Origin of the sequence: Bartonella queenslandensis, assembly GCF_018155095.1 — a bacterium.
Lineage (GTDB): Bacteria > Pseudomonadota > Alphaproteobacteria > Rhizobiales > Rhizobiaceae > Bartonella > Bartonella queenslandensis_B.
On sequence record NZ_NAAI01000006.1, the window covers coordinates 56,741 to 113,833 of the forward strand.

Sequence of the window (57,093 nt, forward strand, 5' to 3'; positions counted from 1 at the left end):
AGCAAACCACGCTCTTGCGGCGTCATCCCACCAGGTTGTGCACTATAAAATACTGGAACATGTTTTTTTCTCGCCCATTTTAAAATTTTTGCGATCGAACAAATGACTGGCACCGCAGAACTATCAGGCAGAGCATGAACAAAATAACTCTGCATATCGTGAACTAACACCGCACAGTAATCTGGTTCTATAGTCCAGCATAATGGCTGCTTAACAGGGATAGTCAGTTCTCCAAAACAATAAGATTCAGATTCCAATGTTCTATGCATAATATTACCCCGCTATACCTAAATAACTTAAACTAAAAATATATTATTAAAGTATTATAGACACCACCAAACACTGCCCTACAATTCGCACACCAGTAAGTTAGATCTAACGTAGCATCCGACACAAATTCAAGTACCATCACTTCTTAGACGCTACTTATGCAATAAGCATTAATTATAAAGCCTCAGGACTGAATTCCAAAACGCTTAATTGTAGGAATATTGAACCCTAAAGCCTTTAATTGAGCGATTGGATTCATAAACTCACGATTACGAACAATTAAGCCATCCCGTAACTCAAATGAGTGGATAAAGTGATTTTTATAGTAATTTTGAGGATAACCAAGAAAACAAATTAATCCACGACCATCACATTCTACCCAAATGTGATTAGGGTTATCCGTTGTGAATATTTGAACATTATACCATTCCCAATCAGGAAAACACTTTAAAGACCATACAGCATGCTTTTCTAGATTCTCAATGCCGCGTATAATAATCGGCTCTCCAGTTTCCGTGGTCCATAGCCCACTCTCGCCTTCATCGACAAAAAGTTTATGCCTCTCTAAACGTGCTTTACCACGAGTTGACGACAAATAAGCCAAAACAGTTTCACGATTTTTTTCCCGCAGAGTCTGTAAATCTTTATCTCATTGACACACTTTCGACCTCCTCCTCCTTTTTGGTCTAACTTCTAATATTAATGTGTAAATACAACCCTTGAGGACCTTACATCACTTAAATTAGAAAAAATCTTAGTATACACATAAACAAGTTTTATACACAAAGCAACTATGGTTTTAACTAACTACTGTAAAAAAATCAGTACTCATGTTGTAGCTTCACGTATTTTTTAATCTTCTTGCTGTTCAACTAGTTTTCTATATTCGTTTGCACCAAAATGTTAGTATTAATATGCTCTTTTACTGTTGCTTCTTGTAAACTGGTGCCCCACCTTTTGCGTACTTCATACCGCATGTAAAACCAATAAAACCCGATAGAACTATAAAATATCTCCGCTATGGCCCCATCGACTACACAACTGTTTTATTCACTAAATCCTATCTTATACGATTGAAAGGTATTTACCTGCCCCACAGAGTGTTTATTGCAGCGCTTGATCGGTGCGATAGCCCTTCTTAAGAGTCCCATTAGCAATGTAGTAGCGGTTTTGACATTTTAGCATATAACAATAAAAGAATAAAAACATATAAGTAAAGCATATCCGAACAGAAAAATCACAAACTGTTGTTGAAATATTTTCTACATAGATATAGAGTGTTCGAAGATCACGACTAAAATAGGAGGAATTCGTGAGTAATATCCCTAGTTATTCTGTCACCCCAAACCTACAGTTGGTATACGTATCAAATGTAGAACATTCTATCACTTTTTACAAATTCATCTTCAAGAAAGAGCCTGTATTCATATCACCACGCTATGTTGCATTTGCTTCTTCGGGTGATGCGCTCTTTGCACTCTGGTCTGGGGGCGACGCACCTAAGGAAAATGTGCCTCGTTTTTCAGAAATCGGCATTATGTTGCCTACTGGAGAAGATGTAGACAAGCTATATGCGGAATGGCAAGAGCAAACCACCGTTGAGATAAATGTTTTGAAAGAACCGTATACCGACGTATTTGGGCGTACCTTCCTCATCAAAGATCCTGACGGCCATATTATTCGTGTTTGTCCACTGGATTAAAAAGTCTTAGATTTGATTTTTAATTGCCTGAATTGTAATAATTATCTACTTTTAAAATCTATAAGCTATGTACTATAGAGACTTATTGGCTTTGGGGTTAGTTGATGTTATTGTATGGACAATAAATTAGTATTTTAAAGGCTTGCGTTATAGGATTGAGACACGAAAACCGCAAGATGGGGGGTGAGGTGGAATCACCTAATCTTATTAAGCGGTTTACATTGCTCCAGTTTACTATTTTCAGTACTAGTTATGATCCCCGCACTTGTAATCTTTAATTTTACCTTGTCTTGTTCTTTCTCGACGTTGCAATGCTTAGCTCTAAATTAGATCTTCTCCAATTTGCAACTCTAAACGAATTAAGCCAAGTTAGGTATGCGATTAGCCTCATTTACAAAGCTAGGAATCAGGCTGTTGTGTTTATGAAAACTTTCACACACACTAGGGCAAACTATGCGACTGACCTTTTATCCTATACCCGCTTTCTTTAATTTAGAAACAAAACAGCCTCTAAAATAATTAACCATGAAATGAGATATGCATAAAATCCAAATTTGGTACAGCCCACTGGCTAAAATTGACCAGCAGCTTTATTTGCGCTACTTAGCGCTCTTGTCGCCATGTGAACATAAACGATTTAGACAGTTCAAAGCAAAATCAGCTCAGAATGAGTATCTTGTAGGAAGAGTCCTACTCAGGACCATTTTATCTAAAATGGCGCCTATTGCGCCCCAAGAGTGGCAATTTATTAGTAATAAATATGGCCGTCCCGAAATTACTCCGACACAAAAATGGGCAGTACTTGGACTAAACTTTAATATTTCTCATAGCTGCGGCTTAGTTGTCTTAGCAATCAGCAACGATTGCTGCATTGGCATAGATGTAGAAGCAATAACCCGTCCAATAAATGCAAAAGAGCTAGCTTATCGCTGCTTTACATCCACAGAAGCAAATTTTATTTGTGACGTTAACGGCAAAAAACGCTTAGAACGTTTTTATACCATTTGGATATTAAAAGAAGCCTACAGTAAAGCTTTGGGCTTGGGCTTATCATTACCTTTTGATAGTTTTTCTTTCGACCTCTCCGAGACACAGCACAACATCATAAAGCTTACTAGCCAACACCCAAGTTCTGCACTATGGCGCTTCGCAAGATGGAAAATAAAATCCAACCACCAAATCGCATTAGCTATTCTTCCACAGCACAGCTCTTTTAAGATAAAGTTTTTCAAAAGCTTACCGCTTATAACACAGAAAGAAGATTTAAAACCAAAACTTTTAACAAAGTGGCCTCCGGATTAAAAAATGCTATCTTCATTAGCGATTTTTTATTTTTTCCCATAATATATCCCGTACTACACATCCAATTAGGATTAAGCATTTACACTATAAGATATAATATTATATCTTATTATACGATAAGGTACTAAAATATATATTTGCTCTTTTTACATGGTAATGACAGATTTGATATTTTATTTCAAAAAAAGAAATTAAGGAAATGCAGCCATTGGATGACCTTGCCAAGCGGGTAAAATAATATCTTTTGTTACCATGACATTGAAATTATAACCAGGACGAATAATAATTGTTGGCTGAATACCTAGATTTTTACGTGTCATTTCAATCCCAACTTCGCCCCATTGCCTACCAAGCTCTGCTGCTAACGTTTCTTTTGCTGTTTCCATTTTACTATCATCATTACCTTTATTATGTGTTTTTTGAGATAATTGTGAAGCTCCTGAAATGACAGAAAGCAGAAAAGCATTCCCAAAAATTTTTAAATAATGATTATTGACCTTATCCTTAAATCCAGCATAACCAGACTGATCTGTCCCCGGCATATTCCCAAGAGATAAAGAAGATCCATCTGGATAAATAACTCTTGACCAAGCAATAAGTGCTCTTTTTTGACCAGTAGATACACGACTATCATATGTTCCAATTAGCCTCGACCCCAAAGGAATTAAAACATTTTGACCCGTAGCGGAATCGTAAACACTTTCTCTTACTTGAGCTATGATTTGTCCAGGCAAATCACTGTTAATACCACTTATCATAATACTAGGAATAATGGTTCCAGCCTTAATCTCAAGGCTTGCCTTGATAGCTTCTTGACGCGTGTTTTTTAAGTAAACTGCTGCTTCTGGTGATTGTGATAAAAAAGCAATTTTTTGTTCTTGCATATTAGGGTTACGTCCTCCATCACCATTGTACAATGATGCATTAGACGCTACTCCACGACCAAACAAACTTTCAAGAGTTACTTTTTGAGGATTATTCTCCTGTATTTGAGATTGCGTTTTTATTTTTGAATCCATTGTAAAAGAAATCGTAGGTTCAGAATCCAAAGCTGCTTCCATTTTAGCCAAACGTCTTTCTTCAATACGCTTTAATAACCTTTTCTGCTCTTCATATTCTTCATCTACAACTTTATCAATTTGGCTTTGTTCTAGTTTTCTTTCTTCTAGTTGTTTGATCTTAGTTTGAGTACCTGCGTCAGTTGATTTTGATGGTAAGACCTCCGGTAATTTAGGTTCTACATAATCATTTCCTTCTGGACGTATCGGCAAAGGTGTTTCATCCACAAACAAGCGTTTTTGGTCTTCTAAAACAACACTGTTAGATTGCTGCCGCAACATAAAAGTATAAGTAATACCAATAAGCGCGAACAAAAAAACACCTATAGCCCCTATCAGAGGTAGATTGTTTAATCGTCGTATATTACGCCCTTTGGATTTTATGGTAAAAAAATCCGGTGAATCAAAAGAAACAAGTTTTGGATTTTTTGTCACTCTTTTCCCCCATCTTCTACACGAGCAGTAAAAGGAGCAGCCGGTACAGTTTTTCCAGTTGTTAAACGCACATAATAACGTGTTACTTCAATTGAACCATATCGCGCTACCAATACTATGCCTTTATCCATTGGCATAACTTTGTAAGTTAAAATTACACCTGTGTTTTTATATTTTTCTGGTTCATCTGTATAATTAACACCATAACCATTCCGTTGTAATAGATTGATCAACGGAGATGTAAATTTATCTTCTGTATCACTTGTTTTTACAATCAGTGTTGTTGTTGCGGGTGGCAAAGAATCTCTGAGATAATTAACGAAGTCACTAGTAATTAAAGCTGCATCATTCTCAGTAACATTTTGATCAACATAATTCAAAGATGAACGATAGTTCATAGATGTGCAACCAACTGTCAACAAAAGAGGTAATAGCAATAAATATTTTAACATCTTAATTACCTCTAATAATTGTTACTCTCTGTTGAGAGCTTCCTACACCGGAAATAAGAGCAATTTTGCTAATAACTGTATCACAACATACCGATTACCAATCATGCGATAGTTTATTAATCTCTCGCTAGGTTTTTTTAAGAAACCACCATCATCACCAATAGCAATTAAAGCTGGGGCTGTTCCTCTAATCCCATCTCCAGGCAGTTCAATGTAAGTTTTAAAGCCGTCTGTATAAACACGTCTTGGGTACCATTTAATTTTTGGATCACTAATCGTAATACGAAAGTTAAAATCAAGAGCCGCTAAGTTTTGTCCTGTTGGCAGCGTAGTACGGCTCCTATCTGTAGCCGCTTTATAGGCCGCCCAATCTTGATCTGTATCATCCGGATAAATAAAAGAAAGGATAGGAATTGAAGAACTTTGCGTGCTAGCTAGTTTAATCATGTAAGTTCTTCTATCAGTCGTAATAAAGAGATTTGTCGTTAAACCAGCATCCGTAGGCTTTACAACAATATAAGTTGTTTCTTCTGCTCCTGTTCCACTTACGCTAGGACTAATTTTCCACCGTACCGTATCACCGGCATGTAAAGAATTTACAGTTTCACCAGCTTGCAATTGAATCGTACATATTTCTAATGGTGTACAAACCAATGTAGGCAAAGTAGCCCCATAAAGATATTTAACACTACCATCCCCAGAATATATAGGTCGTTTTGGATTATTCTTCCATTGATTTGCTAATTTGATTCCCCATGCCTCCTTATCAGTAAGAGGTATTTTTTGAGGAGAAACAAATTTAACGTTGGGTGATATACCTGTTGCCATAGCTGTTGATATCTTTAAAACAACTAAACTCAAAAAAATAATTTTTTTAAACATAAAAACCCCGCTTTACTCATTTACTATGGTTGTTTTTACAGTCTTGATGTCCAAGCAAATTGCTTAACATACAGTCCTATTGGATTTATCATTATTTGCTGTTCAGTTTTGGGTATTGCTAAAACAATCGTAGCTGTAGCTTGCCAAAGTTTAGTATCAATCAGGGCACCTGTCCGCGCTCTTCTGTTTTCAGTCCATTCGATTTGCCAAGTATCGCTAGAAACGGGAACAATTGCATTAACTTGAACTTCTACTGTCTCATTCGCAGCACGAGAATAGGGATCATTTTGTTTATGATATTCAACAAGCATAGTATAGGCTGGTGATTGTGGTAAAGTCATTGAATATGTTTGATTTATAAGGCTTTCTTCTGCTCTCATATCAACGTAAACAGTACGCGCCCCAATTAACCAATTGCGTAATGCCGCCCGAATATGTGTTGCGTTCGGTTTAGCTGCAACATTTGCTTTCGATAAATGTGTTACCTCACCCACTGAATTGGTTTGTACAATATAAGGCACGACAGTTTGTTCATTTGTTTTCCAAATGAACGCTCCTATTGCTATGGCAGTAATGATAATCATTCCAAAAGTTGCTAAGCGCCAATTATTAGCAGCCTGAACATATTCGCCATACCTTTCCATCCATTCTTTGCGCGCTATAATATATGGATTAGAGGGTTTATACTTTGTAGAATCTTCAGTTTTCTTCACACTTACCCCCCAATTTTAAAACTAATTACTATTCTTTAAAGATAAATTAACTTTCTTATGAAACATTTTTTTCCTTTTGTGAAGAAAACAATCTTCATTTATCCATAAAATAATTATCTCAAACAAAAAAATTATAATTTTAAAGAAAAAACATACTAACTTTAAATCTCTTTATCTGAAAGATTTTGGATCTTGTTCTTTGTAATTTTAACTTTTTTCCTTTTTTCCAATATCCGGCTTGAATAAAGCCTCTTTTTGAGATTTCTTTAACAAAAATCTTGTTTAATTCAAAAAGAAGAACGTTTTTTCCCCCAACTTCTCTACGCTCTGTATACTTAAATACAGCTTCTTCACCTTTCCACATAACATGAGGTAAATTCTCAGCATATTGATCGCGATCTTTTATCCATTCTTGAATTGGATCATTAATGCTATTTTTTTTATGTCGACTTACTTCATTTTTAATGTCATTAAGAGTAGGATCAGAAAATAAAACGTTCATATCATGAATACCAGCCAATCGTGCAACTTCTTTTTTAAATTCCTCTGTACCATTTAATATGAGAGGTTGATCTTTAAATTTTTCCATAGCGAGACTTAACGCAATATAAGCAGACCCTGTAGTGAATTTTTGCGCATGAATTTTCCCTCCAGCATCAATAATGCTCCCTCCATCAATAGTCCTATATAGAATATTTCCATTTCTTAAAAAATAAGGATTTAGATTTTTACGTAGAAAAATACCCGTTTTCAAAGCCGTTTCCACAGTTAATAAATTATCTGACAAAATAGTTTGACTCTCATTCATGGAATGCAAAACATTCATAGCATCTCTATCACCGATATTTGCTTGCTGATGTAACCAATCGAGCCAATTTGGAAACCTAGTTTCTGCCAATTTCCTTTTAATTTTTTCCTGTTTTTTTAAACTCTTGCTGTTTAAGTACTTTTTGTAATTTCAATGTATTTCGAAGTGTCGCGCGTGAACTTTTAGGCATTAACTTCAACAAAGAACACTGTTGTTTATACCAAACAAAAATCTCATTATAAAAAGCACGCTTTTGTATCGGTAATGCTTGATATTTTCTCTGGTGTTCTATTTTACTTATCTTTTTCTGCTCTTCATACCGAGAGTATAAAAGGGTCTTAGCTTTACTTTTTTTCCATAGGGAAATGGTGCATATCGTTTATGTTCTGCTGTCTTGACGTCTTTATAAGGACCAAGTTTTTTCAAGAGAAGATAAAGATAATCCTCTATCACAACTACTAGCTTTCACCCATAAATCAAGATCGGGAGATCCTATGACTAATCCATTTCCTCTTTTTTATAACGAGACCATGAGCGGCAAAACTTTCATGAAGTTTTGACCAATCTGTAAAATTAAATTCTTTAATTATGCCTCTCACATATGTTGTGAGAGATTCTATACCTGTTCTGTATTCAAAATCTTTTCTTTTTTCCTGTTTCGTATTTCCAATATCGTCGACTTCATCTTCAAGAGACTGTTTTTCGTTCCCATGTGGCGTATTGATCAAATTATATTCCTGTTCAATTTTTTGACAGGTTTTCATAAGTGTACGTTTATCGAAAAAAGGTTCATGATTACGAAAATTTTCGGAATTTATTTTATTAATGGCAATGTGAATATGGAGATTATCTGTATCTTTATGGATAGCTGAAATCCGTTGATGATTTTCATAACCTAATGCTGCACAGAACTTATTTTCAATTGCATAAAGTGTTTCTTTATCTGGAATTTTTCCAGCTGGAAAAGATAACACTAAATGATATGTTTTATCAGTCTTTGATTTTTTATTTTGATCTTGAGTTTTTAAAATAAACTCTGTTGCCATAACTGGATCGTCCGTATGGCAATTTGTAACTCTTACTGATGCTACCTTTTTACTGTTTTGTATATTGCTATCAAGTATGTAATCAGATGTAAGTTTCCAATCTCTTGGCAAAACCCCACCATCCAAATCCATAATATAACGAGCCAATCGCGCTATATTTGATGTTGATTTTTTTCTTTCAATACGTTTAGCAATCATAAAGTGGATATTTTTTCAAAAATTTGTTTTTGGAGTGCACGAAAATCCACCATCATTTGATTTATATCTTTTGGCGCTCCACCTTTTCCATTATTTGTAACTAACCATAATTTTAATAAGCCTGCTACTCTACCTAAATCACCCTGGAACTTAGTTAAATCTTTTACTACCTCATAATCTATATTAGCTTTTACAGGTTCAAGCTGTCCAGTGGTACGTAGATAAGTGGAAATCGATAAACCCGTCTGCTTGGCATTTTCTTCTATGCTTTCCTTTTCTTCAAATGCGCACCAAACACTTAATCTATATTTTCGTGGTCGTGTCATTTTTATCCTCTTAAATTGCGGTAGCAATCAAACCTCGTAGAGCAAGATACGTTGAGCATTTATGCGAATAAGTTGAGTAATGTAGTTGCGTGGTCCTACATTACACATCTTGCCATTTTCCCATTTTCTGAAAGAAAAATTTTTCTAAAACTTACCAAAATATTTCTTTAATTGACAATAATAACCATTTTTTGTAAAAATTTGATAAGTTTTGTAAAGTTTTTGAAAATTCTATAAAAATATGGAAAGTTAATGAAACAAAAAACTAAATGGGGACAAATGCGAATAGTCTTTATAGCCAACAAAGATTTAATTCTAAAATCTATTGAAGAAGGGTATTCCCTAAAAGAAATTTTAAGAAAAAATCCAAATTTAAATATTTCATATGATGCCCTAGCATCATATGTGCGGAAATATTTTAGAAAAAATCTTGAGAGGGCTTCATCAGATTTATCAGTAAAAACTGAATCCAAAGAAGCTACTTCTGCTAATCCTATTACGACAAAACAAAAATCACGTACATTTATACACGATACAAACAAAAAATTAGAGGATATGATATGACAAATATTCACATGACCTTACAAGGTAAAGGAGGAGTAGGAAAATCCTTTGTAGCTAGTCTTGTGATGCAATATTTACTCGAAAACAAAATAAACGTAAAAGGTATAGACACTGATCCTGTTAATCAAACTTTTGCTAACTATAAAAATTTTAATGTAAAACATTTAAAACTTCTCGAGCAAAGTGTAATTATTCCACGTAATTTTGATGCTCTTATGGAAGAATTGCTTAATTCTAATTGCCAATATGTTATTGATAATGGAGCTACAACATTTTTACCCCTAGCCTATTATTTAAAAGAAAACGAAGCTTTTGATATATTAGCCACTGCTAAAAAAAATGTAATTATTCATACAATTATCACTGGTGGACAAGCATTAGCCGATACATTATCTGGATTATTTTCTATATGTACCCAAATTCCACAAACAGCAAATATTGTGGTGTGGAAAAATGAATTTTTTGGACCCATCACAGCCAATGGAAAAAACTTTGAAGAAATGAAAATATTTGAAGAAACTAAAGAAAGAATTTCAGCTATTATTACAATTCCACAGCAGACATCGAGCACTTTTGGTGAAGATATCAAAACAATGCTTGATAAAAAACTAACCTTTAATGAAATTACAAATTCAAATGAATTCAGTATTATGGCTAAAAGCCGATTAGCACGTGTAAAAAATATGTTATTTAATCAAATAGCTATTATTCCAGGAATATAAAATGTCCATTGATATTGATGCCATTAGACAAAAAATAGCTCTAGAATTTAATCAATTTATTCCACCAAATGATCCAATTCTCATGACTGTTTTTTTGTCTGATACAGTATTAAATTCAGCTTTAAAAACACTTCGTGAACATCAAAATCAAATAGTTAATTACATTTTAACTGCACGTAATGATATGGTAGAGGAGGAAAAAAAAGCAGCTGGTAAATTAATAACTGAAGCAGCCGTATATATACAAAAAGAAATAAACGAAGAAGTACAGAAAAACTTAAATTCCATTTCTGAACAAATGAAATCATATGAACTATCATTATCCAAAATACCTACCATAAAATCGAATGTAGATGAAAAAATGGAAATATTTTTTAAAAAAATCAGAAATTACATGATATTCATAGGAGCTAGTTTGTTAGCAAATATTCTCGTCTTTTTTACTCTTATAATCCATTATTATCTACATTAATAAATTTAAAAACAGGCGCCCCCACGCGCCCGTATCTTTTATTTTATTGTCTTTTTTGACATTTTTTATAATATTTTCAAAAGGCTTGTTATTCCTTCGATAAACGCGGATCTGATGTCATGATTTTGGTGAGCGTACGGAGAGTTTGAGAGGCCGTAGCCTCTCATTAAAAAATAAATTTTGTAAATAGAAATTATTCTTATTGCTAATCTTCCAAGATTATCTTATCAAGAAGAGTTATTGGTTATCTACGCAATGATCAATAAGGGATAGTGAACCCTAAGTTTTCAAAAAATTAACTCACTATGTGAGTGTTCCCGGATTCCGGGAGATTTTGTTATGTCCAAGTGCAATAGCACTAAAAGCAAAATGCTGATGAAAACTCAGTACTTCACTACTCCCGGAATACCATGCGAGGGCGCTCGCAACTGGAGGGGGTGCAAAGTGCAAACCAGAAATCAACATGTAAATGACTTATCTGTAGGCAAAAAAATTCGCCTCAGAAGAGAAATATTAAAAATGTCTCAACAAAAATTAGGAGACCTCTTAGGAGTAACCTTCCAACAAATCCAAAAATATGAAAAAGGCTTAAATCGCGTAGGAGCTGGACGTTTACAGCAAATTGCTGACATACTCGATGTTGATATCTCCTTTTTTTATGCCGATATTTCCAAAAAAAGAAATTTTTCATACCATTATGATGAAGGAATTTCCTGTAAAGAAGAATACTTCCTTTTAAAAGGTTTTAGACAACTTAATTCTAAAAAACAGAAAGCAATTTTGTGGTTAATTGCCGAATAGAATAAAAAGTTTGGAAAACAGTATAAAACGCTTTAACCATTTGATAAATAAGCACCTTAATTATAAAAAAATTAAATATTTATTACGTATTTTGTACGTAAATAATAAATATTTATTATTTATTTTGTATGTAATTATTATTTACATAAGCTTGAATAAGACGATTAAGAAAATCACCACCATCTTCATTAAGTTCATCCGCTAAAGACCAAAAACTGTCTTTTACTTCTGGTTCAAGTGCCAGTGTTAATCGTGCTGTTTTTAAACTACGTCGTCTGCGTCCACTACCACGTTTTAGTTCTACGCCATGACGTGTCGTAAAACCATTATTTTGACTTATCTTACCTAATTCTTTTTCATCTACTTTTACTTTCTGTGCTTTTGTAAACGGTTGTAAATTTTCAAAGTTTGGTAATGGAATTTCAGCTCTTTTTGTCATGCTACTTTATCCTTTAATAAATTTTCATTATCCAATACTTTCACAACAGCATTAGCAAAAACCGTTGCATTTTCTTGTGCTGCTTGAGGATTACTCACATCGGCAGATGTTAAATCAAAAAGTGATCCTCCTATCTGAAAAATAGCACTAAAAGCTCCTCTTTCAGTTAATGAAGCAGGTAAAATAGGAAGATTAGCTTTTTCTAACGTTTTCTCTATATGCTGTCCTTCGCGACTGTTTAAGGTATTGGTCATAGAAAATACGATACGAAAAGGTATTTCTCTTTTAAAAAACTGACTCTGCTGTTTTATTAAAGCAATGATCTTTCCTATCTGATCTCCATCAAGTTGCTTTTTTCTCATAGGAATTAAAACTAAATCGGCTCTCCCTATAGCAAAAGAAGCTGCAAGATTAGCAGAACCTTCAAGATCAACAATAACAAATGGAAACTGCTCTACAGCATCATCAATGCAAGAAACAATATTCTGTTCTGTAATATTTCCAGAAACTTCTATATTTGGTGGCATTGTATCATTTGGTGGCATTGTATCTACAGATCTTTCCATCCATGTCACAAGTGGTTGATTTGGGTCTGCATCAATTAATTTCACTTTAGATCCAGCTTTAGCAAAAACGTTAGCTAATACTAATGCCATTGTGGATTTTCCAACACCACCTTTTGTTGAACACATAGTAATTACAGGCATTAAGATATTCCTTATTTAGTGAATAAACACTAAATAAATATCATTTATTTATTACGTATTTATTAAAATAATAAATAATTACAATTTATTTTATGAATATTTATTACGTATTTTATACGTAAATAATAAATATTTACAAATTTTAAATTAGGTGCGTACATTCCGGTATGCATATGCAAACGAGTTCATTCTTCAACTTCTTTTTTAAAAGTAATTGATTTTTACATTACTTTGATATATATTGGATAATTATATGTAAGAGGAGTTTTCTATGTCTTCATTAACTGTTACAGCAAAAGGACAAATTACGCTGAAGCGGGATTTACTACAACACCTTGGTGTTAAACCAGGTGAAAAGATTGACTTTGATAAACTACCAGGTGGCGAACTTCGTATAAAAGCATCACAGCCTACAATAACAATAGAAAGCTTTATTGGACGATTTTCTGGAAAACTAAAAAAACCACTAACCATTGAAGAAATGAACGAAATTACGGCTTCTAGTTGGGCTGGAAAAAAATGAAGATTTCTGTAGATACAAATGTTCTAGCTCGTGCTATTTTACAAGATGATAAAAAGCAAGGGGAAGTAGCAAGTAAAATTTTAAGAAAAGCTTCTCTAATAGCTATTTCTTTACCTTGTCTATGCGAACTTGTTTGGATACTTCGTCGAGGTGCAAAATTATCAAAAGAAGATGTAGCTGGAATGTTAAGAGATCTGCTAGCAACCAGTAATGTAGTGATGAATCGACCAGCTGTTGAAGCAGGGCTTGCTATTCTAGAGACTGGTGGAGACTTTGCTGATGGAATTATAGCTTATGAAGGTAATTGGCTAGGCGGCGAGACATTTGTTTCGTTTGATAAATTAGCAATCGACCTGTTAAAGAAAAACGGAAAATCAGTAAAACTCCTTTCTTAATGAGTAAGCTAATACCTATAAAAGAACAAGCTATAGATGTGGATTTTCCAATATCACATTTTGTTGAATACATAGTAATTACAGACATTAAGATATTACTTATTTAGTGAATAAATACTAAATAAATATCATTTATTTATTACGTATTTTGTACGTAAATAATAAACATACTTCAATGCATCATGTCATAGAAAAGAACTATCAACTTTGCACAGTTTATCTTAATTCTCTAATGTTCTTGGCATGGTAATGAGTGGCTTCATTTTTGTAAGCTTTATGTTTTTGCGTTCAATAAATAAACGTAAGGTATTCACACTAACTCCTAATGTCTTAGCAATACGGTTTTGTGATAAACCAACATTTATAAATGCTTGAATTTCATCAATGTGATTGTCCAGCTTTAATTGCGTAGCAGTACTTCCTTTTGGGCGCCCTAGTTTTATTCCTCGTTGACGAGCAACACTTAACGCTTCTTTTGTACGTGTTTGAATTAAATGTCTCTCAATCTGCGCTACCATACCTAATACAGTTGCGATGATATCACTTTGTAAACTACCATCCATGATAAGATTTTGTTTTGTCACGTGAAAAATTAAGCCACGTTCACTGGCGGCTTTGAGAATTTCTAGGACAGCAAGAGAAGAACCAGCTATACGAGAAAATTCAGGAGTTAATAATACATCTCCTCGTTCTGCTTTTTCAATTAAAGCACCAAGCTTACGCTTGCGCCAATCTTTTCCTCTGCTTGCAATTTCTTCTTCAATGTGAAGTGGGGCAAAGCCATGTTTGTTAGCATATTTTAGCAATCCAAACTTTTGATTTTCTGTATCTTGTCCATCACGAGAAACTCGTAAATATGCGTAAAATTTTGTCATATTCAGTAAAAATATCAATTTAGATTTAAACTAATATATTTTTATTCAAAAAAAATGTCAAATAAATATATATTTTTGCATCAGAAAAAATGATCGTTTTTACTGATAGAATAATCAAAATTATCAATGATAAAATAGGAACGTTGATTGACCAGATCTAACCATTAGATTAATATTTAAAGATAGATTACAGAAAGGAATTTCCTATGAAAAAGACATTACCCAAGAGTTATATGACTGATGCTGAACGCGAGGAATTACGAGTAGGCGGTTTAGATCAAGATGGTATTTATACTGCCGAGTCAGAAGCAGCAGATCATGCTGGTGATAGCAACACAGCATGGGAATGGTTGGCAATGACTGAGCCTCCAGCACATACACTTTTGTTTCTTAGATCTGAACATGGAGCACAATTTATTCGTGATATGGGATTTTCTACAAAAAAAGCTGATGAGAAATATGGTCCAGATTGGTTAGACAAAGGTGTTATGATAGGAGGCGATTATTTCTGAAGAAGACGACAAGATAGAAAAGATTTTTTTCCGTGAAAATAACTATGTAGAAAGTCGTGCTCAAACATTAGCGACTAAGAAGCTATGTAGTGTGTGGAATGAATTGTATGATCATGTTTGTGATGTTGGACGTAGCAATAACTTATCATTACTTATTAGTACAGAACGCAAAATTGTAAAAAATGATTTGTTTAGATAAACAATAAAATTAAATTTTTAAATGTTGAGAACGCTGTTGAATAATATTAACGATTGCATCAAAAACTTCAGAACGCAAACCTTCACCCTCGAGCTCTTTCTTTAATTTTATTGCTTTATCATTGACTGAATCAGTCATTCTTTTTATTTGCTTTTTTAAGGAAAATTGAGCAGATTTAGTATCCGCAACCATTTTATAAAAATGACGTAAATATGTATTTTTAGGCATATACTCTCCTCCTATTTTCATAGCCATTTTTTGAGATAAATCTGAATAAATAGCTGTGCTTAACAAATCATATGCAGGAGCAAGTTCTGGTTTTTTCTGTTGGTAAAGTAGTGAAAAGTTTTTGCCATGCGCATCGGCATTACCAATTAAATAATTAAAAATAATTATATTAAGGAAATTCAGTTGATCAACAGCAGGACGCAATGTATGCTGGAAAATAACGGTTTGACACGCAGCAATACTAGGTCCTCCTTCACATTCATATTTAAATTCTGGAGCTATACTAAGTGCTTGACAAAAATCCTCTTGATGAATACGCAAAACTGTTCCATTAGAAGATATTTGACGGTCATATCGAGTGATAAGACAATAAGGTGTATTATTCACAAAATGTAAATACACTTCCGGCACATTAATACCTACGAGTTTTGCTAATTTCATACAAAAAAGCTCATTATGCGCACTATCATTAATATGTTCAATGAGAGGTTTCAAAATATGCGTGGTCGGTGCACCCCCTTTAATGAGTTGAACACGATTCTCTCTAAAGCCAACCGCTAATTTATCTTGTGCACCCGCAAGAGACAATCTGTAGCCATCTCCACCAGCAAGCATTGGACGACGTTTAATACACTCAAGAATTTCTTTCAATTGAGTATCATCAAGAGTTTCTACATCATCTGTTGGCAAATTTGGAACTTGTCCATGTGGATATAAAGCGAGAGCACCAGCACAATCTCCCCCAACAACTTCAAGCAAAGCAAAAGCATTTCGTTCAGAAAGACCTAAATAAGTTGCTAAACGATATCTTACATTATCATCGGGTAAGAGACCGGAAAAAAAGGCTTTTACTGCTTGACCTTTATAAGCTTCAACACGAGGAGGTAGAGAGACAGAGATGCCCTGTAAATCTTTATACAAATAATCAGTATCGTAGAGAAACGTGAGATCTCCACTTTTTTGTTGTTGTAATTGACCTACTAATTTTGCGTGTAAATAAACATCAAGTGTACGGGTCATAATTTTTCATTTTCAATCTGAATATCAAGACCAAGCATTGAAAGCACATGTATGGTTTTTCCAACATGACAAGACTCTTTGCCTCTTTCTAAATCACGGATAAAACGCACACCAACCCCTGATGTAGCTGCTAACTGTTCTTGTGTTAATCCTTGTTTTTTACGTGTATTTCTAACAATAAAACCCAATATCTTCATTCTGCTTTCAATCATAATCGTCCCTTTCGGGATTATTTTATCATTTTATGCTTTTATTACAAGAAAATAAACCTGTACGGGACGTTTTTATCCCATATACTCTTAAAGCCTTATCCGAAGAACAAAGAAGAGTGCATATTTTGCGTATACTTCATGCAAAAAAAACTTCAGTAGTTAACTGTATCTAAATTGAATCCGGCTGTGTTTAACAGTTCAACAAGTTTTTGGATCGTCTCTTTTACGTGTTCATTAAAAGGAATGTAATTAATCCCTTCATAATCTAAAGGCACTTCAACATCTCGTTTTTTTAAAATAGCAATATTTCTGCAAGAAATTTTAGGAATTAACATACCCATTTTAAAAATAATATTTTGATTAGCGCGCGGTTTTGCGTCTTTTTTTATCAGCAGATTTTTCATATCCAATCTCATCGGGAGTAAGTAGCACAATACCAAATTTTGGAGAATTAGTTTGCATACTAATTTCTTGTTTAAAATCCTCAATAGTAGTTAAATTATCACTACCAAATTTCAGAACGTATGGTTCCAATCCAAGCTTAAAAAGAACACGTTCAGTTTGTTCTAAAGTAGTATGATCATTATATATAATAAAAATTTTTGGCATTTTTATATCCCCTATAAAATATATGCATTTATCCCAGAGGGCTTATTATTTTTTATCAACGAATAATTGCGATAAAAATTTCTCCCAATCTATATTTTCCTTTAATTTATCATTAGTCTCTTTATCAAATTTTATTTTTTTTACCATTTACAGTAAAATAAAATTCAACACTTTCGATATCATCATAATTGAGCATTACCAACACCTATAATTTTAATTATGTTCCATGTTTTATTGAGTTTAATGGAAATTTTAATACCTTTGTTTTTACATTGCTCTCTGAAAGCAGGCGCCCCTATAAGCTCTCCTTCACATCATGATTTCGGAGCCGCGTGAGATGGACGAAACAAGCCGTTTGGTTCTTTGTCAAGGACGCCGTTAGGCGCCCCAAAGGGGTTTCCTTGACCTTAAGAACCTAGGATTGTTATCCCTTCGATAAACGCGGGTCTGATGTCATGATTTTGGTGAGCGTACGGAGAGTTTGAGAGGCGGATAACCTCTCATTAAAAATAAGGATTAACTGAAAATATTTAATATTTTTCATGTTTCTTTAAAAAGTATAAAAAACTAAAAAAGTAATTGCTAAATGAAAATGTCTTGTATATCTCTTTTTCGGAGGGAGGGACCCTACTATATCCCCCGCAGGGTTGTTGTAAAAGATCTCTTTCTCCATTCAAGTAAAGAAACTTTATTTCATCTGTTTCGTTAGACATTTTTACCCCTTTTTTTAGTTTTTATTAAACTTATGGTATAAGTCGCTTTGAATCTGTTTGCATGTTTAAAGCTTTAAGGACTTCATTCAATTCTGATTTAAACAAAGAACTTTTTTGATCATTTGATTTTGTTAGATCGTTTTTTTCTGTTTTTTGCACATGCCAATCGTTCAATTTTTCCTCGAAAGCTTCATTCAGCAATGCATAGAAAGAACGTTCTAGATAGAGTTCTCCTCGATTTTCTTTAGCAATCATACCGCGTAGATATCCTCCAGATGATTTAACTAATTCCTTGCAATGTTTTTCGAAAATGATAGCGATAGCTAGAGCAGCTTTTTTAATTCCCATAGTTTTTTTAGCGTCTTCAACGGCTTGAGAAGAAATCCCCTTCATTTTGGCTAAAAACTCCATAGAACCTATCAAATCCCTTTCAGATTGCAGTCCATGTTTCACAAACATAGCAACATGAGGCAAAGCTTGCGTTAAAAGTTCTGGTTTGATTTGAAGCAATTTGCTGTTTTTTGAAGGTAAGGTGTTTTCAGTTTTGCCTTTTTCTATTTTTTCATGAGCAATTTTTGTACAGTTATCGGTTGTCTCTACGTTTTGGTTATTTTCGTTAAGGTTTAAATTCTCGTTTTTGTTACAATTACTAATTAGATTAGGGGTTGTATATTCTATGTGTATCTTGTCAGCGAAATGCCTGTATTTTGTTTTTGATGTTTTTGGTTTTAAAAATCTCTCTAAAATCCACTGAAAAAGACCTATTGCTTTATGCAATTTTTCCACTGAAGGTTTGGCTGGTCGACCAATAATATGAATGATTTTTTGCATTCTTGAAAAAAGCAAAGATGTAAATGGTGTAGTTTCAATTGATGCATAAGAAGCTTTAATTTGTCGCACCAATCCCTGAAAACAATGCAAAGCATCCTTTTGTTTACTCTGAGCCTCTAAAACTTCATCAATTTTTTGCTTAAGTTCATGGTATCGAGCAACAAGAATACATAAAATCAATCCCACAAGCTGTTATAATTCCATGACTACGGCTTCGTGATGAATAGCGTTTAAAATTGCTAGAATCCCGCATGACAACAAGACATAATCATAAAGGCGTGAAAGCAATATACTCACGCGTGATTCACTACGGCAAATTTCATTACCAAGACAGTAATTGCTTTTAAAAACGATAGGCACTCCACCTTTTTCAAATGAAGACGTCGAAGCTGTATTCAATAAAACTAAGAGAAGTTTTGCTTCTGTCTCTCGTATAAAACCAGCCATCTCTAATTTTCTAGCCAGTCCGATTAATTGCCCCCGACTTACGGAACCAATTTCAGCAGTTTCAGCTAATTTTCTATATTCTATATGATGTTCACTTAACTTTCTTCCAGAAATTTTATTAACCATAATTGTTGCAACCTCTCTATAAGAGGCAAAAAAATGTAAAAAACACCCTTTTTCTACAAAATTTCTCTTGCAGAATGCATCACGATAAATTAAATTAGGAGATACTTGGTTATTTAATTCACCGTATAGGTATTTTAGAAACCCTTCTGTTATCGCAGTTGGGTTTTTATTTTTCTGTCATTGTGTTTTCCCTCTATTTTAAATAGACTTATAGCTTTGCAAAAAGCATATCAAGGTAAGACATAGTTTTAAAAAATATTTCTAATATGATAAAGATTTCAAACGACTTTTTTTGTCAATACAACCTATCACAACAACGAAGTGAAATAACATATAGAGGAAGGGAACACGCACTCCCATACTGCACTGTAGTGCACACCCTATAGGAATAAGCGAGTTTTAAACACAACAATTTTCCATGACAAGAATTGTCCCCCAAAGCCTGTATGGCTTGTGGTCGATTTTTACCTAATAAAGTTCGTTTTGGAATATTGTTTTTATTTTTAAATGGCACCTGAGAATAATTCTTATCAATTATGGTCAATAGGATTATAGCTCCCGTGATCTCTTCGCCATTCTTCTGGTTGTTGAAATTGGCTTGACCACAAGCCATTTTTTGCTTTTTGTGCAACAGATTGTAAGTTTTTATAGTCTGCGGGTGATGGGAAATTATGCTGATCTTTTGTTAACACCATCAACCCTTCGATAAGCCCTAAGCGTGCAAGGTCAATTCCATCAACAAAACATTGTGCATAATGAATTTGTTGAATAACACGGGATTGCCGACACGTAACATTTTTATCGATTGTTTTTGAGACAAGCCAAGCCGTGACAAAAGCGCCACATGGCCACTTAACACCATTGCGTGAAGCAAATTGCCGTGTTTCACAGGTTTCCACACCATATAGTCGGATATCACGGACGATTTTTTTTCTCCAGCCCTCATCGACCGGTGTAATCATTTTAAAGGTCACACCACTTGTTACCTGTATAGAACCAGAATAGACTGGTACATTTTCTTCATAAAATTGTGATGACAATGGTTCTGGATACAAAGACACATTTTGTTGGTTCGCGTCTTGTTGGTTTTTATAATCTGTCGATTGTAACTTCAGATTTTGAACTGGTTTTTCTATTGTATTTTCTTTTACATGAAAAAAAACTGTTTGAATAAGTTGTTCATTATTTTTACTTAAATAAATTATTCCAAAAATAATAATATAAATTAAGATAAGATATTTAGGCGCTAATCGAAAATATTTTAAAAGTTTCATTTTGAATATTAATATATTTTATTGTTCATTAAATTATAGAATATTAAATATTGGTAATTTTATAGTAGAAAAATTCTTTTTTTTCATTTATATGATTCCTGATTAATTCAATATTAATCTTATTATTGATGAAACAATCAAAGCGGGGAAATTTTCATGAAAAACATGAATAATTCGTTCAGTTGTGAACACACCTTACAAAAAGGTATTTTATCCAATCCACAAAATAAATGGTTAATAACAGCATTGATGCTGTTTATTGCCTTCATTGCACTGAGTGAGCCAGCATTTGCAGCAGGCGACTTCGGAAAAGTTGAAGATGCGCTTAAAAAATTAATCGACGCTTTAACAGGAAACATTGCAAGATCGATAGCAACGATTGCGGTTGCTGGTATTGGACTAGCATGGATTGCTGGTTATGTTGAAATGCGTAAAGCTTTTTTTGTTTGTGTTGGCATCGGCATTGTTATGGGTGCATCGCAAATTGTATCCATGTTTTCCTAATTAAACTTTAGCCTTTCAAAAGCCATGAAAGAGCGCGAGAAGCTAACAGAAGATACGTTGTTTCTTGCTTGCACACGCCCTGCAATGATTGCAGGTGTGACGGTGGAAGCTATGGGATTAAATGGGATGGGGACGATGATATTGTTTATTATGTCAGGCAATATTTTTCTTTTAACCTTTGGTGTGATGATGCATTTCATATTTAAGGAAATCCTCAAGCATGACCATAACAAATTTCGTATTCTTCTGACATGGCAAAAGACCTATATTTTTGCCAGAAATTCTAGTCTATGGGGTGGGGGAAGTATTTCTCCATTACGATTAATTCGTAATTATGAGGAATTATAATGAAAACAACAGAGCGCAAACGTGAAAAGCAGCCAGAGGCGATCATTCCTTACGTGCGCCATGTTAACAAGCATATCATTGCGCTGGATTCACGAGCCCTCATGTCCGTTATTGCTCTTGAAGGGCTTAACTTTGAGACAGCGGATATTATTGATCTCAATGTACTTCATGAACAGCTAAATAATCTGTTTAAGAACATTGCGGATGAACGGATAGCGCTTTATAGCCACATTATCAGAAAGCGTGAAACGATTTATCCGGATGGCACTTTTAGATCAGCATTTGCGAAGCAATTAGATGATAAATATCGCGAACGGATGGTCTCTCAAGAGCTGTATCGCAATGATCTTTATCTTTCAATTTTGTGGAATCCCCACGTTGATAAGACGGATAAATTAGTGGAGTTTTTCAAACGTTTGGGAAAAGCCAAGCAAGAAAAGACAGAAGTTGATGCAGAATCCATTCGTAAACTTGAAGATATTACGACAGATCTTATTCAAAATTTAGAACGCTATGGTGCAAGAAGGTTGAGTCTTTATGAACATGAAGGCAATATTTATTCGCAGCAAAGTGAGTTTATCCATCAATTGGTGGGAGGTCGTCGTGAGCGTATCCCCCTCACATGGGGAACGATAGCTTCGACGGTTTACTCAGACCGTCTTATTTTCGGGAAAGAGATCATCGAAATACGCACTGAGGCAGGGCGTCGATTTGCAGGCATGTTTGGTTGGAAAGAATATCCAGCAAAAACCAGAGTAGGCATGGCAGATGGTCTTTTAACACTTCCCTTTGAGTTTATTTTCACCCAATCATTTGTTTTCAAGAGCAAAAATGCTGCCAAGCAGATTATGGGGCGCAAACAAAACCAAATGGTCAATGCGGGAGATCGAGCAGGCTCACAAATTGTGGAACTGGATGATGCGCTTGATGATCTTGAATCGAATCGTTTTGTTTTAGGGGAACATCATTTATCGTTGGCAGTTTTTGCGGATGCCCCGCAAGAGTTAGCGGATAATCTTGCCAAAGCGCGTTCTCGTCTTACAGATGGTGGCGCTGTCATTGCACGGGAAGATTTAGGGTTAGCAGCGGCTTGGTGGGCACAATTGCCAGGGAATTATGCGTATCGCACGCGTTCTGGTGCGATAACCAGCCGCAACTATGCGGCACTTTCTCCATTTCATTCTTTTCCGGTTGGCAAAATAGATGGCAATGTGTGGGGACCAGCAGTCGCCTTGATGAAGACCTCTGCTGGTTCACCATTTTATTTTAACTTTCACTTTGGTGATTTAGGCAATACGTTTGTTTGTGGACCCTCTGGTTCTGGGAAAACGGTTATTGTTAATTTTCTTTTAGCACAACTTCAAAAGCATGATCCCCATATGGTCTTTTTTGATAAAGATCGCGGTGCAGAACTTTTTGTCAGAGCCGGTGGCGGCACCTATATGCCCTTGAAAAATGGAAAGCCCACAGGCATAGCACCGCTCAAAGGTTTAGACTATAACAATCCAGCCGATAGGGTCTTTTTACGACAGTGGATTATAAAGCTTGTTTCTTCTGAAGATCAAAAGATCAGTGAAGCGGAAAGACAAGATATCACGTCTGCTGTTGAACAGCTTGCCTTATTGCCAAAAGAACAACGGACCATATCCGCCTTACAAATGTTTTTTGACACCACCCATAGGGAGGGGATAGCGGGGCGTTTAGAGAGATGGTGTAAAGGCAATGCCTTGGGGTGGGTATTTGACAATCCTGATGATGACATTGGCATTGATGCGAAGTTTATTGGTTATGATATGACGGATTTTTTGGATAATGATGAAATTCGTCCCCCCTTGATGATGTATCTTTTTCATAGAATTCTCTCTCTGATTGACGGGCGTCGTATTATCATTGTCATTGATGAATTTTGGAAAGCCTTAGAGGATGATTCCTTTAAAGCTTTTGCGCAAGACCGGCTGAAGACCATTCGTAAACAGAATGGTTTGATGTTGTTTGCCACGCAATCTCCCAAAGATGCGATTAATTCGACGATAGCGCACACCATTATAGAGCAATGTCCCACTCAGATTTATTTTCCCAATCAAAAGGGCAATCATGGGGATTATGTAGAAGGTTTTAAATTATCCGACAGAGAGTTTAACCTGATACAATCAGAATTAAGCCGGGAGTCACGGCGTTTTCTCATCAAACAAGGACAAAGCTCTGTGGTAGCAGAACTGAATTTACGTGGCTTTGATGATGAAATAGCCATTTTAAGTGGCACCACCAAAAACATTGAACTTTTAGAGACCATTATGGATGAAGTTGGTACATCTCCAGAAAAATGGCTCCCCATTTTCCAAGAAAGGTCAAAACAATGAAAAAGCTTTTATTGGCAACAACTCTTTGCGCAATTTCTTTTGGCTCTCAAGCAAATGCATTTGGAGGTGGTCCTTTTGATTGGCAAATACTACAGCAAAACATAACACAAGCTCAAAAATTGCAAGAACAAGTTCAACAAGGCAAACAACAGCTTGAACAACTAAAAGGTCAGCTTGACCAAATGAAGAATCTTTATAACTCTTTGAATGTCAAGCCTGATATTTCCGGATTGAAAGAAATGTTCAACAAGCAAGGGAGCAATGGCGCCCTTCCTTCTGATTTTAATCATTTTCAACAATCGATGGGCAGTGGCGGCGGTGGCGGCAGCAGCAGTGGCAGCGGCGGCGGTGGCGGCAGTAAAAACACGCAAAAATGGCAAGAAGAACTTAATTACAAAGAGCCCTCAGGTGGTGCTGGATCAAAAGAGGCCGTGGATGCTTTTTACGCAGAGGAAGTCAAAAAAGCCCAACAGCGCGTAGTAGGACAAGCGGCAAAAGGCCAAGACGTCTACGAAGAAGCCAGTGAAACACAAAAAAACATTAACAAGCTGCTCGACAAACTTGGCAGTACGAAAGACGCTGGTGAAATTCAAGGCATTCAAGCACAATTAACAGCGGTACAAGCAGACCTCCAAACAAAAATACTACAAATGCAAGCCGCTGCCATGATCCAACAAGCAGAAGAAAAAGCGGCAGAAAGACGTGAAATGGAAGAATTTAAAGCACGATACAAAGCTTTAGCCAAACAACTCCGTGGTCAATAAACGAAAAAAAAGAGGGATTTGAATATGAACAAGATCATCATAACAACATTACTACTTTGCACTGGAATTATCGCTGCTGGCTGTGAAAAAACCTACAGCGTCGCAGAATTTAAAAAAAGATAAAAATTTGTTGGAAGAGTGGGATGCTAAATGTGGATTTGCAGGAACTTCAAAAAATTGTGAAAATCTAAGATTAGCATTTTTAGAACTTGATAAGGAACGTCAGGCACAAGCAGAAGAAAGAGCGCGTCAAGCGGAAGAGAACAATCGCAAAAGAGATGAAGAATTTATGGCTGAACAAAAGGCTTGGATTGAAAAAATGAGAGCAGAGACTCAAAAAAAATTAGCTGAACAAGAAGCAAAACGACGCGCTGAAGAAGAACAAAAAGCCAAACAACAAAATAACGATTAAATTATAAAAACACACACTGAATAGTGGAGCATCTAAATGGCAATAATAACCAAAGGCGTATTTACTACTATAGAAAGTACGTCGATAGCCCCACTTACAGGACCAATGGGTAAAACCCCCGTATATCGCTATTGCGCTTTAGCTGTTCACCTTAAAAAGCTTTGTGCGCTTTATAATAAATTTATGGCAACATTATGTCTGTCACCTCAATTTATCATCACTGGTTGTGAAACAACCGATAACACAAGCAGAATTTAAAGATTGTGCTCAAACTTCAAAAACTGAAAAGAAGAAGGAGAAATATCGATGAATAAAGTTCTTATAACAGCATTACTGCTTTGCACGGGGCTCATCGCAGCTGGCTGTGAAAAAACCTATAGCGTCGCAGAATTTAAAAAAGATGAAAAATTGCGCCTAGAATGGGATGCTAAATGTGGATTTGCAGGAACTTCAAAAAATTGTGAAAACATGCGGTTAGCATTTTTAGAACTTGAAAAAGAATATGATGCAGAAGCTGAAGAAAGAGTGCGTAGAGATGACGAACGTATTCGTATATCAATGGAAAAAGCTAAAGCTGAACAAGACGCTAGGATGAAAAAAATGGACGCTGAAACTCAAAAAATACTCGAAGAACAAAGAGAAAGAGAACGCGCTGCAGAAGAACGAAGAGCAAAAGAACAAAATAACGACTAAATTAATAAAAACACACAATGAATAGCGGAGCATCTCAATGGCAATAGAAACCAAAGACGTATTTACTGATATAGATGATATGTTGATGGAGCCTCTTACAAAAACAATGGATAAAACCATTGCCTCTCGCTATTGCGTTTTAGCTGCTCAACTTAAAAAGCTTCGCTCATTCTATAATAAATTTATGGCAACATTATGTCTGTCACCTCAATTTATCATCACTGGTTGTGGAACAACCGATAACACAAGCAGAATTTAAAGATTGTGCTCAAACTTCAAAAACTGAAAGGAAGAAGGGGAAATATCTATGAATAAAGTTCTCATAACAACATTGCTTCTTTGCACTGGAATTATCACAGCTGGATGTGAAAAAACCTACAGCGTCGCAGAATTTAAAAAAGATAAAAATTTGCGCTTAGAGTGGGATGCTAAATGTGGATTTGCAGGAACTTCAAAAAATTGTGAAAACATGCGGTTAGCATTTTTAGAACTTCAGAAAGAGTATGAAGCAAAAGCAGCAGAAAGAAGTCGTAAAATTGACGAAGAAAATCGCAAATCAATGGAAAAATTGAAAGCTCAAATGAGGGACGATCTTGAAAAAAGGAAAGCTGAACTAGAAGCAAAAGAGCGCGCGGAAGAAGAACAACAGAATAATAATTAAGACATAATGAAGAGCGGAGCATCTCAATGGCAATAGCAACCAAAGGCATCTTTACTGATATAGATAATATGTTAATGGAGCCCCTTACAAAAACAATGGATAAAACCATTGCCTCTCGCTATTGCGTTTTAGCTGCTCAACTTAAAAAGCTTTGCTCATTCTATAATAAATTTATGGCAACATTATGTCTGTGCCCTAGATTTATCATCACTGGTTGTGAAACAACCGATAACACAAGCATAATTTAAAGATTGTGCTCAAACATCAAAAACTGAAAAGAAGAAGGAGAAATATCGATGAATAAAGTTCTCATAACAACATTACTGCTTTGCACGGGGCTCATCACGGCAGGTTGTGAAAAAACCTACAGCGTCGCAGAATTTAAAAAAGATAAAAATTTACGCTTAGAGTGGGATGCTAAATGTGGATTTGCAGGAACTTCAAAAAATTGTGAAAATCTAAGATTAGCATTTTTAGAACTTGATAAGGAACGTCAGGCACAAGCAGAAGAAAGAAGTCGTAAAGCAGCAGAGCGCTTTAACAAAGAGATGGATGAACTTATAGCCAAAAAAAAGGCTGAAAATGAAAAATGGAAAGCTGAACAAAAAGCGAAAGAACAGGCTGAAAAAAAACAAGATAATAATTAAATCAGAAGAAATCATATTTGCAAAAATTTGATGGAATGGATATGCAATGGCATTTGAAAATGTAACCATATTTACTAAGATGGATGGTTTTGTAACAGCGTCTCTTGAAGATGTAATGAACAAAACTATTAATCATCTTTCATCGGGTTTAAGTACCCCGCTTAAAGCGTCTTGTACAATCTACATTATATTTATGGGGTACAATATCATCTATGGGCGTTCTTCCACACCCTTATGGGAATTTATAGCGACAGCTTTCAAACTGGGCATCATTGTTACACTCGCCACAAACGCTGCTCTTTATAATGCGTGGGTTAGGGATATATTTTTCAATGATCTGCCAAATGCCATTGCAAATGTCACACAAGGGGCCGCACACTCAGATAAAAATGTATGGGATAACATGCTAAGACAAGCAGGGGCACACGTTTTCGACGCATCAGATCAGTACACAGGATGGACTGAAACGGGTAAATTTCTTGCAGCATGGCTTGCTGGTCTTGGCTGTTTAGTGAATGCTATTGTAGTTTCTGCAATTGGTTTTATCGTCTCAATGTTTGCTAAGCTTGGTTTATTTCTTGTCCTATCAATAGGACCCCTTTTTATAAGTCTTGGTCTGTTTTCCCCAACAAGGCGTTTTACAGAAGCATGGTTAGGACAAGTTGCAAACTTCATCATTTTGCAGGTACTCGTCGTGCTGCTTGGTGGTTTGTATGTCGAACTTGCAACAAAAGTCTTCTCAGGAAATCTTGAAGATATCATGCTTTCTTTGCTTAATTTCTCAGCTATTGGTCTTTGTGGTTGTTACCTTTTCATCAAACTCCCTGATATAGCATCAGCTTTAGCCTCTGGGGGTGCTTCTCTTACAAGTGCAATAACGGGAACACAACGTGCTGGAAAAGAAGCTTTTCGCGCTGCTAAAGCCACAAGCAACACGATAGCGAAGGGTGTAAAAAAATTAACATCACTATTAGCAAAGGTTTAAATTTAAAATGCGGGAATTTAAAAAAATTGGGGTAATCTTGCCATTTCTTTTTCTCAGCGGCTGTATGTCATCACCAAACACGCTGAAGTCACTGCCAAAATGTGATGGATATTCTAAGCGTCCACTCAACCGATCCATGTGGAATTGGGAAGGAAAAAAACCCACACCCACGCCCATTATCATCAGTAACAACACCCCCTCCCCCCTAAAAGAGGGCAAGTTGGAAACGCTTCTCACACAAAAATTAACCGATGAAGAAATAAAATCTTACAAAAATTGCGGGCAAAAAGCATGAAACAACAAGACATCGAACAATATATTGCTGAGGCGCGCTCTTTTGACCAAGACCGCATGCTCGCCTCACGCCGCACCACCCGCGCCTCACTCGCCATTGCTGGCATAGCTGTCATCGTCGCGCTCATCTCTTCACTGGCGGTCATCACCCTCACACCGCTTAAAACCGTGGAACCTTTTGTCATCCGTGTGGACAATTCAACCGGCATCGTTGAAGTCGTAGAGGCTTTAAAAGAAGGGCCCACCAATGTTGATGAAGCCATCACACGCTATTTTTCTGCAAAATACGTCCGCTCACGTGAAGGCTTTGCAACTGAAGAGGTACAACATAATTTCCAAACGGTTTCTCTCCTCTCATCTCCTGAAGAGCAAGAAAGATTTGCCAGCTGGTATGGAGCAAGAAATCCACAAAGTCCTCAAATTCTCTATAAACACGCCAGTGTCACTATCACAATAAAATCAATCTCCTTTATCAATCAAGACGTCGCCCAAGTGCGTTACTACAAAACTGTGCGTGACAATCAAACCAAAAAAGAATTCATCACCCATTGGGTTGCAACCCTCACCTTTGAATATATCAATGCCCCTATCTCTGTCGAAAACCGTTTGATAAATCCTCTTGGGTTTATTGTTAGTGAATATAGAACTGATCCGGAAGTGGTCAACTGATCATGACAAAAAAAATTCTTTTTCTCATTCTAAGCGCCATTGCTCTTTCTTCTGCTCATTTGGGCCATGCCAGTGTCTTTCCCACCCGCGCGCCTAGCGACAGCCGCATTCGCTTTATCAATTATGATGCTTATAATGTCACAAAAATTATTGGCTCCATACGTTCATCCGTACAAATAGAATTTTCTGCCAATGAAGAAATTGCTCATGTCGCAATTGGCAACAGCGTTGCATGGGAAGTAGCGCCAGCAGGCAATATTCTGTTTCTCAAAGCAAGAGAAGTCCAACCCATTACCAATCTCCAAGTCGTCACCACAAAGCTTGATGGCTCAAAACGCTCCTATCAATTTGAACTCATGGTCAAAGATGGAGAAATTTCCTCTGGACAAGAAACCTATTTCCTTGTGAAATTTCGCTACCCACAAGAAGAAGCAGAACAAAGAAGACTCGCCGCCCTTCTGCGCCAAGAAAAAAAACAAGCCCAACGTATTGATGGCATCTTCAACGCTTATGAAACCTACGGACCACGCAATTGGGCTTACACTGCACAAGGATCAAGCATTCTTGAACCGTCTACCGTTTATGACAATGGAAAAACCACAACATTTTCTTTTCCTGAAAACCAAGAAATTCCTGCCATTTATATTGTGGGCAACGACGGTACAGAATCGCTTGTTCCCAAAACCACAAAAGGCAACATGGTTATTGTCCATGCTATTAGCGCGCGCTTCACTCTAAGACAAGGAAAGAATGTCCTATGCATCTTTAACGAAGCCTATCAACCAAAAGGTATCAATCCAGATACCGGAACAACCTCACCATCTGTTGAACGTAAAATTGCATCAGATCTTTAAATTTTAAATAAGCGGGAATTGAAGGGGACAACATATGAGTGATACAACAACCATAGAAGATCGAGGATCAATTGGAGATGGCAAAAACAGCGCATCCAAAACCGTTGGCAAAAAAATAGCTGTTGCAATAGCTTGTATAGGACTCTGTGGCTATGTACTCTGGAACATCTTATCCAGCCCCACGGAACAAAAAGACACCGCAAAAGCGCATAAAAAACAAGCACAAAGCTTTCACAATTCCCTCACTCCTTTAGAGTTAGCCCCCTCTGACCCACGCGCCCAAATGGCGCCCATAACCTTACCCCCCCCACAACCCCTCGCACAAGAACCGAAAAAAGATGATCCCTTACTTGATGCCGCAAGACGCGCCCCTGTCTTAGCTTTTGCCAAAGGTTCTAGATCTCAATTAAAAGACATCGTCAACACGACTCTCAACCCCCTTGATAAATTTAATGCCCTTGAACATCTCGCCAATATGAATATGCAGAATTCTTCTGCCCTTCAAGACACACAAAATTTTGCCACCCTATTAAAACCTACCAAAACAGAAGAAGCAAAAGCAAAACTCATCGGCAATAGAAACTTTATCATCGCCATGGGAACCTCTATTCCCTGTATCTTAGAAACCGCCTTAAACAGTGAGCAACCTGGCTTTGCAAGCTGTATCATTAACCGTGATATCCTCTCCGACAATGGCCGCGTTGTTTTACTTGATAAAGGAACACAAGTGATTGGCGAATACCGCGGAGGAATAAAACAAGGTCAATCCCGCCTCTTTGTGCTCTGGACCAGAGCCAAAACCCCAACCGGTGTCATCATCGACCTTGCCTCACCAGCAACCGACAGTTTAGGAAGAGCCGGTTTTGATGGCAACATTAACACCCATTGGTGGGAACGCTTTGGCTCCTCCCTTTTGTTGACCGTTATTGATGGAGCCACAACAGTTTTAACAAATAAAATAGCAGGTAATTCCAATAAAGGCGGTTCAAACAACTCTGGAAGCAGCGGTTTTGAAGGCGCAAACAACACTGGAAAAGAGGCTGCCAGTATTGCCCTTGAAAATCAAATCAATATCCCTCCTACTTTAGAAAAATTTCAAGGCGAACTGGTCAACATTTTCGTAGCAAAAGATCTCGATTTCTCCTCTGTCTATAAATTAACAATCACAGGAAAAAAGAGAAATACTTTCTCGCGTTCTACGCCAAGCTATTCCTTTTTTTAACTCTCAAGTTCAGTAAACCCCATAAAGTAAATAAAAGTATATTATGCCAGCAGCAAAAAATAGAGAACGCGCTTCCATCGTTTTAACAAAATTAAAGATCTTAGATGACTTCCTCAATAATGAGAATTTATTTGAAATTGTCGTCAACCGCCCCGGTGAAGTGATTGTTGAAGGTCCAAATGGTTGGCAAACCCACACCATACAAGAATTGACCTACAGCGAACTAGAAGGCATTGCAAAAGTTGTTGCTGCCTACACAACCCAAAAAATCAGTGTCGAAAACCCTGTTCTCTCCGCAACACTTCCCAATAACGAACGCATACAAATTGTTATGCCCCCTGCTGTTGCCCCCAATACCATTAGCATGACAATTCGCAAACCCTCATCACGCACTTTTTCTCTTGAAAGTTTACACGAAAACCAGCTGTTCTCTGTAACAAGAAACGTTAGTTTCACACCCCTTGAGCAGATGGCAAAACGAGAAAATGAACTCTCTGATACAGAAAAAGAACTAACAGATCTCTTTATTGCCAAGGACTTTTGTACATTTTTAGAACGCGCCGTTATTACACAACAAAATATCTTAATCTCTGGCAAAACCGGTTCTGGTAAAACAACCCTCTCCAAAGCTTTAATTGCCAAAATCCCTGACTATGAACGAATTCTCACCATTGAAGACACCCCAGAACTCGTCGTTCCACACGCCAACAAAGTCCAACTTTTTTATTCAAAAGATAACCAAGGTTTAGCAAAAGCTGGTGCAAAAGAACTGCTTGAATCTGGATTACGCATGCGCCCTGATAGAATCCTCCTACAAGAGCTGCGTGATGGTACAGCCTTTTACTATATCCGTAATGTCAACTCCGGTCACCCAGGCTCTATCACCACTGTCCATGCCTCAACAGCACTTTCAGCTTTTGAGCAAATGACCCTTCTCGTCAAAGAAAGTGATGGTGGTGGTAATTTAGCACGGGATGATATCCGCGGCTTATTAATCTCTATGATAGATGTCATCATCCAATGCAAACGTTTGGAAGGAAAATTTCGTGTAACAGAAATCTATTACGACCCCTTCAAACGTCGTGATGCTTTTTAAAAAAAACGATACCCTCCCCTCTCTTATGCCAATAGAGATTTTTTAAGAGCACGATTAACGGCTAGATATGAAGAAAACTTGCAGTGTAGCAGAATTTAAAAAAGATCCAAAATTGATGAAAAATTTCAAGCTGAAATGAAAACCGAGATTGAAAGAATGAGAGCTAAGGCTAAACAATAGAAGCCGAACAAGAAGCAAAACAACAAACTGAAGAAGAACGAAGAGCAAAAGAACAAAATAACGACTAAATTAATAAAAACACACAATGAATAGCGGAGTATCTAAATGGAAATAGAAACCAAAGGCATATCCACTACTATAGAAAGTACCTCGATGCCCCCACTTACAGGATCAACGGGTAAAACCACCGCATATCACTATTGCGCTTTAGCTGCTCAACTTAAAGAGCTCTGTATAATTTATAATACATTTATGGCAAATGTCTGTGCCCTAGATTTATCATCACTGGTTGTAAAACAACCGATAACACAAGCATAATTTAAAGATTGTGCTTAAACCTTAAAAAACTGAAAGGGGAAATATCCTATGAATAAAGTTTTCATAACAACATTGCTGCTTTGCACAGGACTTATCACAGTTGGTTGTGAAAAAACTTATAGCGTCGCAGAATTTAAAAAAAATCCACAGTTGATGGAAGAATGGGATGCGAAATGTGGATTCTCAGGAACTGCCAAAAATTGTGAAAACCTAAGGTTAGCAGGGCTTGAACTTGAAAAGGAATATGAAGCAAAAGCTGAAGAAAGAGCACGTGCACGCGAAGAAGAAAATCGTAAGGCAATGGAAAGATTTAAAGCCGAAATGGAAGCTGACCATAAAAGAAGGCAAGCTGCATATGAAGAAATAAAAGCTGAAAATGAAAAAAGAGAAGCTGAAGAAAAAGCAAAAGAACAAGCCGAAAGAGAAGCAGAAGAGCGTGCTAAAGCTAAACAAAAACAGGATAATAATTGAATCAGAAATGATCATATTTGATAGAATGGACGTGCAATAACATTCGACAAAATAACTTACGGGTTTGTGCTAAGGGGGTGAGGTTAGGTGATGGGTTACCTTGCGGACTTTAGCTTTATAGAGCGTAATTTAACGGACCCTATCATAAAAATAATGAATGAAAACATTAAAGAACTTTCATCAGGTTTAAGTGCTCCGCTTAAAGCGTCTTGTACAATCTACATTGCATTACAGCATTCAAAATTTCTTAAAGCTCAAGCACCCATGAGAACATCATGATGCGTAATAATATCCATCAACTCTGTTACGACCGTGTCCAACACTTCTCGTGCATCACCTTCAGCCATAAGTCGGATAACCGGCTCAGTCCCAGAGGCACGGATTACCAACCGTGCCTCTTTTCCCAACTGCTTCTCTGCTTGATCAATAGCTGTTTTGACGGGATTTTTTTTCAAGACATTTTTATTTTTAATCGTTACATTTTTTAAGATTTGCGGTACAGGTTCAAACCGTTTACACAATTGGCTCATAGGACTTTGGCTTTCTTTCATACAAGCTAAAATTTGCAAGGCAGCTACCAACCCATCACCGGTTGTTCCAAAATCACTGAGCACAATATGTCCAGAAGCCTCACCTCCAACATTATATCCCTTTTTACGCATGGCATCGACAACATAACGATCTCCAACTTTTGTCCTGATAAGCTCCAACCCTTTTCCGTTCAAAAACCGCTCCAGTCCCAAATTGGACATAATCGTTGTGACAACCCCATTGCATCGTAACCGTCCCATTTTATGCCAATTTTCAGCAATCACAGCAATCAACTGATCCCCATCAACCGTTTGTGCTTTTTCATCAACAATAAGAACACGATCGCCATCTCCATCAAGAGCAATACCTACATCAGCACGCACTTCATGCACTTTGCGTTTTAAAGAGCTTAAATCAGTTGAGCCACATTTTTGATTAATATTGGTCCCATTGGGCTCATCATGAATAGCAAAAACCTCAGCCCCTAATTCCCATAAAGCACGGGGTGCCGCTTTATAAGCAGCCCCATTGGCACAATCCACAACAATACGCACAGCATCTAAGCGAACATCACGGGGCAAAGTTCGTTTGGCATATTCGATATAACGATAAATATCCCCCTCGACCCGTTTTGCAGAACCAATTTCAGCAGAACTTGCTAAAGATTTTGAAAGATCTGTATCGATCAATTGTTCAATTTTTGCTTCCATATCATCTGAAAGTTTAAAACCATCAGGGCCAAAAAGTTTAATTCCATTATCATAGAAAGGATTATGAGAAGCAGAAATCATCACCCCAAGATCCGCACGCAAAGAGCGACAAAGCATTGCAACAGCAGGTGTTGGTACGGGTCCTAATAAAAAAACTTCCATCCCCGCAGCAGTCAATCCTGAAACCAAAGCATTTTCTAACATATAGCCAGATAACCTCGTATCCTTGCCAATCACCACACGACGCGATTGATGTTGTGAACGGAATAAAACCCCTACAGCCATACCCACCTTCATGGCAAAATCAGCTGTCATAGGAAATGAATTGGCTTTTCCCCGAATTCCATCTGTACCAAAATATTTTTGCACCATGCCTCTTTCCTTTTACACTTATTCCCTCGGGCTTTTCTTTAAAACTCTAACAGTCCCCTCAGTACAATAGCCCCCTCACCCATACTCACCATATAAACGAGACCATTGAACTCGCCCCTCATCTTTTTAGATGATAAAAAATCCTATTCACCCTCTACACATCTAAATCCCTCTCAACCAATGATGTTTCTACATCTCACACATAAAGTAATATCATTCCCTAACAAGACTTTACACATCCCTTGAACACAACCAAAGGATAATCTCACACCCTTAGCCAAATCCGCAAGGTAACCCATCACCTAACCTCACACCCTTGGCCAAATCCGCAAGGTAATCCATCACCTAACCTCACCCCCTTAGCACAAATCCGCAAGGCAAACCATCGCCTAACCTCACCCCCTTAGCACAAATCCGCAAGGTAACCCATCGCCTAAACTCACACCCTTGGCACAAACCCGCAAGGTAACCCATCGCCTAAACTCACACCCTTGGCACAAATAATTCGCAAAGTAACAGACCACCTTGTCCTCTGCTAAAGCTGCTATAATAGCTATAATACAACAGCTTTGCTTAATTTTTTGCTTCTATATTTTGACAAATATTACATCAAAGGCGCAAGCTTTGCTTGCGCCCTTCTCAAAAAATTTATAATTTTTTCCAAAACATCGTCACTCAAGAATTACTAAAAGGTTCTTATTTTCCTTTATCAGATTCCGCAGGTTTTGACTTTTTTTCAGCACTATTTTTACTTTGAGAGTGATTGACTGATTTTGTGGTACCTTTTGCACCTTGTGCCTTTTTCTCAGCTTCACTAGATTGCGCTTTTTTAGACTCAGCATTCTTGGATTGAGTCCCACTGGATTTTACTGTTTTATTCCCGACAGCTTCCTCTGCTTTTCCTGCCTCACCTTTAACGGTTTCTTCTTTATGGGACACTTTTTTAGGCGCTATTTTAGCGTCTTTTTCATCAACCACAGAGTCCCCTGCCTTCACTGTACCCGTTTTTGGAACAGAAGAAGTCCGCGGAGCAGCACTCTCATCTTTCTGGGTCCGTGAAGGAGGCTTTCCTGCAATAACCTCATTAATTTCAGCGCCTGTTAAAGTTTCATATTCCAACAAGCCCTGTGCTAAAGCAAACCATTCTTTTCTTTTTGTTTTCAAAATATTGGTCGCACTTTTATAGGCATCATCAATAAGTTTACGCACTTCCATATCAATCATGCGCGCTGTTTCTTCAGAAACATTTTGTGTTCGCGCAACAGAATGACCTAAAAAGACTTCATCTTGATTATCGCCATAAGCGACATTTCCAAGCAGATCAGAAAATCCCCACCGTGTGATCATCGCACGTGCTAATTTAGTTGCTTGCTCAATATCAGAAGAAGCCCCCGACGTGATATTTTCCTTTCCAAACTTCAATTCTTCAGCCACACGTCCGCCCATCATGATAGCCAAACGAGAAATCATCCACCGATAACTCATGGAATAGCGATCGCCTTCAGGCAATTGCATCACCATTCCCAATGCCCTTCCCCTTGGAACAATGGTTGCTTTGTGGACAGGATCGGCAACTGGCACATTGAGAGCTACGATAGCGTGGCCTGCTTCGTGATAAGCAGTGAGTTCTTTTTCCTCTTGTGTCATAGCGGTTGAACGACGTTCAGCCCCCATCATCACCTTATCTTTTGCATCTTCGAATTCTTGCATTGTCACGACTCTTTTATTACGACTCGCAGCCATAAGAGCAGCTTCATTGACAAGATTCATCAAATCCGCACCGGAAAATCCTGGTGTTCCCCTTGCCAAAACCTTTAAGTCAACATTAGGGGCTAAAGGCACATTGCGCACATGTACTTTCAAGATTTGCTCACGCCCAGAAACATCAGGGTTTGGCACAACAACTTGTCGATCGAAACGCCCTGGTCTCAATAAAGCAGGATCAAGCACATCAGGCCGGTTAGTTGCAGCAATAAGAATAATACTTTCATTGGGCTCAAACCCATCCATTTCGACAAGCAACTGATTTAAAGTCTGCTCGCGTTCATCATTTCCACCACCAAGTCCAGCCCCCCGATGGCGTCCAACAGCATCGATTTCATCGATAAAGATAATACAAGGTGCATTTTTTTTAGCCTGTTCGAACATATCACGCACACGGCTCGCCCCCACCCCTACAAACATTTCAACAAAATCAGACCCTGAAATGGTAAAGAATGGTACATTGGCTTCACCAGCAACAGAGCGCGCTAACAAAGTTTTACCGGTTCCTGGAGGACCAACCAGCAAAACACCGCGGGGAATACGTCCCCCTAAGCGTTGAAATTTTTGTGGTTCGCGTAAAAATTCAACAATTTCTTGGAGATCTTGTTTTGCTTCTTCAACGCCAGCAACATCCTTAAAGGTAACACGTCCTTGTGCTTCATTAAGCAATCTCGCTTTTGACTTCCCAAATCCCATTGCACCGCGTGATCCATTTTGCATTTGTCGCATAAAAAAGACCCACGCCCCAACGATAATAATAACAGGCAACAAAGAAAAAAGAAGATTGAGGAAGATACTATTTCCAGAGCTTTCAGGAATAGCTTTAACATTCACATTTTTGCTTTCCAATTTTTGTATCAAACCTGGATCACGTGGTGCAAAAGTTGAAATAGTTCTACGTTCGACAGTTTGTCCTGTTAATTTTTGACCTTGAATGGTCACCGACTTCACCTCATTATTCTCAACTTTTTGCAAAAATTCAGAATAGGAGAGTTCTCCACCACCAGAACGTTGACTATCTCCATTAAAGAGAGAAAACGATATAATCAAAATCAAAGCAATAACTCCCCAAATGAGGAGAGAGCGGTAATTGGAATTCATATTCAGCCCACTTAATCAAATATATATTTCAAACAGTTCCTTTTAACATATAACCTTGTCATCCCCTTGCCAAGAGATGAGAGGCGGTTTATTCTCTTTTAGAGTCATTTTTCTTTATCTTTTCACCTCAAGATTAAAAAAAGGTTCCACAACATTCACCAGTGCAGCATCCTCGCGTGAGGAAAGCCAATCGAAAGGCGCCATAATCCGCTTGATAATAACATTTTTATGAATAATTGCTTGAGAAATCAACTCTGGAATATCATACCCTTTATCATTTGAAATCATCAGCAGTGATTGTAAGGAGGGAAAATGAGGCTTTTCAAGATCGAAATTGCTGTTTTGCAATAAAAATTTCAGCTGTTCTAACTTTGCTGCTCCAACCTTTATAGTCTCAGATTCATGATTTGTAATGCGATAACGCCCATCCCATATAAAAGTTTCATCTGGCTCCACAAGAGCTTCTTTCATATTTCGCCCTTCACGCCACAAAGCGATACCCTTTTTATTATATTCAATAACACAGCCAGCACAAGTAAAACGCTTCTTTTCTGGAGAGTTGAGACAGAGTTTTTGAGCAAGGGTGCTTAATTTTTGATTGGAAAGCAAATAAAATCCGCCTCCCATCAACACAGCAAAGAGCCCCACAACAAAAGGAAAACAGGAATGTTTCTGTAAAAATGGTGCAGGTTTTTCGATAAAACAACGTCCATATTGAACAGTAATATTCAGAGCTAAAATCAAATCGGCAATATTTTGTGCTTGTCGACGACGCTGCCATGCCGCTTTATTTATTTTTTGAGCAAGATCAGCAAGCTTTTGTGAAGAAAGAGATTGGCGCACACGCACACGTTCAAAATTGCGATCTTCATTAGTTGGGTCATTAATCCATGTTTTTCCTTGTAAGCGTAAATAGTTCCGTAATGTTTGGCGTTTTACCCCAAGGAGAGGTCGAATCAAACGTATTTTTCTATGCAACAAAGCCTCACGCGGAATACAGGATAAACCACGCTCATAGAGGACCCCATCGCTTGTTTCGGTCATATTTTTTCTTGTTTCTTTGGCATGAGCTTCGCCATGTATAGCATCAACTTCACCGTACAACGCACCGGCAAAATCGCCCACATGCCCCTCACTGCGCATACCACCCACTTCACTATGCAAAGGTCCCCTCCTCTTTTGGAGACGTTGACACCGCATTTGATAAGTTTCAACCTGATCATTGAGTGTATGTCCCGTCATAATAAGGGAGGCGCCCTGTTTTTGCGCTTCCTGAACCAAGAGATTATAGCGTGCAATACGAGCGCTAAAAGCAAGATGCGTCTTTGGTTTTTTGCCTTCCCACCGCACAGTGATATGTTTAATGTGATAATCACGACAAATTTCCGCAACAATTTCTGCTTCACGCGCGGATTCTTTACGCAGCTGATGATCAACAGTAACCGCAATTATTTCCGGAGGAATAGAGAAAGTTTCTAAATATTCTTTGACCAAAAACATCAAAGCTAAAGAATCACTTCCCCCAGAGACGGCAAGAACCACCTTCTGACACTGAATAAAATCCGATGTTTTAAAGAGATCTCTTGCCAGTCTAACGCACACCCAAAACAACCTCGCTGCTTATTTTACGGGTTTACAAAACACAGACTCTAACATTTGATGATGTTTTTTGTTTTTGGCAAAAAGAGTACAATCCTCTTTATTTGCCTCAAGAGCAACCATACTTCTCGCTAATTTCAGCAAAATTTCGGAGGTATAGAGCTTTTTTTTATCGGCATACCATGCGGTAAGATAAATCTGTGCTGCTTCATGATAGCGCTTTTGTCCCAACAACGATTCAGCCAACCAAAATAAAGCATCATCACTCAAAGGATCTTTTTTGTAACGATTTTGAAAAACACAAAAACTTTTTTCAGCATCAACATAGTTGGCAGAACGAATAAAATCATAACCTTCTTTATACAAAGCTTTTGAAGCAGCAAGAATGTCACTCTGATGTGCTTCACTGTGAGCGTTTACGTCATGTGCTTTTTCTAAATGATCCCCTGTTTCCTCCACATTATGGTCTTTCACATCAGCAACCTTTGTCTGATCACCCGCGCTCAACTCCTGCACCCTCTCTTCTTTTACAGTCTGAGATTTTTCATCTAACGCGGCATTTTCAATGGAACAAGAATAAACAGAAGAGTCTTTTTTATCAAAAAGTCGGTGAAACTGCTTTTTAACATTTTGCAAATTGTTATGCTCAAGTACCATCCGTATTTTATGCAAAAGCTTATCTAAATCATAATCTTTAAATAAAGCCTGCTGATTCTCTAAAATAATCCCTTTATGCTCTGCAACATCCGAAGCTTTCTTCATCACATCAGATGCTTTATCAGCAGCCTCAGTGGCCTTTTCTACCCCTTCAGTAGCAGCTTTATCAGCAACATCAGAAGCTTTCTTCATCGCATCAGATGCCTTATCACCAGCCACAGTGGCTTTTTCTACCCCTTCGGTAGCAGATTTCTCAACAGCCTCAGAAGCTTTCTTCATCGCATCAGATGCCTTATCACCAGCCACAGTGGCTTTTTCTACCCCTTCGGTAGCAGATTTCTCAACAGCCTCAGAAGCTTTCTTCATCGCATCAGATGCCTTATCGGCAGCCTCAGTAACTTTTTCAACCGCACTGGAAGCAGCTTTATCAGCAACATCAGATGCTTTCTTCATCGCATCAGATGCCTTATCGGCAGCCTCAGAAGCTTTTTCCATCGCACCGGAAGCAGCTTCACCAACAGCATCAGGTGCTTTCTTCACCGCATCAGATGCCTTATCAGCAGCCTCAGAAGCTTTTTCCATCGCACCAGAAACAGCTTCACCAACAGTATCAGAAGCTTTCTTCATCGCATCGGATGCCTTATCGGCAGCCTCAGAAGCTTTTTCCATCGCACTGGAAGCGGCTTTATCAGCAACATCAGATGCTTTCTTCACCGCATCAGATGCCTTATCGGCAGCCTCAGAAGCTTTTTCCATCGCACCGGAAGCAGCTTCACCAACAGCATCAGGTGCTTTCTTCACCGCATCAGATGCCTTATCAGCAGCCTCAGAAGCTTTTTCCATCGCACTGGAAGCGGCTTTATCAGCAACATCAGATGCTTTCTTCACCGCATCAGATGCCTTATCGGCAGCCTCAGTGGCTTTTTCTACCCCTTCGGTAGCGGCTTTATCAGCAGCCTCAGAAGCTTTCTTCATTGCATCAGATGCTTTATCGGCAGCCTCAGTGGCTTTTTCTACCCCTTCGGTAGCAGCTTTATCAGCAGCTTCAACTTTATCCGTATCATGTGCTGGATATTCAGAGGCCTTTCGTGCCGCACTTTCAGCAAATGAAGCAGAACAAGCTATGAAAACCGCCGTATAAAAAAGTGTTTTCCAGTTGATTTTACGATACATTCTTTTCTCCCCTTAAGAGCTCATTGAATGGTTGAAACAAACCATTCGCTTTCTTAACGATTGTTCATGTCACCCAGCGTTGTCACAGCACGTCGATTTTGATTCCAACAGGAAATATCATCACATACCGCTACAGGTCTTTCTTTTCCGTAAGAAATTGTTTGAATCCGTTGCTCAGACACACCAAGAGACACCAAATAATTTCGCACAGCAACAGCACGGCGCTGTCCAAGTGCCAAGTTATATTCACGCGTTCCCCGTTCATCAGCATGACCTTCGATCATAATAGAATAATAAGGATAATGAAGCAACCATTCTGCTTGGCGCGTTAAAATACGCTCAGCCTCTGCATCCAATGAAGAAGAATCGAGACTAAAAAACACGCGATCCCCCACATTAACCGTAAATTCCTGCCCTGAACCTGGTCCCTGATTCAAACCAGCATCATTCATATAAGCACCATGCATACCATGAAGTGCACCGATATTTTTTTTGCCACACCCCCCCAAGCACAGTGAGAAAAAAAAGAGGATAGCTAAGGAATGAAAGAAGGTATTCTTGGTAGAGCGCATAGTCCGTTTCTCCTTAAGTTTTGTAAAGAAGGGTCAATTCTTAGAATATTTTAAGAATAACCATTAATTCCTAATGAAGACGAAATTTTTCTGTTTTTTTTGTTATCATTTTCAGTCTCTGCCAATATTTCTTCCCTCCATCTATTCCTCTCACCTCTCCATGAGAAATTGAGCAATATTGTCCTTATACGTCATGTTTTTTTTACGCATCCTCTTGCTCTTGACGATTTTTTTGCAGCGCGTTTAATTTTGCAAAAACTTTATCAGCATCAAAAGTCTTATGTGGATTTTCTTCACCCTCATTTTCCTCTAGAGCAGCGTTTTCAGTCACAGAGGCGGGAAGCAATGACCTATCTTCCTCTGTAGCAACAGGACGATTTTTTGCGGCACGCTGGAGTTCAAAATCCAGATCGATTTGCGAACACAAGCCAAGTCCTACAGGATCAAGAGGAGACAAATTTGCACTATTCCAATGGGTTCTCAAGCGAATTTGTTCAATCGTTGCTTTTGTTGTCCCAATCAACCGTGCAATTTGTGCATCTTTCAATTCGGGATGGTTGGTGACCAACCATAAGATACCATTGGGACGATCTTGACGCCGAGAAAGAGGGATATAGCGTGCCCCTTTACGTTTTTTTTCAGGAATGTGCACCCTCGATTGAGAAATTTTCAAGCGTGCGTTTTGATCCGCCTCCACCCGTGCAATTTCACTACGCGTCAACTGCCCAGAACTAATCGGATCAAGACCTTTAATACCATAAGCTGCCTCTCCATCGGCAATAGCTTTTACTTCCAAGACATGCAATTTACAAAATTCTGCAATCTGCTCAAAAGAAAGAGCTGTATTATCAACCAACCAAACAGCTGTCGCCTTGGGCATCAAAAGTTGCGTTGCCATTTTTATAAATCCTCTTTTGCGCCTCTTCTATGAGGCAGGTTACGCCCACTCAAGAGCACTGGAACTTCTTATTATATATTCGTTTTTTCTACCCACTCTTAAAATAAAGCGAGGCATGGAAAAAACCATTTTGCCATGAGATTAAACTCTGTTATAGCGTGATTTTTTCTCAACGACAAGAGATCTCTCTTGGAATGATCCTCAACAAAGGTATCTTTACCTTTAAGATGAATTTTCTTATAAAGGATTTATTCGATTATTTCACCTCATGCTGTGGCGGATTTATTTTTGGTGGGATGCGTGTTTTATCGCCTTAAATTCTAACAAAGCACCCAACCGGAAGGACAGCCCTCAAACAGGAAAGAAGACTATGGCAGGCCATTCACAATTTAAAAATATTATGCATCGTAAAGGGCGTCAAGATGCAATGCGCTCGAAAATATTTTCTAAGCTTGCACGCGAAATTACCGTAGCAGCAAAACAAGGCGCTCCTGATCCCGCCATGAATCCACGTTTAAGGCTGGCGGTCCAAAATGCCAAAGCACAGTCAATGCCGAAAGATAATATTGAACGCGCGATTAAAAAAGCTTCAGGAACCGATGTTGAAAATTATGATGAAGTCCGCTATGAGGGCTATGGACCAGGCGGTGTTGCCGTCATTGTTGAAGCTTTAACAGACAACCGCAACCGCACCGCTTCAAACGTACGCGCTGCTTTCACCAAATCAGGAGGAGCGCTTGGGGAAACGGGTTCTGTAAGTTTTATGTTTAATCGGATTGGTGAAATAATTTATAAGCCAGAAGCAGGAACAGCAGATAATATCATGGATGCTGCAATTGAAGCTGGTGCCGAAGATGTACAATCAGAAGAAACAGGACATCACATTACCTGCGCATTTGAAGATATTGGTGAAGTTTCAAAAACACTTGAAGCAAAACTTGGTGAAGCAGAATCGATTAAAACAATTTGGAAAGCCACCACCCTTGCTCCAATTGATGAAGAAAAAGCTTTATCCGTTTTACGACTGATTTCAACATTAGAAGAAGATGATGATGTACAAAATGTTTATGCTAATTTTGATGTGAGCGATGAGATTTTGGCAAAATTGTCCGTATAATTTCCACCTTTTAGCCCCCTTTTCATCTACGGGGGATTGAAAAAGCATTTGTCAGCCCTTTATTCACAATATAAAAACCCCGCATCAAGAGCGGGGTTAATCATTTATAAAGCCCAAGAAAACCATCATCAACCGCATAAAAAAAGCATAAAGCAGATACCTTTGAACACTTAAACAATTTTGATGATAAAAGCGTACAAAACTCTATCGTCTCACGCCTTTCTTAATATATTCTGAGCATGCTCCCTATAGCCCCTCTCTCTTTGTTCTTTAAGATGAACCTTTCCACCACCCTTCTCAAATGATGAAGATCTTGCCCCGATCTGGTTTGTAAACAGTGTGGATTTTTTAGACGCATTCCTATCATCATGCATAAGATTCACTTGAAACTGAAGACAAAATACCCTCCCCCCTCAATACGCATCACATCGATTTATATAAGGAGAGTTCAGTGTTATTGAATGTGAATGAAATTCCTTCGATATCGTAAAATATCGTATTTCAAATCTATGTACCAAATCTATGGGTATGTTGAATCAATCAAAATCATCTCCTTACGCATCATGAAGTAGAAAAGCCTGTATAGCGTAAAATTTAAAGGAGAACATAGCCCCTTATGAACTGTCTCAAAGGCGATAGGGCTGTTGCAACATGAGGGATTTGTATGATGCCGGCTTGCTCTTTTATGAAACATCAAAAAACTTTTGGAGATATTCAATATTTTTTAAAGACGTGATCCATAATCTTAAGAGAAGGCTCTTTCCCACAGGGTTTCCTTTAGTTAAGGAAAATACATCAGGGGAGCAGTAGAGAAAACCCACTTGACAAAGCGCTTAACAAGGATCTGAACTCTGCGCCAATCAGATCAGGAAGGAAGTCAAAAATACCTATAGCAACCGTTTGAAGAATAAAGGCCATCGAGAAACCTCAAAACAACTGCATTTTTTCAAGGAATGTTTTTTTAACAGCATTTTTCCCAAGAAAATTGCATTATCGACAAACGACAACCGATATGGATGAAATCAATAGAACCTCCCATGTCCCCCATCACAAATCCCTTGCTTGAAATGATTAAAAACCATTGAAATTGTGTAGACTTAAGACTGCATTGCTTCTACGTTCTATTTTAAAGCATTTTTTTACGTTCTATTTTAAAGCATTTTTTATTGTATATTGAGCAATGGAGACCATGCTGGATCAGAAGCATCATTGGGTGTAGGGAGTTGCCGTTCATTGCGTCCCGTAATATCAATGGTATAGATTTTGGGTCCCATACCAGGATTTTTACGAAAGAACATCAGCACACGACCATTGGGAGCCCAAGTTGGTCCTTCATTGTGAAATCCTGTGGTTAAAATTCGTTCTCCTTGTCCATCAGGACGCATAACACCGATAGAAAACTGTCCATTTAATTGTTTTGTGAAAGCGATATAGTCCCCACGTGGTGACCAAATAGGTGTTGAATAACTCCCTTCATTTGAAGAAATACGCTGAATATCACTCCCATCCGCATTCATTTTATAGATTTGCGGCTTTCCGCTACGATCTGAAGAAAAGACGATTTGTGTTCCATCCGGTGAATAAGAAGCAGATGTATCAATAGCAGAAGTTGTTGTAAGACGTGTCATGGTACGTGTGCGTAAATCCATGGTGTAAAGATTTGCACTCCCATCATTTTGTAACAAACTCATGATGACCTTTTGTCCATCAGAAGAAAAACGCGGAGCAATTGTCATGTTATTAAACGTTCCAATCAACTCTCTTTGTCCCATTTCAATTTGTTGGAGATAAACATGAGGCACTTGATTGTCCTCATAGGCCATATAAGTCATTTCTTGTCTTTTGGGTGAAAAACGCGGTGTCAGCACCAATTCACTCCCATCAGACATATAAATCAAATTTGCGCCATCTTGATCCATCATTGCCAAACGTTTAATACGTGCGTTTTGAGGTCCTGTTTCATCGATAAAAACAATTCTTGTATCAAAATAACCACTTTCTCCTGTCATCTCACTGTAGATCTCATCGGCAATCATATGGGCCACACGCCGCCAACGTTCTGTCGCAGTATAAAAACGCCGTCCTTTCAATTGCCGCTGTCCAAAAACATCCCATAAACGAAAATCAACCCTCAAACGTCCATCGATTTCTCTCATGACTTGCCCCATCACCAAACCTTGCGCTTTTATCTTCTGCCACGAAGCAAAATGGGGTTGTTTATTCGGATTAGAAATTTTTTCAAAAAAATTGTCCTTATCAAGTGGTACAAAAAGCCCTGACCGTTCAAGATCAGCTGTTACCACAGCCGTTATTTTAGATCCAATCGAATCATTTGAAATAAAGTCTGTAATTGCAATGGGAATAGGGTCAAAGTCAGCGCTCGAAATCGTTCCTTTCAACTGCGCATAAACTGATGAAATACTTGAAAGCCACAAACAGCAAGTGACTATAAACCACGTAAAAACTTTATGTCTCGTTATAGTCATCATGGCATGTGTCCTTTCGTTCAGCGAATTTATTGTCTCTCATTTATCATCTTATTTCTCGGAGAGGATCAACATTAAAGTCAAAACCTTGCCCCCACAAGTCATATTGATCACGGGGAAGATCTTCATAAGGTTGACACGAAAAGACAGCAGCGTATACCTGCCTTATCATAATCACTTGTTGACTCTCAAGACCGCTTACGGGATCAATGATAGGATCACCCATAACCATCCCTTCACGGTCTAAGTAAAACCGCAACCGCACGACGGGACGGTTTTTTAAATCGCCACCAAGCGCCACAAGTTTAAGCTTCTGTTGAATGCATCCCCCCGCAATACTGACCAATGTTTGTGCCATTTTTGTGGTATCATTAATATTTTTTCTTGCCCCCAAAGCTTCTGGTGTATGAGAACGTTTTGCTCCCCCTCCCTGTGACCGCGCACGATTGAGCAAATTATTTTCTTCCATGGCTAAAATATCTTCAATCGTCTGTTTTTCTTGATTTTTCTTGTTAAGCTTTGACGTCTTTTGATTCAAATCCCCCTCTTTCTTCATTGGCAATTCTTCATCAAATTTTGGTTTAAACTGTGGAAGAAGAGGTTTTTCTGGAAGTGCAATTTTGGGCGCTTGATGAACAACCTGCTCTGCTGGTGCCTTTTGTACCGTTGGAGCCAATTCTTTCGGCGATATCATCTCTTCATTTTTGTGCGCAGACTTAAGAGAAAGCTTGGCGGCATCCTCCAAAGCCTCTGAAGGCGTCTCAGGTGCAAACTTAGACGCATCCCCCAGCACCTCTAAAGGCATCTCAGGCACAAGCTTAGACGCATCCTCCAAAGTCTCTGAAGGCGTCTCAGGCGCAAGCTTGGACACATCCTCCAGTGCTTCCAAAGGCGTCTCAGGCACAAGCTTGGACATATCCTCCAAAGTCTCTGAAGGCGTCTCAGGCACAAGCTTGGACATATCCTCCAAAGTCTCTGAAAGCGTCTCAGGCACAAGCTTGGACGCATCTTCTGTTTTTGCTTCTACTGGTTCTGTAAGTTTGGATATTTCTGACGTATTGCTTGATGGCAAGGGTGTTGTTTCAATGGTTCGGGGTTTTTCCTTTGGTTGAAAAGGTGCAAGACTATCGCGTTGTCCCTCGCCAATATAGCGAGCCTCTTCTTTCTCTTGGGGGGTAGTTGTTGGTTTAACGGCAGGGATTGCACGAAGCGGCGCGTTTACAGCGCCTTGTTGAGAGGAGAATTCTTCCATCAAAGGAGCAAGAGTCATAGGAATTGCTTCTAATGGTTGAGGCAAAGAGACAAAGTTTGTAAACTGAACGGCTCCCCAACTGAGAAAAATGACATGGACCACAAGGGATAAAACCAAGCCTCGTTTCATGCTATGATAGGAGTCTTTGTTCATTCTTTATGCCTTAATTGATACCTTGTATTTTTTTATTTTTAATCACACTGTACTCTTTTAAAAAATTTAAAAACAACTCTTTAAGCAAATTTTACTATTTATTGCGCCAAACTTGCTAGTGCCACTTGAGAAAATCCGGCTTTTTGAATATCCGCCAAAAGTTTTAAGACTTGTTGATATTCAACAGTTTTAGCAACCCGCACAAAAACCCGTTGATCTTTTTGTGTCGCATCGGCTTCCAGAAGAGTTTTAAGCTGTGCAATCAGCGCCTGTGATGTTTCATAATAATCTTGATTAATGGCAAAGCGTCCTGAAGCATCAAGTGAAACCGTAAGGGGTATTTTTTGCGTGCGTACGGGTCCCGCTTGACTACGAGGCAAATCCAAAGGAACACCGTTTACTAAAAGGGGGGCAGAGACCATAAAAATAATGAGCAACACCAGCATCACATCCACAAAAGGGGTGACATTGATCTCACTCATCAGTTGGCTTCGTGAATGATGCCGCCTACGTGTTTTTTTTTGAGAAGAAGAAACAACAGAAACGCCCATAGATAAGCTCCTTTTTATCAAGAGGAAGGTGCTGAACGTGTTTCATCAATACGCCGCGATACAATTGTTGAAAATTCATCAGCAAAATTTTCTATTTGTGCAACGATGCGACCACTTTCATGGGTCAACTTATTATAGGCGATAACAGCTGGAATTGCCGCAAACAAACCAATAGCAGTTGCCAAAAGCGCTTCTGCAATCCCTGGTGCGACAATGGCAAGAGATGTATTTTGAGAAGCTGAAATAGAAAGAAAAGACTCCATAATACCAATAACGGTTCCAAAAAGTCCGATAAAAGGTCCCGCAGATCCAAGTGTTGCAAGAAAACCTAACTTTGATTCTATTTTTTCACTTTCACGTCCCAGTGTCAGATCCATAGCCTTATCAATTCTGCTCTGCAAACTTGTCGATGTATGGGTTCCTTTTTCAAGAGATTTTTTCCATTCACCCATTGCCGCCATAAAAACGGCCGATATGCTATTGGTGCGTTGACTTTTACATGAAGCATAAAGATCTTCTAGCGCTTTACCTGACCAAAATAGACGTTCAAATTGCTTTATTTCACGCCGTATTCTCCGATATGTAAAAATTTTATCAAAAATAATGGCCCAACTCCAAACGGAAGAAAGCAGCAACAAAACCATAACAGCTTTAACGACGAAACCCGCTTGCATAAACAGATGCAACATTCCCATTGTTTCTGGATTCGTTAGTTCTACATGCGGCATAATTTTTGTCCCTCTAAATGAAAGGTGCATTGATTAAAATTCTAATAAAACAGATTGTTTTATAGTTTCTAAATTTAAGTAAAAAATCTTAGTTTCACATAAATCTATGGGCTAAAACAAGACCTGTTTTTTTAATTTCTTTAAAAAGTGACTATGAGAAGCATCTCTCAAACCACCCCATCCCCATTTCACAACGGTATTCATGAAAGATATAACGATAAAGCCCCCATGATATAAAAATGCATGATATCAAATCTACACGCACGACGCTCTTTATGCTTATGGCAAGAACGCTAAATCATCATAGGTGTCTCCAGCACAAAATATTGCGATAAATCTGAGCCCTTAAAAAGTTCATACGAGGTATTGTTATTCCTTTCTCAAGTGTTTTTTCCCCACGCCTCAATCTCACGTGTGATATGCAAGAAAATATTTTTAATGAGTTCACTGTAAAAAAAGCCTGAAAAGAAAAAATTTTACCCGTCTTAAAATTTTCATTTAAATTGCAACACATTCAATGATCATGATCAATAAATATGTTATCATCATGAAAAATTGTGCCTTGCCTCAAGCTCTTGTTTCTCTCATTTTCCCTTAAGCTTAACAGGAGTACCCCCTCAGGCACAAAAAAACCTAAAAATAAATCACCATCAAATGCCTCACCCCATGTCCCCCATCCAATGCCCCCCATGTAAGTCTCACCATGTCGTCTCATACAATCGGATGTAAGTCTCGTATAATCTCATCGTGCTGTGAATTTTTTTCTTTCAATGCGCATCATCTCTCCGGCACCACGGTATAGCTTCAAAACTTCCGTGACGTGCAAAAAAACCTTTTCACCCTCTTTGACTTCATAAAAACCACCCCCTTCATTCTCTTGGCTCACTTGCGATCTTTAACCACTATGGCATTAAAGATGATACATAAATTTCCACATATTTTTCAATGAATTATATGCTACTTTTTTATGAAAGTGTAAGCAAACGGTTTTAATTATTTCAATGTGAAAAAGCCTGAAAAGAAAAAATTTTACGACACCCGAGGTTCTCATTCAAATCACATAACGCTCCATTATCTTTACACATCAATATATCGTATATTCAATAAACACCACTTTTAACCAAGCATTTTTGCAAAAAGCTCTTTGGGTAAACGTCGTGGTTTTGCCTCCTCATTAATCAGAGCAATTTCAACTTTCGCTGTGACCAACGTGGTCTCTTCGTGTAAAATAGCTTGTTCCATAAAAAAGCGTGCCCCTTGGATATGATCAACACGCGTTTTAACAACTAAAAGGTTATCAATTTTGGCTGGTCGTGAAAAACTAATTTCCATATGGCGCACAACAAAAAACAGTTTTTCCCCCTCAGTCCCTGCGGCTAACGTCTTATTATTAAAACCGGTATCCCGTAAAAATTCTGAACGTCCCCGTTCAAAAAATTCCAGATAACGCGCATGATAAACCACACCGGAAAAATCTGTATCAGCCACATAAACACGGACCTGAAAATTATGAAAAGCATTTTTATGATTGCTCTTGAAAGGTGTTACTTCTGTCATTGACTTCCCGTCCCATAAAATCATTTAAGATAGAAAATTGTTTATCAAGCATTCAACACATTTTTGTGTTGAAGTTATGAAAAGCAAAAGCACAAAACCCTTCATTGTGCCAAACCTTTTCGGTCAAAATATACGAAAAGGAGCCTATCTCTTGCCCGTTATGCTCTTGCTCTAAAATATTCACGCCGTTTCTTTAAAAAGATGCCTTAGTCATCTTCCTCATCCCATAAAGTTGTCTGAAGCGATGCATTGTTTTGAGCATCAGAAAGTTGAGCGCGCCTTTGTATAGACGTTGTTGAAACAGGAGCAGAAAGTCCTAAATGGCTCCAAGCCTTTTCAGTGAGAATACGTCCACGCGCCGTTCTTTGAATAAACCCTTGTTGAAGCAGATAGGGTTCCACAATATCTTCAATAGCATCGCGTGGTTCTGATAAAGCAGCAGCAATTGTTTCAATCCCTACCGGTCCTCCTAAAAAAGTTTCCGCAATCAGGAGCAAATAACGCCGGTCAAGCGGATCAAGCCCAAGATGATCCACCTCAAGGCGCGAAAGCGCTTCATCAGCGATTTTTCGATCAATTTGTTTTGCTTGTTTCACCAAAGCAAAATCACAAACGCGCCGTAAAAGCCGTCCAGCAATTCGAGGTGTTCCCCGTGCTCGGCGTGCAATTTCATGCGCACCATCATCACTGATCTTGACAGCAAAAAGCCGCGCATTACGCTGAACAATATATTCCAATTCTTCTATCGTATAAAAATTAAGACGAATGGGGATACCAAAACGGTCTCTCAGCGGTGTCGTCAAAAGCCCCAATCGTGTGGTTGCCGCAACCAAAGTAAATTTAGCCAGATCAATTTTAACCGAGCGTGCAGCGGGTCCCTCCCCAATAATCAAATCGAGTTGATAATCTTCCATGGCTGGATAAAGAATTTCTTCAATTGCTGGATTTAAGCGATGAATTTCATCAATAAACAAGACATCGCGTTCTTCAAGATTGGTCAAAAGGGCTGCTAAATCTCCTGCTTTAGCAATGACCGGTCCTGAAGTAGAGCGAAAATTAACACCTAATTCTTTTGCCATAATCTGTGAAAGCGTTGTTTTTCCCAGTCCCGGTGGTCCCACAAACAAAACGTGATCCAGCGCTTCTTGTCGCGTTTTTGCGGCTTCAATAAATATTTTTAAATTAGCCCGTGCCGCTTCTTGACCAATAAAGTCATCAAGAACTTGTGGTCTTAAGGAACGATCAGGATCGTTAGGAAGGGGTGTGGAACCCAGAAGGCGTTGATCTTCATCTTTATGCATTGTTACCTTTTATTCAAGTAGGAGAAGAAAGCAATTTGAGACTATGTCGGATCAGCAGGGCAGAAGACACAGTTTCCCCCTCAAGAGCATTCATCGCAAGAGCAAGAGCACGAGCTGCGTGCTCTCGTTCAAACCCTAGCTTCATCAATGCGGAAAGCGCATCATGCGTAGGTTGATCGATCATCTCACGCTGAGGAACTGAAACAGTCTTGACCGCCTGTTCAAAGGGAAGTGTTTTACTTTTCAGTTCACCGACAATTCTTTCACTGACTTTTTTACCAACGCCCGGTGCTCGACTAATCATCGCCACATCGTTTAAGGCGATAGCTTGTGCAAGTTCATCGGGCGATAAAGTTCCCAAGATTGCCAAAGCAACCTTTGCCCCTACACCTGGAACATTTTGTAGAAGACAAAACCACTCCTGTTCAGCTCTTGTTGCAAAACCAAAAAGGCGGATTGCCTCTTCGCGAACATGCGTTTCAATAAAGAGACTTAATGCCTCTCCAACAGAGGGCAAAGAAGGACGCAACCGATTTGAGATAAAAACGACATACCCCACACCATGGACATCAAGAAGGATATGATCTTCAAAGATATGTTCAAGCGTACCCTTTAATTTACCAATCATGGTGTCATCCCAATCATATTGCCACCCTTTCCTGATAAGATTGACCAATGCTCTTACGATGCATGCTATGACAAAGAGCAAGAGCAAGGGCATCAGCCGCATCACTGCTATCAAATTCAGCCCGTGGGAGGAGGACTTTAACCATCATATGAATTTGTTCTTTAGCGCCATGTCCAACCCCAATAACCGATTTTTTAACTTTGTTGGGCGCATATTCAAAAACAGGAAGATTTGCTTGCGCAGGAACCAGTAGCGCAATCGCACGCGCTTGCCCAAGTTTTAAAGTTGCTGTAGCATCTTTATTGACAAACACATGTTCCACCGCAGCTTCATGAGGCATAAATTGATGGACAATCTCTGAAAGACCTTTATGGATTTGGCATAGTCTGGAAGCCAGCTCACACTGTACATCAGAAGCAACCGTTCCTGCAGCAATAAACTGAAGACGATTACCCGCAAGATCGATAACGCCCCACCCTGTCCGCCGTAGTCCCGGATCAATGCCTATAATACGAATCGTCTCTGCCATAGCGTTCAGTTTATACACTTTTCCCCCTCTTGAATAAAGGCTTAAGCCATAAAGAAAAAGCAGTAAAAGACAAAACCAGAAAAAAGAGGATCATGCATCATGAATTTGTCCATTATAACACGCAACAAACAGCAGCTTTATGTGAGACATGAAGACAATCAAACAAAACCACCTCACAAGAAAGCAAAAGAACCCTATAAAAGTTTTCCCTCTCTATCATCTTCCCCTTCTATCTCACATCTTCAATGTCATAATGACTAAACCACCACAAGCAAACAAAGAGAGGCATTGTACTTTATAAATGTAAAGATACTTCTCTATGGGGAGTAATACTTCACGGAATCTTTTTACGTTAGACCTTACCCATGCTATGAACGTACACAAACATTGAGAGATGTTTTTTTAACATGCCCATCGCAGCACAAGAACACATAATAACATTTCCTAAGCAACACGGGGTTACCTATGGAACCGCATAGGACTCCGTAGAGACTCTATAAAGTATTTTGCCCCTATAAAGCATTTTTATGACAATTTATTTTGTGATAACGTGAAGAGAGCCCTCTCCTATACTCCTCCTATTAAAACTGAGAGCCCCCCCAAAACTAAAACAATGCCTTATTATTATAAGAGAACGCATTGATTGAACAAAATACCCTCGTATTATTCATGTTAAATGAGAATCTAGAATATCGAAAGATTCTCTCATTCCAAACCTGTTTTATGTTGTAGCAATCAAAACCATTCCCTTGCACGTTACAAGCAGAAAAGACATTCGAAGAATGAAACTGTACAAGAAAAGACATGCTTCTTATGAACCAGTGTTACACACTGTAAAAACATGAGAGGTTGGCAAATTGTATGATGAGGCTGGTTTACGCTTTTATGAAGCGTAAAAAGGGAGAAACAATGACTTTTATACACTTTTTGAGGGGATTTACCGTTATGCCATTCACGGACGACCGTCACGAAAAAAGGTGTGACGAGCCTTAAGAGATATTTTTTTAAAGCGCAAGCGCGCAGATTGGCAATTCTAAGCTATTCCGTTTGAGGCGTTCATTATAACACAGGCCTTTCAGCCATTTTATGGGGCATAAATTATAGAGTCTTCCCTTCTCCCCACATCTCAAAGGACGAAGATTCCTACCAGCGTTATCTTATAAAAAAAAACGCCTCTCGATAACTTCTTACTGATGACCACTTATGTGACTCACTTCATAGATGCTAAAGATAACTCCTGCCCTAAACACTCTTAAACAACGGTATTTTATGGGAGAATAAGATAAATTGATATCCAAGAGCTTGCCTATATCTAGCATAACCTGATCATTCTCATAGCCAAAAAAACCGTACGATATAAAAAACAAGCGTTCTAGCGACAACAAGCGAAAGCCTATTCCCCTCAAAATCAGCCACAATCCATACTGCAATTTGAAATCAAGCGCCCATAGGCTCAAAATCTTTTCTCATACTCAAAAAGAAATTAGGCAGAAAATACAAAATGAGTGAAAACAGAAAAAACACTCCAGATTGGTTTTCGTTACGCAATTCTGGTTATCAAAAATAGCAATACCACTCTAAATAGCGCAAGAAAGAAACAGTACTATCCTCTCAAAACATTCAAAGGCTGTTTTTAGCAATTTGATTTGTTTGTCCATTGGATTTTTATCACTCAAGTCACTGGAAGCAGCCGTCTCCCATCCTGCCCATAAATACTGTATGCGTGCCTCTCAAACGCAGTGAATGAGCAACAAATGGGCGGAAAATTTCTGGGAGTTCGTCCCAATGAGAGGTTTCAAGTTCTAAGGTTGGTGTATGAAGAGAAACTTTGACGATTTCTTTTTTTATCTGTTCGGATGACATTGCCCCCTCACGCAAAACAAGAAAACATCCTTTAAGAACGCCCAAAGGCTGTTTTTAGCAATTCGATTTGTTTGTCCATTGGATTTTCATCACTCAAGTCACTAGCAACAGCCGTCTCCCATCCTGCCCGTAAATACTGTATGCGTGCCTCTCAAACGCAGTGAATGAACAACAAATGGGCGAAAAATTTCTGGGAGTTCGTCCCAATGAGAGGTTTCAAGTTCTAAGGTCGGGGTATGAAGAGAGACTTTGACGATTTCTTGTTTTATCTGTTCGGGTGACATTGCCCCCTCACGCAAAACAAGAAAACATCCTTTAAGAACGCCCAAAGGCTGTTTTTAGCAATTCGATTTGTTTTCCTACTGGATTTTCATCACTCAAGTCACTAGCAACAGCCGTCTCCCATCCTGCCCGTAAATACTGTATGCGTGCCTCTAAACGCAGTGAATGAGCAACAAATTGGCGGAAAATTTCTGGGAGCTCATCCCAATGAGAGGTTTCAAGTTCTAAGGTTGGTGTATGAAGAGAAACTTTGACGATTTCTTTTTTTATCTGTTCGGGTGACATTTCCCCTTCACGTTCTGCCCGAAGAAGAAGGAGTTGAGAGGCAATCTGCATAAGTCGTGTACTTAAATACATCGCCTCTTTCGCATAGAGTGTAGAAATTTCTGGTGAAAGGGTACGTGCTACAACCTTTCCTTCTGAATCGATATAGGTTGCGGTTTTTTCAATCAGCGCCATTGTCTCTTCATAAAGGCGATTAAAAGCATTTTCAAAAGCATTATGCTCAATCATGATAATAGGTTCATCATAGGGACGTTTATGTACGCTCACGCTTTTATACTCCAAGTATCAGCACAAAACCACACCACTCAACGAACAGAGTCTTAAAAAGTTTCTTTTGTTGCTGTATAGAATGCTTTTTTTTGAAATGACTACCTCTTTTAAATTTTTTGCGCAACGCACTTTTTATACTAAGGTTAACGCAGCCGAACAAGCACCATGGAAGCGTTTTTCTTATAAACGGATCAGTTTCCTTGAAAAAGCCCCCTGCAAAGTCCAACATTTTTCACAATAATAGGCGACTCCAAATTGTAGAGCAAGACCCATTATTATTAAGAGGCTATCGGAAAAAAACGTTCCTGTCATCACTGTTTTTACAATTTGTCCAAACATCGCAAAAATGGTTCCGGTTACAAAGACTGGTAAAGGATATTTTCCTAAGATTGCTAAAGGATGTTTCTGAGAGACATAAAACCATTTATTGACGCGCGGTAAAGAAAGAATGAGAAAAGATAATGCAAGAACATGGAGTAAACGGGGCAAGCTTAAAAAGGTTTTATTAAAATTGACCAACGGAGAAGACCAGCCCAACCATCCCAAAATGCCCCACCAATTTAAGCGAACCCATAACAGAGCCAACAAGAGATACATTGCTGCACAAACCAGCCAAAAAGACTGAAAAGCGATTTTTTTTCCTTGTTTAAGTGCTAGAGTGCTGGTCAAACCAATAACAAATAAGAATTGCCAAGACAAAGGATTTAAAAACCACTTTCCCTCTATAGGATAAGAAGGAGGAGCAATTTTATAAAATCCGCAAGTAAGATAGAGTATAAACGATCCCCAAAGCAGCCATTTGATCTGTTTACAACTCAAATACAGAAGAAAAGGTGCAAAAAACATCAACACGACGTAAAGTGGAAGAATATTATTATAGCCTAACTGATGCCCCAAGCTTAAGGTGCTTAAAAAGGCGATAACAGGCTCTGTAAAAAAGAGCCCTATATTGTTCATTGCTAGCAGCTTTTCTGTCCGCCATAAGAAAAAGGCCCCCCAAAATAGGCTTAACGTGACAAAAGTAGTCAAAAGATACGCTCCATAGAGCTGAAAAGCTCTCTGCCAAAGTTTTCGGAGAATAAAAGCAAAAGGCTTCTGCTGTAAGCGACCATGAAAGCTTAACCCCAACGAAATCCCTGAAAGCAAAACAAAAACTTCTGCAGAATCAGAAAAACCGAAATTTTTATGGGTTATATGCTCATAGAGAGTGCCGGGAATATGGTTGATGAAAATCGTCAACAGGGCTAAAGAACGGAAAACATCAATGCGTGTATCACGATAAAAAGGCTGTGCATTATGATCAACAACAGCGTGAGCTTTCATCAATGGACTTCCACACATCACAAAGCCCCTAAGTCACATAAAAAGAGTAGTT

At 38.2% G+C, this 57,093-nt stretch carries 63 protein-coding genes and 4 pseudogenes (1 of these 67 running past the window's edge); 29 read left to right on the plus strand and 38 right to left on the minus strand.

Features of this window, described 5'->3' with window-relative positions:
• A protein-coding gene (locus B5V81_RS05405) for an isochorismatase family protein (protein ID WP_212112458.1) crosses the window boundary here: on the minus strand, positions 1-269 show its start. 361 nt of this gene lie to the left of the window's left edge; the window shows 269 of its 630 coding nt (coding positions 1-269); the start codon lies at positions 267-269; its stop codon lies off the left edge, out of view.
• 185 nt (positions 270-454) lie between these two features.
• Positions 455-901, minus strand: a complete 447-nt coding sequence (locus B5V81_RS05410) for a PhzA/PhzB family protein (protein ID WP_212112588.1) — start codon at positions 899-901, stop codon at positions 455-457.
• A 681-nt stretch (positions 902-1,582) separates the two neighbouring features.
• Here B5V81_RS05410 and B5V81_RS05415 point away from each other — a divergent pair.
• Positions 1,583-1,972 carry a VOC family protein gene (locus tag B5V81_RS05415; protein WP_212112459.1) on the plus strand — a complete coding sequence of 130 codons (390 nt, stop codon included), beginning with the start codon at positions 1,583-1,585 and terminating at the stop codon, positions 1,970-1,972.
• A gap of 537 nt (positions 1,973-2,509) precedes the next feature.
• Entirely contained in the window at positions 2,510-3,274 is a 765-nt protein-coding gene (locus tag B5V81_RS05420) for a 4'-phosphopantetheinyl transferase family protein (protein WP_212112461.1), read from the plus strand.
• 191 nt (positions 3,275-3,465) lie between these two features.
• Here the strand turns inward: B5V81_RS05420 and B5V81_RS09110 are convergent, their stop codons facing one another.
• The 7 genes from B5V81_RS09110 to B5V81_RS05450 form a co-directional block, all read right to left on the minus strand.
• Entirely contained in the window at positions 3,466-4,767 is a 1,302-nt protein-coding gene (locus B5V81_RS09110) for a TrbI/VirB10 family protein (protein WP_212112463.1), read from the minus strand.
• A complete protein-coding gene (locus B5V81_RS05430) occupies positions 4,764-5,219 on the minus strand; it encodes a conjugal transfer lipoprotein TrbH (protein ID WP_212112465.1) in 456 nt (151 codons plus the stop codon). The genes B5V81_RS09110 and B5V81_RS05430 overlap by 4 nt, the downstream gene beginning before the upstream one ends.
• 42 nt (positions 5,220-5,261) lie before the next feature.
• On the minus strand, positions 5,262-6,101 hold the full coding sequence (gene trbG / locus B5V81_RS05435; protein ID WP_244979394.1) for a P-type conjugative transfer protein TrbG: 840 nt from the start codon (positions 6,099-6,101) through the stop codon (positions 5,262-5,264).
• A 35-nt stretch (positions 6,102-6,136) separates the two neighbouring features.
• Positions 6,137-6,814 carry a VirB8/TrbF family protein gene (locus tag B5V81_RS05440; RefSeq protein ID WP_212112467.1) on the minus strand — a complete coding sequence of 226 codons (678 nt, stop codon included), beginning with the start codon at positions 6,812-6,814 and terminating at the stop codon, positions 6,137-6,139.
• Between the two features lie 139 nt (positions 6,815-6,953).
• Positions 6,954-7,712, minus strand: coding sequence for an LPD7 domain-containing protein (locus B5V81_RS08855; protein WP_244979395.1), 759 nt, complete (start codon positions 7,710-7,712; stop codon positions 6,954-6,956).
• A 386-nt stretch (positions 7,713-8,098) separates the two neighbouring features.
• On the minus strand, positions 8,099-8,866 hold the full coding sequence (traI, locus tag B5V81_RS08860) for a TraI/MobA(P) family conjugative relaxase (RefSeq protein WP_244979396.1): 768 nt from the start codon (positions 8,864-8,866) through the stop codon (positions 8,099-8,101).
• Positions 8,863-9,192, minus strand: coding sequence for a plasmid mobilization protein (locus B5V81_RS05450; RefSeq protein WP_212112469.1), 330 nt, complete (start codon positions 9,190-9,192; stop codon positions 8,863-8,865). Before B5V81_RS05450 ends, traI begins: the two co-directional genes overlap by 4 nt.
• A 252-nt stretch (positions 9,193-9,444) precedes the next feature.
• Here B5V81_RS05450 and B5V81_RS05455 point away from each other — a divergent pair, with 252 nt between their 5' ends.
• From B5V81_RS05455 to B5V81_RS05470, 4 genes are all read left to right on the plus strand, one after another.
• Positions 9,445-9,756, plus strand: a complete 312-nt coding sequence (locus tag B5V81_RS05455) for a TraK family protein (RefSeq protein ID WP_212112471.1) — start codon at positions 9,445-9,447, stop codon at positions 9,754-9,756.
• Positions 9,753-10,478 (plus strand): nucleotide-binding protein, encoded by a 726-nt coding sequence (locus tag B5V81_RS05460; protein WP_212112473.1) that lies wholly within the window; start codon positions 9,753-9,755, stop codon positions 10,476-10,478. Before B5V81_RS05455 ends, B5V81_RS05460 begins: the two co-directional genes overlap by 4 nt.
• A gap of 1 nt (position 10,479) precedes the next feature.
• Positions 10,480-10,950 carry a hypothetical protein gene (locus tag B5V81_RS05465; RefSeq protein ID WP_212112474.1) on the plus strand — a complete coding sequence of 157 codons (471 nt, stop codon included), beginning with the start codon at positions 10,480-10,482 and terminating at the stop codon, positions 10,948-10,950.
• A gap of 444 nt (positions 10,951-11,394) precedes the next feature.
• Positions 11,395-11,751 (plus strand): helix-turn-helix domain-containing protein, encoded by a 357-nt coding sequence (locus tag B5V81_RS05470; protein ID WP_212112476.1) that lies wholly within the window; start codon positions 11,395-11,397, stop codon positions 11,749-11,751.
• A 115-nt stretch (positions 11,752-11,866) separates the two neighbouring features.
• Here B5V81_RS05470 and B5V81_RS05475 read toward each other — a convergent pair whose 3' ends face one another.
• Positions 11,867-12,190, minus strand: a complete 324-nt coding sequence (locus B5V81_RS05475; protein WP_212112478.1) for a hypothetical protein — start codon at positions 12,188-12,190, stop codon at positions 11,867-11,869.
• A complete protein-coding gene (locus tag B5V81_RS05480; protein ID WP_212112479.1) occupies positions 12,187-12,897 on the minus strand; it encodes a nucleotide-binding protein in 711 nt (236 codons plus the stop codon). The genes B5V81_RS05475 and B5V81_RS05480 overlap by 4 nt, the downstream gene beginning before the upstream one ends.
• 271 nt (positions 12,898-13,168) lie before the next feature.
• Here B5V81_RS05480 and B5V81_RS05485 point away from each other — a divergent pair, with 271 nt between their 5' ends.
• Together B5V81_RS05485 and B5V81_RS05490 are read left to right on the plus strand one after the other, a co-directional pair.
• The gene (locus tag B5V81_RS05485; protein ID WP_212112480.1) at positions 13,169-13,420 is read left to right on the plus strand and encodes an AbrB/MazE/SpoVT family DNA-binding domain-containing protein; all 252 of its coding nucleotides are present in this window, start codon (positions 13,169-13,171) and stop codon (positions 13,418-13,420) included.
• Positions 13,417-13,815, plus strand: coding sequence for a type II toxin-antitoxin system VapC family toxin (locus B5V81_RS05490; protein ID WP_212112481.1), 399 nt, complete (start codon positions 13,417-13,419; stop codon positions 13,813-13,815). The genes B5V81_RS05485 and B5V81_RS05490 overlap by 4 nt, the downstream gene beginning before the upstream one ends.
• A gap of 221 nt (positions 13,816-14,036) precedes the next feature.
• Here the strand turns inward: B5V81_RS05490 and B5V81_RS05495 are convergent, their stop codons facing one another.
• Positions 14,037-14,690 (minus strand): recombinase family protein, encoded by a 654-nt coding sequence (locus tag B5V81_RS05495; protein WP_212112483.1) that lies wholly within the window; start codon positions 14,688-14,690, stop codon positions 14,037-14,039.
• 206 nt (positions 14,691-14,896) lie between these two features.
• Between B5V81_RS05495 and B5V81_RS05500 the strand changes: the two genes are divergently transcribed.
• Positions 14,897-15,202 (plus strand): hypothetical protein, encoded by a 306-nt coding sequence (locus B5V81_RS05500; protein ID WP_212112485.1) that lies wholly within the window; start codon positions 14,897-14,899, stop codon positions 15,200-15,202.
• 208 nt (positions 15,203-15,410) lie between these two features.
• Here the strand turns inward: B5V81_RS05500 and B5V81_RS05505 are convergent, their stop codons facing one another.
• From B5V81_RS05505 to B5V81_RS05525, 7 genes and pseudogenes are all read right to left on the minus strand, one after another.
• Entirely contained in the window at positions 15,411-16,649 is a 1,239-nt protein-coding gene (locus B5V81_RS05505; RefSeq protein WP_212112487.1) for a type II toxin-antitoxin system HipA family toxin, read from the minus strand.
• Positions 16,646-16,861 (minus strand): type II toxin-antitoxin system Y4mF family antitoxin, encoded by a 216-nt coding sequence (locus B5V81_RS05510; RefSeq protein WP_100130413.1) that lies wholly within the window; start codon positions 16,859-16,861, stop codon positions 16,646-16,648. The genes B5V81_RS05505 and B5V81_RS05510 overlap by 4 nt, the downstream gene beginning before the upstream one ends.
• A 152-nt stretch (positions 16,862-17,013) precedes the next feature.
• On the minus strand, positions 17,014-17,265 hold the full coding sequence (locus tag B5V81_RS08865; protein WP_244979397.1) for a TIR domain-containing protein: 252 nt from the start codon (positions 17,263-17,265) through the stop codon (positions 17,014-17,016).
• Entirely contained in the window at positions 17,222-17,470 is a 249-nt protein-coding gene (locus tag B5V81_RS08870; RefSeq protein WP_244979398.1) for a TIR domain-containing protein, read from the minus strand. Before B5V81_RS08870 ends, B5V81_RS08865 begins: the two co-directional genes overlap by 44 nt.
• 743 nt (positions 17,471-18,213) lie before the next feature.
• A complete protein-coding gene (gene repC / locus B5V81_RS05520) occupies positions 18,214-19,200 on the minus strand; it encodes a replication initiation protein RepC (RefSeq protein ID WP_342356086.1) in 987 nt (328 codons plus the stop codon).
• Positions 19,160-19,587: pseudogene (locus B5V81_RS08880) on the minus strand (helix-turn-helix domain-containing protein). Before B5V81_RS08880 ends, repC begins: the two are co-directional and overlap by 41 nt.
• 530 nt (positions 19,588-20,117) lie before the next feature.
• On the minus strand, positions 20,118-20,861 hold the full coding sequence (locus tag B5V81_RS05525; RefSeq protein WP_212112490.1) for a nuclease: 744 nt from the start codon (positions 20,859-20,861) through the stop codon (positions 20,118-20,120).
• A gap of 156 nt (positions 20,862-21,017) precedes the next feature.
• Here B5V81_RS05525 and B5V81_RS05530 point away from each other — a divergent pair, with 156 nt between their 5' ends.
• From B5V81_RS05530 to B5V81_RS05620, 19 genes and pseudogenes are all read left to right on the plus strand, one after another.
• Positions 21,018-21,365 carry a TrbC/VirB2 family protein gene (locus B5V81_RS05530; protein WP_212112492.1) on the plus strand — a complete coding sequence of 116 codons (348 nt, stop codon included), beginning with the start codon at positions 21,018-21,020 and terminating at the stop codon, positions 21,363-21,365.
• 24 nt (positions 21,366-21,389) lie between these two features.
• Positions 21,390-21,713, plus strand: a complete 324-nt coding sequence (locus B5V81_RS05535) for a VirB3 family type IV secretion system protein (RefSeq protein ID WP_212112494.1) — start codon at positions 21,390-21,392, stop codon at positions 21,711-21,713.
• The gene (locus B5V81_RS05540) at positions 21,713-24,073 is read left to right on the plus strand and encodes a VirB4 family type IV secretion/conjugal transfer ATPase (protein ID WP_212112496.1); all 2,361 of its coding nucleotides are present in this window, start codon (positions 21,713-21,715) and stop codon (positions 24,071-24,073) included. Before B5V81_RS05535 ends, B5V81_RS05540 begins: the two co-directional genes overlap by 1 nt.
• Positions 24,070-24,837, plus strand: a complete 768-nt coding sequence (locus B5V81_RS05545) for a type IV secretion system protein (protein ID WP_212112499.1) — start codon at positions 24,070-24,072, stop codon at positions 24,835-24,837. The genes B5V81_RS05540 and B5V81_RS05545 overlap by 4 nt, the downstream gene beginning before the upstream one ends.
• Before the next feature lie 24 nt (positions 24,838-24,861).
• A pseudogene (locus B5V81_RS05550) lies at positions 24,862-25,249 on the plus strand (EexN family lipoprotein).
• A gap of 36 nt (positions 25,250-25,285) precedes the next feature.
• Positions 25,286-25,507: a hypothetical protein gene (locus tag B5V81_RS05555; RefSeq protein ID WP_212112501.1), complete on the plus strand. Its 222-nt coding sequence runs from the start codon at positions 25,286-25,288 to the stop codon at positions 25,505-25,507.
• 48 nt (positions 25,508-25,555) lie between these two features.
• Positions 25,556-25,942 carry an EexN family lipoprotein gene (locus B5V81_RS05560; protein ID WP_212112503.1) on the plus strand — a complete coding sequence of 129 codons (387 nt, stop codon included), beginning with the start codon at positions 25,556-25,558 and terminating at the stop codon, positions 25,940-25,942.
• A gap of 37 nt (positions 25,943-25,979) precedes the next feature.
• Positions 25,980-26,201 carry a hypothetical protein gene (locus B5V81_RS05565; RefSeq protein WP_212112506.1) on the plus strand — a complete coding sequence of 74 codons (222 nt, stop codon included), beginning with the start codon at positions 25,980-25,982 and terminating at the stop codon, positions 26,199-26,201.
• Between the two features lie 48 nt (positions 26,202-26,249).
• On the plus strand, positions 26,250-26,603 hold the full coding sequence (locus B5V81_RS05570; RefSeq protein WP_212112508.1) for an EexN family lipoprotein: 354 nt from the start codon (positions 26,250-26,252) through the stop codon (positions 26,601-26,603).
• Between the two features lie 26 nt (positions 26,604-26,629).
• Positions 26,630-26,851 carry a hypothetical protein gene (locus tag B5V81_RS05575; RefSeq protein ID WP_212112509.1) on the plus strand — a complete coding sequence of 74 codons (222 nt, stop codon included), beginning with the start codon at positions 26,630-26,632 and terminating at the stop codon, positions 26,849-26,851.
• A gap of 48 nt (positions 26,852-26,899) precedes the next feature.
• Complete coding sequence (locus B5V81_RS05580) at positions 26,900-27,250, plus strand: EexN family lipoprotein (protein WP_212112510.1); 351 nt, start codon at positions 26,900-26,902, stop codon at positions 27,248-27,250.
• A 46-nt stretch (positions 27,251-27,296) separates the two neighbouring features.
• Positions 27,297-28,235, plus strand: a complete 939-nt coding sequence (locus tag B5V81_RS05585; RefSeq protein ID WP_212112511.1) for a TrbL/VirB6 family protein — start codon at positions 27,297-27,299, stop codon at positions 28,233-28,235.
• Positions 28,236-28,242: 7 nt separating this feature from the next.
• Positions 28,243-28,530 carry a type IV secretion protein VblB7 gene (locus B5V81_RS05590; protein ID WP_212112513.1) on the plus strand — a complete coding sequence of 96 codons (288 nt, stop codon included), beginning with the start codon at positions 28,243-28,245 and terminating at the stop codon, positions 28,528-28,530.
• Positions 28,527-29,198: a VirB8 family type IV secretion system protein gene (locus tag B5V81_RS05595; protein WP_212112515.1), complete on the plus strand. Its 672-nt coding sequence runs from the start codon at positions 28,527-28,529 to the stop codon at positions 29,196-29,198. Before B5V81_RS05590 ends, B5V81_RS05595 begins: the two co-directional genes overlap by 4 nt.
• A gap of 2 nt (positions 29,199-29,200) precedes the next feature.
• Positions 29,201-30,052 carry a P-type conjugative transfer protein VirB9 gene (virB9, locus tag B5V81_RS05600; RefSeq protein WP_212112517.1) on the plus strand — a complete coding sequence of 284 codons (852 nt, stop codon included), beginning with the start codon at positions 29,201-29,203 and terminating at the stop codon, positions 30,050-30,052.
• 34 nt (positions 30,053-30,086) lie between these two features.
• On the plus strand, positions 30,087-31,274 hold the full coding sequence (virB10, locus tag B5V81_RS05605) for a type IV secretion system protein VirB10 (protein WP_212112519.1): 1,188 nt from the start codon (positions 30,087-30,089) through the stop codon (positions 31,272-31,274).
• Between the two features lie 43 nt (positions 31,275-31,317).
• On the plus strand, positions 31,318-32,370 hold the full coding sequence (gene virB11 / locus B5V81_RS05610; protein WP_212112520.1) for a P-type DNA transfer ATPase VirB11: 1,053 nt from the start codon (positions 31,318-31,320) through the stop codon (positions 32,368-32,370).
• Positions 32,371-32,655: 285 nt separating this feature from the next.
• Positions 32,656-32,868 carry a hypothetical protein gene (locus tag B5V81_RS05615; RefSeq protein ID WP_244979400.1) on the plus strand — a complete coding sequence of 71 codons (213 nt, stop codon included), beginning with the start codon at positions 32,656-32,658 and terminating at the stop codon, positions 32,866-32,868.
• Positions 32,869-32,916: 48 nt separating this feature from the next.
• Entirely contained in the window at positions 32,917-33,339 is a 423-nt protein-coding gene (locus B5V81_RS05620; RefSeq protein WP_212112523.1) for an EexN family lipoprotein, read from the plus strand.
• A 254-nt stretch (positions 33,340-33,593) separates the two neighbouring features.
• Here the strand turns inward: B5V81_RS05620 and glmM are convergent, their stop codons facing one another.
• The 6 genes from glmM to B5V81_RS05650 form a co-directional block, all read right to left on the minus strand.
• Complete coding sequence (glmM, locus tag B5V81_RS05625) at positions 33,594-34,952, minus strand: phosphoglucosamine mutase (RefSeq protein ID WP_212112525.1); 1,359 nt, start codon at positions 34,950-34,952, stop codon at positions 33,594-33,596.
• 696 nt (positions 34,953-35,648) lie between these two features.
• Complete coding sequence (gene ftsH, locus B5V81_RS05630; RefSeq protein WP_212112527.1) at positions 35,649-37,817, minus strand: ATP-dependent zinc metalloprotease FtsH; 2,169 nt, start codon at positions 37,815-37,817, stop codon at positions 35,649-35,651.
• Between the two features lie 114 nt (positions 37,818-37,931).
• Positions 37,932-39,419 (minus strand): tRNA lysidine(34) synthetase TilS, encoded by a 1,488-nt coding sequence (gene tilS / locus B5V81_RS05635; RefSeq protein ID WP_212112530.1) that lies wholly within the window; start codon positions 39,417-39,419, stop codon positions 37,932-37,934.
• Positions 39,420-39,437: 18 nt separating this feature from the next.
• Positions 39,438-41,246 carry a tol-pal system protein gene (locus B5V81_RS05640; RefSeq protein ID WP_212112533.1) on the minus strand — a complete coding sequence of 603 codons (1,809 nt, stop codon included), beginning with the start codon at positions 41,244-41,246 and terminating at the stop codon, positions 39,438-39,440.
• Positions 41,247-41,299: 53 nt separating this feature from the next.
• Positions 41,300-41,818 carry a peptidoglycan-associated lipoprotein Pal gene (gene pal / locus B5V81_RS05645; protein WP_212112536.1) on the minus strand — a complete coding sequence of 173 codons (519 nt, stop codon included), beginning with the start codon at positions 41,816-41,818 and terminating at the stop codon, positions 41,300-41,302.
• A gap of 202 nt (positions 41,819-42,020) precedes the next feature.
• Positions 42,021-42,716, minus strand: coding sequence for a DUF1013 domain-containing protein (locus tag B5V81_RS05650; RefSeq protein ID WP_212112538.1), 696 nt, complete (start codon positions 42,714-42,716; stop codon positions 42,021-42,023).
• Between the two features lie 370 nt (positions 42,717-43,086).
• Here B5V81_RS05650 and B5V81_RS05655 point away from each other — a divergent pair, with 370 nt between their 5' ends.
• Positions 43,087-43,833 carry a YebC/PmpR family DNA-binding transcriptional regulator gene (locus B5V81_RS05655; RefSeq protein WP_005774608.1) on the plus strand — a complete coding sequence of 249 codons (747 nt, stop codon included), beginning with the start codon at positions 43,087-43,089 and terminating at the stop codon, positions 43,831-43,833.
• 1,163 nt (positions 43,834-44,996) lie between these two features.
• Here B5V81_RS05655 and tolB read toward each other — a convergent pair.
• The 13 genes and pseudogenes from tolB to B5V81_RS05720 all read right to left on the minus strand — a co-directional run bounded on the left by tolB (position 44,997) and on the right by B5V81_RS05720 (position 57,041).
• On the minus strand, positions 44,997-46,322 hold the full coding sequence (tolB, locus tag B5V81_RS05660; protein ID WP_439330053.1) for a Tol-Pal system beta propeller repeat protein TolB: 1,326 nt from the start codon (positions 46,320-46,322) through the stop codon (positions 44,997-44,999).
• A 43-nt stretch (positions 46,323-46,365) separates the two neighbouring features.
• On the minus strand, positions 46,366-47,724 hold the full coding sequence (gene tolA / locus B5V81_RS05665; protein WP_212112541.1) for a cell envelope integrity protein TolA: 1,359 nt from the start codon (positions 47,722-47,724) through the stop codon (positions 46,366-46,368).
• A 98-nt stretch (positions 47,725-47,822) separates the two neighbouring features.
• A complete protein-coding gene (gene tolR / locus B5V81_RS05670; RefSeq protein WP_212112543.1) occupies positions 47,823-48,275 on the minus strand; it encodes a protein TolR in 453 nt (150 codons plus the stop codon).
• Between the two features lie 17 nt (positions 48,276-48,292).
• Positions 48,293-49,003: a protein TolQ gene (gene tolQ, locus B5V81_RS05675; RefSeq protein WP_212112545.1), complete on the minus strand. Its 711-nt coding sequence runs from the start codon at positions 49,001-49,003 to the stop codon at positions 48,293-48,295.
• A gap of 742 nt (positions 49,004-49,745) precedes the next feature.
• Positions 49,746-49,889 (minus strand): hypothetical protein, encoded by a 144-nt coding sequence (locus B5V81_RS05680; RefSeq protein ID WP_212112547.1) that lies wholly within the window; start codon positions 49,887-49,889, stop codon positions 49,746-49,748.
• A 230-nt stretch (positions 49,890-50,119) separates the two neighbouring features.
• The gene (ybgC, locus tag B5V81_RS05685) at positions 50,120-50,560 is read right to left on the minus strand and encodes a tol-pal system-associated acyl-CoA thioesterase (protein WP_212112549.1); all 441 of its coding nucleotides are present in this window, start codon (positions 50,558-50,560) and stop codon (positions 50,120-50,122) included.
• A gap of 206 nt (positions 50,561-50,766) precedes the next feature.
• Positions 50,767-51,861: a Holliday junction branch migration DNA helicase RuvB gene (ruvB, locus tag B5V81_RS05690; protein ID WP_212112551.1), complete on the minus strand. Its 1,095-nt coding sequence runs from the start codon at positions 51,859-51,861 to the stop codon at positions 50,767-50,769.
• A 13-nt stretch (positions 51,862-51,874) separates the two neighbouring features.
• Positions 51,875-52,489, minus strand: a complete 615-nt coding sequence (gene ruvA / locus B5V81_RS05695; RefSeq protein WP_212112553.1) for a Holliday junction branch migration protein RuvA — start codon at positions 52,487-52,489, stop codon at positions 51,875-51,877.
• Positions 52,490-52,502: 13 nt separating this feature from the next.
• Positions 52,503-53,018 carry a crossover junction endodeoxyribonuclease RuvC gene (gene ruvC / locus B5V81_RS05700; protein WP_212112592.1) on the minus strand — a complete coding sequence of 172 codons (516 nt, stop codon included), beginning with the start codon at positions 53,016-53,018 and terminating at the stop codon, positions 52,503-52,505.
• A 1,577-nt stretch (positions 53,019-54,595) separates the two neighbouring features.
• Positions 54,596-54,893: pseudogene (locus B5V81_RS05705) on the minus strand (DUF1465 family protein); the annotation flags it as partial.
• Between the two features lie 19 nt (positions 54,894-54,912).
• Positions 54,913-55,177: pseudogene (locus B5V81_RS05710) on the minus strand (DUF1465 family protein); the annotation flags it as partial.
• A gap of 19 nt (positions 55,178-55,196) precedes the next feature.
• The gene (locus B5V81_RS05715) at positions 55,197-55,715 is read right to left on the minus strand and encodes a DUF1465 family protein (RefSeq protein ID WP_212112555.1); all 519 of its coding nucleotides are present in this window, start codon (positions 55,713-55,715) and stop codon (positions 55,197-55,199) included.
• Between the two features lie 183 nt (positions 55,716-55,898).
• Positions 55,899-57,041, minus strand: a complete 1,143-nt coding sequence (locus B5V81_RS05720) for an OpgC family protein (RefSeq protein WP_212112595.1) — start codon at positions 57,039-57,041, stop codon at positions 55,899-55,901.
• Between the last annotated feature and the right edge of the window lie 52 nt (positions 57,042-57,093).

Excerpts from the sequence above, each read along its gene's own strand:
- B5V81_RS05420 (WP_212112461.1), top strand. The coding sequence starts at position 2,510 with ATGCATAAAATCCAAATTTGGTACAGCCCACTGGCTAAAATTGACCAG.
- B5V81_RS05430 (WP_212112465.1), bottom strand. The coding sequence starts at position 5,219 with ATGTTAAAATATTTATTGCTATTACCTCTTTTGTTGACAGTTGGTTGC.
- trbG (WP_244979394.1), bottom strand. The coding sequence starts at position 6,101 with ATGTTTAAAAAAATTATTTTTTTGAGTTTAGTTGTTTTAAAGATATCA.
- traI (WP_244979396.1), bottom strand. The coding sequence starts at position 8,866 with ATGATTGCTAAACGTATTGAAAGAAAAAAATCAACATCAAATATAGCG.
- B5V81_RS05450 (WP_212112469.1), bottom strand. The coding sequence starts at position 9,192 with ATGACACGACCACGAAAATATAGATTAAGTGTTTGGTGCGCATTTGAA.
- B5V81_RS05455 (WP_212112471.1), top strand. The coding sequence starts at position 9,445 with ATGAAACAAAAAACTAAATGGGGACAAATGCGAATAGTCTTTATAGCC.
- B5V81_RS05460 (WP_212112473.1), top strand. The coding sequence starts at position 9,753 with ATGACAAATATTCACATGACCTTACAAGGTAAAGGAGGAGTAGGAAAA.
- B5V81_RS05465 (WP_212112474.1), top strand. The coding sequence starts at position 10,480 with ATGTCCATTGATATTGATGCCATTAGACAAAAAATAGCTCTAGAATTT.
- B5V81_RS05475 (WP_212112478.1), bottom strand. The coding sequence starts at position 12,190 with ATGACAAAAAGAGCTGAAATTCCATTACCAAACTTTGAAAATTTACAA.
- B5V81_RS05480 (WP_212112479.1), bottom strand. The coding sequence starts at position 12,897 with ATGCCTGTAATTACTATGTGTTCAACAAAAGGTGGTGTTGGAAAATCC.
- B5V81_RS05485 (WP_212112480.1), top strand. The coding sequence starts at position 13,169 with ATGTCTTCATTAACTGTTACAGCAAAAGGACAAATTACGCTGAAGCGG.
- B5V81_RS05490 (WP_212112481.1), top strand. The coding sequence starts at position 13,417 with ATGAAGATTTCTGTAGATACAAATGTTCTAGCTCGTGCTATTTTACAA.
- B5V81_RS05495 (WP_212112483.1), bottom strand. The coding sequence starts at position 14,690 with ATGACAAAATTTTACGCATATTTACGAGTTTCTCGTGATGGACAAGAT.
- B5V81_RS05500 (WP_212112485.1), top strand. The coding sequence starts at position 14,897 with ATGAAAAAGACATTACCCAAGAGTTATATGACTGATGCTGAACGCGAG.
- B5V81_RS05505 (WP_212112487.1), bottom strand. The coding sequence starts at position 16,649 with ATGACCCGTACACTTGATGTTTATTTACACGCAAAATTAGTAGGTCAA.
- B5V81_RS05510 (WP_100130413.1), bottom strand. The coding sequence starts at position 16,861 with ATGATTGAAAGCAGAATGAAGATATTGGGTTTTATTGTTAGAAATACA.
- B5V81_RS08865 (WP_244979397.1), bottom strand. The coding sequence starts at position 17,265 with ATGAAAAATCTGCTGATAAAAAAAGACGCAAAACCGCGCGCTAATCAA.
- B5V81_RS08870 (WP_244979398.1), bottom strand. The coding sequence starts at position 17,470 with ATGCCAAAAATTTTTATTATATATAATGATCATACTACTTTAGAACAA.
- B5V81_RS05525 (WP_212112490.1), bottom strand. The coding sequence starts at position 20,861 with ATGAAACTTTTAAAATATTTTCGATTAGCGCCTAAATATCTTATCTTA.
- B5V81_RS05530 (WP_212112492.1), top strand. The coding sequence starts at position 21,018 with ATGAAAAACATGAATAATTCGTTCAGTTGTGAACACACCTTACAAAAA.
- B5V81_RS05535 (WP_212112494.1), top strand. The coding sequence starts at position 21,390 with ATGAAAGAGCGCGAGAAGCTAACAGAAGATACGTTGTTTCTTGCTTGC.
- B5V81_RS05540 (WP_212112496.1), top strand. The coding sequence starts at position 21,713 with ATGAAAACAACAGAGCGCAAACGTGAAAAGCAGCCAGAGGCGATCATT.
- B5V81_RS05545 (WP_212112499.1), top strand. The coding sequence starts at position 24,070 with ATGAAAAAGCTTTTATTGGCAACAACTCTTTGCGCAATTTCTTTTGGC.
- B5V81_RS05555 (WP_212112501.1), top strand. The coding sequence starts at position 25,286 with ATGGCAATAATAACCAAAGGCGTATTTACTACTATAGAAAGTACGTCG.
- B5V81_RS05560 (WP_212112503.1), top strand. The coding sequence starts at position 25,556 with ATGAATAAAGTTCTTATAACAGCATTACTGCTTTGCACGGGGCTCATC.
- B5V81_RS05565 (WP_212112506.1), top strand. The coding sequence starts at position 25,980 with ATGGCAATAGAAACCAAAGACGTATTTACTGATATAGATGATATGTTG.
- B5V81_RS05570 (WP_212112508.1), top strand. The coding sequence starts at position 26,250 with ATGAATAAAGTTCTCATAACAACATTGCTTCTTTGCACTGGAATTATC.
- B5V81_RS05575 (WP_212112509.1), top strand. The coding sequence starts at position 26,630 with ATGGCAATAGCAACCAAAGGCATCTTTACTGATATAGATAATATGTTA.
- B5V81_RS05580 (WP_212112510.1), top strand. The coding sequence starts at position 26,900 with ATGAATAAAGTTCTCATAACAACATTACTGCTTTGCACGGGGCTCATC.
- B5V81_RS05585 (WP_212112511.1), top strand. The coding sequence starts at position 27,297 with ATGGCATTTGAAAATGTAACCATATTTACTAAGATGGATGGTTTTGTA.
- B5V81_RS05590 (WP_212112513.1), top strand. The coding sequence starts at position 28,243 with ATGCGGGAATTTAAAAAAATTGGGGTAATCTTGCCATTTCTTTTTCTC.
- B5V81_RS05595 (WP_212112515.1), top strand. The coding sequence starts at position 28,527 with ATGAAACAACAAGACATCGAACAATATATTGCTGAGGCGCGCTCTTTT.
- virB9 (WP_212112517.1), top strand. The coding sequence starts at position 29,201 with ATGACAAAAAAAATTCTTTTTCTCATTCTAAGCGCCATTGCTCTTTCT.
- virB10 (WP_212112519.1), top strand. The coding sequence starts at position 30,087 with ATGAGTGATACAACAACCATAGAAGATCGAGGATCAATTGGAGATGGC.
- virB11 (WP_212112520.1), top strand. The coding sequence starts at position 31,318 with ATGCCAGCAGCAAAAAATAGAGAACGCGCTTCCATCGTTTTAACAAAA.
- B5V81_RS05615 (WP_244979400.1), top strand. The coding sequence starts at position 32,656 with ATGGAAATAGAAACCAAAGGCATATCCACTACTATAGAAAGTACCTCG.
- B5V81_RS05620 (WP_212112523.1), top strand. The coding sequence starts at position 32,917 with ATGAATAAAGTTTTCATAACAACATTGCTGCTTTGCACAGGACTTATC.
- glmM (WP_212112525.1), bottom strand. The coding sequence starts at position 34,952 with ATGGTGCAAAAATATTTTGGTACAGATGGAATTCGGGGAAAAGCCAAT.
- ftsH (WP_212112527.1), bottom strand. The coding sequence starts at position 37,817 with ATGAATTCCAATTACCGCTCTCTCCTCATTTGGGGAGTTATTGCTTTG.
- B5V81_RS05640 (WP_212112533.1), bottom strand. The coding sequence starts at position 41,246 with ATGTATCGTAAAATCAACTGGAAAACACTTTTTTATACGGCGGTTTTC.
- pal (WP_212112536.1), bottom strand. The coding sequence starts at position 41,818 with ATGCGCTCTACCAAGAATACCTTCTTTCATTCCTTAGCTATCCTCTTT.
- B5V81_RS05650 (WP_212112538.1), bottom strand. The coding sequence starts at position 42,716 with ATGGCAACGCAACTTTTGATGCCCAAGGCGACAGCTGTTTGGTTGGTT.
- B5V81_RS05655 (WP_005774608.1), top strand. The coding sequence starts at position 43,087 with ATGGCAGGCCATTCACAATTTAAAAATATTATGCATCGTAAAGGGCGT.
- tolB (WP_439330053.1), bottom strand. The coding sequence starts at position 46,322 with ATGATGACTATAACGAGACATAAAGTTTTTACGTGGTTTATAGTCACT.
- tolA (WP_212112541.1), bottom strand. The coding sequence starts at position 47,724 with ATGAACAAAGACTCCTATCATAGCATGAAACGAGGCTTGGTTTTATCC.
- tolR (WP_212112543.1), bottom strand. The coding sequence starts at position 48,275 with ATGGGCGTTTCTGTTGTTTCTTCTTCTCAAAAAAAAACACGTAGGCGG.
- tolQ (WP_212112545.1), bottom strand. The coding sequence starts at position 49,003 with ATGCCGCATGTAGAACTAACGAATCCAGAAACAATGGGAATGTTGCAT.
- ybgC (WP_212112549.1), bottom strand. The coding sequence starts at position 50,560 with ATGACAGAAGTAACACCTTTCAAGAGCAATCATAAAAATGCTTTTCAT.
- ruvB (WP_212112551.1), bottom strand. The coding sequence starts at position 51,861 with ATGCATAAAGATGAAGATCAACGCCTTCTGGGTTCCACACCCCTTCCT.
- ruvA (WP_212112553.1), bottom strand. The coding sequence starts at position 52,489 with ATGATTGGTAAATTAAAGGGTACGCTTGAACATATCTTTGAAGATCAT.
- ruvC (WP_212112592.1), bottom strand. The coding sequence starts at position 53,018 with ATGGCAGAGACGATTCGTATTATAGGCATTGATCCGGGACTACGGCGG.
- B5V81_RS05720 (WP_212112595.1), bottom strand. The coding sequence starts at position 57,041 with ATGAAAGCTCACGCTGTTGTTGATCATAATGCACAGCCTTTTTATCGT.